Origin of the sequence: Halomonas sp. H33-56 (assembly GCF_040147035.1) — a bacterium.
GTDB lineage: Bacteria > Pseudomonadota > Gammaproteobacteria > Pseudomonadales > Halomonadaceae > Halomonas > Halomonas litopenaei.
Map to the genome: position 1 here is coordinate 2,463,519 of NZ_JAMSHP010000001.1, position 57,671 is coordinate 2,521,189.

Sequence of the window (57,671 nt, forward strand, 5' to 3'; positions counted from 1 at the left end):
GCTCAGATCGAGCTTGTCAGCTTGATCGGTGGTTCCGAGAGTGAAGTCCTCGATACGATCAACAGAAGGGACCTCGGCGTCTGCGGCATCCCATACAAATTGATCACTATCCAGGCCTCCCCACAGAACATCATCTCCTTTACCGCCCACCAGAACATCCTGCCCTGCCCCGCCTATCAGGACATCATCGCCCTCTTCACCATATAGCTCATCGATACCACCGTCCTGGCGCTCAAGGTTCATCAGTGAATCTACGTTGGCCAGAACATACGCCTTGACCTCATCAGTCGTTGGCGCGGTGCCATTACCAAAATCGGGAGACCACTTCAGAAACTCATAGAGGCCTTCATAACCTACACCATTGTGCTCACCCGATGAAAACTCCTCCCCGGAATCGCCGTTAACCCATTCGAGATCATCGGAGTTGACCGTGTCACCGAATACAAGATCATCCCCCGCCCCGGCAAACACCTGGTCACTCCCCAAGGGTTCTAGATCCGAGGTACTTGACCCCGTATCAAGAGCAAGATTCAGATCTTCCTCGGTGTTGACCACGTTGATCTCACCGGCGGAGCCGGTATAGGTATTGCCGTCTTCCAACGCAGTCTCGACGTCACTCGCCAGGATGTCGGTATTGTCAAAATGGCGGATGTAATCAACCAGACTATCTTCCCCTATGCCGATCCCGTGGACCGAATCAGCCACTTCGAGCAGTGCTTCGAAGGACGCCACCGATTCCTCCACCGCCACAAGAGAACCGGGCTCCAGCGGTTCGGGTATCACCAGCTTGCCATCCTCGTCCAGCCAGATTGTCGGTAGCCCGTCGGTGACAAAGACCGCCGTTGACTCGAAGCTGTTGATATCCGACATGCGGGTGAAGAAGTCCGTACTGGCAACGAAGCCTGCATCGAAATTGGTGGATCCCTTGGCTTCCATACCGAGGATATAGGCCCTGGCCGCAGCCAGGTCAGCACTACTGAAGTCTTCGAACACGACAGGATTTCGTGCTACGCCGTCGAAATCGATCAGTTGAAGATTCAAGGTACCTTCGAAGTCTGCCAGGGTCTCGAGCTGTCGCAGCATTGCTGCCTTCAGCAGCTCGAGGCGGGTATAGTTGCCCGATCCATCCGGCCTGGGCGTATCGACTTCTGCATTCATGCTGACCGACGAGTCGAGAATAAAGGAGAGGTTATAGTTGCCTGCTGGGTCGATGATGATCGTTGCCCCACCCTTGTCCGCGATGACGACATCGTCGCCCCCACCCGTGGTGATTGTATTGTTGGCATTGTTGCTCACCACGAGCTCACCCGGGCCTGACAGGATCAAGGAAAGCTCACCGGACGCCTTGTCACCGTCGCCATCGGCAGCCTCGAGGGGCAGCGGCACCGATGCGTCTCCTGGCGCAGCCCCACGGACGATGTCGACGCTGCCAAGCCCAAAGGGTTCACCGTTCCCGCCTTCGATGATGATGGCCTGGATGCCCTCGGCGCTGTTGATGACAAACGACCAGCCATCCTGCAAGCCTTCAACCTTGAGATCCCCATCGATGACATCGATCTGAACCTCCGACGTCACATCCACGCCCCGTTGATCGAGAATGCGCAGGTCCCCGGCCGACAGCGGCAGAGGCTCATCTTCCCCCTGCTGTGACGAGTAGGCCCGGGCGCTGAGCAGCAGGGTGGCTCGCGCGTTGTCAGCGCCAGCCATCGAGATACTCTGGCGAAACTCGCCGACGCGCACATGTGAGTCCCAGGACACCACACCGCCGGTTTCCTCGGCCCCCGCGACCATATCGACACGCAGCTGGTCTCCTTCATCAATCTGTCCCGCCCCGACGATGAGTGATCCGTCGGCAATCGCAACGCCGGCCACCGCGGAGAACACCAGCTGCGAATCAAGACCGCCCTCGGAGACATCCAGCACACCCTGGGTCGCGCTCTGCGAAATGGCGGTCGCCACGATGTCACCATCAAGCCGAGTGAAAACAGACAGCTCACCTTCCCCGACAACGAGACGGGCCTGATTGCTTGATTCATCCAGCACCACGCTGAAGCCTACCTGTCCGGTGGCTGTCACCGCCTCCAGCTCGACCCCATTGTCGGCCAGCCTCCAGGACAGTGGTCCGCCATCCAACATGATGGTGTTGCCATTGACGTCTTCCACCGGCGCCCCATCCAGCGCACCGTCGAAGCGGATCGGGGCCCCTTGCCCATCCGCACCATACCCGCCCGGAAGTGCCAGTTCTCCAGTGCTGCCATTTTCAAGCAGTAAAGCTTCCGAGACGATGCCCTCCGGCGCATCATCATCGATGCGAATGTCGAGCTGGCCGGATGCCTCGCTACCGTCAACATCGGCGACGGTGTAACCGACCGACATGGCCAGATCGTCCTCGGTGGAATTTTCCGGATGGTCGAGCGGACGCAGCAGGCTCACCTCGAAGGCACCGCTGGCGAGGTCTGTCAGGGTGATGCGCAGCGCCTCTTCGCCCGCTGCCGTGGCCGCCACCAGGCTCAGGCCATCATCCGACACGGCGAAATTCAGCACCTCACCGCGGGAGCTCAACGCCGGCAGACCCACCTGCGACCAGGCAAAGGCGCCGCTGACTGCCGGCCCGTCATCGCCGAAGTCGTAGCCGAGCGCACCGGTGATGACCGTGGCCTCGCCCGCGACATCGCCATCACCGCCGGGGATACCGCCATCCAGGCCGTCCTCATCGAGCACTACCTCGGCAGGCGCCGCATCCGGATCACCGCCATCCGTTGGGGTGGTGGGCCCCGATGCATCCAGGATCTCGCCACTGATATCCAGTTCGACGACGTCACCGTCACCATCGGTCACGCGAAGCACGACATCGACGTTCTGCGGCGTACTGTTGTCGAGTCCGCTGGCTGCCGTAAAGGACCAGCTACCGTCACCTCTCAGGGTCAGGTCGCCCTGCGCCAGGGTCAACGTGGTCTGCTCGTCACTGCCAGGCAGACTGGAAAAGCTCAGGGGCGCCCCATTGATCAGTACGTCGATGACGGAGAGTCCATCCGCGCCGGGGCTCATAGACCAGTTGCCTTCGACGGTGGCGCCCTCGGCCACCTGGATAACGCCTGAGCTGGCGTTGGCGTCGATCAGGGTGTTCCCCGTGGTCACCGACGCCACCGGGGTATCATCATCGATGCGAATGTCGAGCTGGCCGGAAGCCTCGCTACCGTCAATATCGGCGACGGTATAGCCGACCGACATGGCCAGATCGTCCTCGGTGGAATTTTCCGGATGGTCGAGCGGACGCAGCAGGCTCACCTCGAAGGCTCCGCTGGCAAGGTCTGTCAGGGTGATGCGCAGCGCCTCTTCGCCCTCTGCCGTGGCCGCCACCAGGCTCAGGCCATCATCCGACACGGCGAAATTCAGCACCTCACCGCTGGAGCTCAACGCCGGCAGACCCACCTGCGACCAGGCAAAGGCGCCGCTGACTGCCGGCCCGTCGTCGCCGAAGTCGTAACCGAGCACACCGGTGATGACCGTGGCTTCGCCCGCGACATCGCCATCACCGCCGGGGATACCGCCATCCAGGCCATCCTCATCGAGCACCACCTCGGCCGGTGCCGCATCCGGATCACCGCCATCCGTGGGTGTGGTCGGGACTGTTGCGTCGAAGATCTCGATACGCTGGTGAGCATCGGCTTGATCACCGTCTCCGTCGGTCTGTACCAGACTGAACTCCACCGACGGTGATGCTCCCTGATCGAGTCCGACGGCAGCGGTGAATGACCAACTTCCGTCAGCCTCCACGATCAACCGTCCTTCCTCGAGCACGATCTCCTGTCCCAGCGCAAAGGACTCATCAATGCCAGCGACCGACACAACGAGACTGGCCACACCATCGGCACCATCGACGGCGCTCCAGCTCCCCTCGATGGTACTGCCTTCCCCCACCTCGGCGGGACCGCCCAGCTCGATGCCGGGAACATCATCGAGAATCAGCACATCCAGGCTGGCAGTGCGGCCGTCACCATCGAAATCCGTCACCGTCACTTCGATCTGCTCCAGGAAGCCGCCATCGGTGGCCCCCTGCGTCTCGTCATTGTCGACGGTATTGGTCAGCTCAAAGTGGTAAAGCACGGTCCCGCCAGTGGCGTCACCCTGAAAACCATCAAGCCAGAGGATGCCATGGGGCGTATCGAGGGACCTGGGAGTCCCCTCCAGGGCCTGAAGGTCCGCCAGCGTCAAGGAGAGCGTCCCTCCCAACGTCAGCGCGCCGAGACCATCGGGAGTGTCGAAGTTGAAACTGCTGGACTGCGCCAAGGCGTCCGCCGATGGACGACTACCCTGGGCTAGCGCAGACTCTCGTACCACGAGCTCGGCACCTTCCAGCCCCCCCGGAAGATCACCAGCGTCTGGGTCTATACCGGAGCCGTCTGGACCACCTTCCAAGCCGCCTAGGCTGACATCGTTGTCTTCTTCCTCTTCGCCCCCCTCCTCGCCAGGGTTGTCGCCATCGACGATATCTCCCAGGAATAGTCGGGGTTCCTGTCCATCGGACGAGTCCAGGCCGTACTCGAAGGCGAGTGGAGAAACCTGCTCGAGAATACGCAAAAGACGGACGAAAGAATGCCCATTGTCGTTGCCGGGGCCAGCACCCGGACCCGCGTCAGGCTCGTCGAAGACATCGAAGAGGTCCCGGCCCGATTCCAGCACCTCGAACACTTCTTCCAACTGCTCGTCCTGCAGCAGCGAAGCCTGAATCAACTCGGACGGGACAGTCTGCGCAAGAAGCAACTCATCTGAGGGAAACGATTGGGCGTCGCCCTGGCCCAGCGGCATTTCCATTGTCTCGCCTGATTCAAGCACCAGCGGTAGCTGTCCGGAACTTGACGAAACAACCACTCGCCCGTCATCTCCGGCGACAAGTCGCTGGCCTGGCTGCAGCACATCGCCGGGCCTGGCCACCCGCTGTTCGCCTGCCTGCTCGACAATCCACACACTTCCTGCGGTAGCAATGATATTCATGGGTTTAGCCCCGTGCTTTCTGCTTATTGGGTTTCCACAGAAAATAGGGGCGGCCCCGTGCGGGCGATACTGTCTAGTAGGTCAAGTGGGAGAGTTCTCCATCGGAACAACCCACAAATGCACAGTTAAGAAGTGTTTATTGCAAAATATAAAGATAATCTCTTACTTCAACTAACGACTTTCCCAGACCGAAAAGTAACGGCACTATTCCAGGGCTCTATTTCCGGAGTAAGGTGCAGAGACCGAGACGCCAGCACTTGACGACATCAGATCAACCGTTCTACCACAGAAAAAGGGGGCAAAAAGCCCCCTTTAAACTGTCGCGCGGTAATGACCACTTCTTTCGCCGTCAACGATCCCTGGAGAGGCGCAGGATCAACTGCATCCGATCCTTGACCCCCAACTTGCGGAAGACTGCCCCGAGATGGGCCTTGACGGTTCGCTCGGTAATACCGAGCTCTCGCGCCACCAGCTTGTTGCTTTGGCCCTCCGCCACAGCCAGCGCAACATCCTTCTCGCGCTCGGTCAAACCTTCCAGCAAGTCGTGGTGCACGGCAGGCGCCCCACCCATGGCCTTGAAGACACCGCCCACCAGGCTGTCCATCAACTCGGGCCAAAGCCAGATGCCCCGGTGCCTCACCACGACATCGACCTGACGCAGCACTTCGGGGGTAGAAAGCGCGTGGACATAGCCCCTGGCGCCAGCGGTGAAGGCTTCATACGCTTCTGCGGAATGCGGGTTGAAGGACAGCACCGACACCAGCACTCCCTTGCTGGCCAAACGCGTGCACAGTCCCGTCCAGTCGCCGCCTTCAACCACTACCCAGGCGAGATCGCCCTTGACGGCATGATCGATGACACTGTGAGGAGCGACCACTTCCAGTTCACTGAAGGCATCATTCCAGCGCGGTACCTCGCTACTTCCTTGGTAGACCAGGTATCGAGTCATCACCGCTCTCCCATCGCGTTACCCCAGGCGCGCAGTACCGGCTTCAGCAGGAACTGCATCACCGTTCGCTTGCCGGTCAGGATATCCACCTGAGCGGTCATGCCCGGGATGACATCCACCGCTTCGGCTTCAGCGCTGTCTTCGGTTCGCACTCGAACCCGATAGTAGGTGTTTCCCTCTTCATCGGTAGTAGTGTCGGCGCTGATGTGCTCCAGCTGGGCATCCAACCCGCCATAGATGGAGAAGTCATAGGCCGTCAACTTGATGGTCGCAGGCAGGCCCGGGCGTAGAAACGCGATGTCCTGCGGCGCGATCTTGGCCTCGACCACCAGGGCGTCGTCTGTCGGGACGATATCGACCACCTCCTGACCGGGCTGAGCCACCCCGCCGATCGTATTGATCGCCAGACGCTGAACGACACCATCGACCGGCGAGCGTATCTCGGAGAGACGCACCCTGTCCTGAAGCCCCTCGCTGGACTCGTCCAGGGCCGACAGTTCACCCAGGGTCGCCGACAGCTCCTGACGCCACTCATTGCGCGCCTTCGCATCGACCTCGCGAAGCTCACCCAGCGCCTCCTGAATCGCCGACTCCAGCCGCGACACCTGAGCCGTCGCTTGATTGCGCTCACCACTCGCCCTGGAGACCTCACGCTGCAAGCGCAGCACTTCAACCTCTGAGACCGCCCCGCTGGACAGCAGAGGGCGCGTCATGTTGAGTTCCTGACTGGCAAGATTCAGCTCGCGACTGGCTGCGTTGCGACGCGCAGTCGCCTCGTTGAGCTCCGCCCGGCGCTGTGCCAGTCGCTCCTGCAGTATCTGCTTCTGCTCATCCAGCGTTTCCAGACTACTGTGGTATAGCTCGCGCTCACGGGAGACGATATTGGGCGCCTGCTCGATCAATGCCTCCGACGGAGAGAAGTCCGACCCGGTAGCCAGCGCCCTCAGTCGCTCGGCCTTGGCTTGCAGGGTTTCCGCCTTCGCCCGGTTCTCGTTGAAGTTCGAGAGAAAACGCGTCGGGTCGATGCGCATCAGCAGATCGCCGGTGGAAACAAAATCACCTTCGCTGACGCGAATCTCCTGAACCACGCCTCCATCGAAGCTTTGCACCCGCTGAAGCTGGCTGGAGGGTATGACCCTGCCGCTACCGCGTGTCACCTCATCGATCGGCGCAAAGCAGGCCCAGACGATTACGCAGATGATCGCTACGACAACCATGTACAGCATCAGCCTGGCGCGCAGAGGATCCTGCTGCATTCGCGCCCAGTCAGCGTCGCTCGCCCAATCTCTGTTGAGATGGGATGCGCTGACGCGACGCGCAAACAACCGGTCGATAAAGGGGCGAAAGACTTTGCCACCTTTGCGTGATACGCGACCGACGCCTTCGAATCCCTTCTGTTCGGCACTCTTGCTGGACATCAGCTGGCCCTCCCGATCTGGCCTTTGCGCAGCGCATCCATGACGCTGTCACGCTCACCATCTGCGACCACCTTGCCAGAGTCGATGACCACGATACGATCCACCAGCGACAGCAGTGACGTGCGGTGCGTCACCACCACCATCGTCTTGCCCCCAGCGTAATCCTTGAGGTTGCGCTTGAAGGCCTCCTCGCTGGCGTGGTCCATGGCGCTGGTCGGCTCATCCAGCAACAAGATCGCCGGATCGTGCACGATGGCACGCGCGATCGCTACCGCCTGCTTCTGACCACCCGAAAGCATCTGTCCGCCTTCGCCTACCTGCAGCTCGACGCCCTGAGGGTGTGTGCTGACGAGTCCATCGAGCCCACTGATACGGATGGCCTTGAGCAGCAGATCATCATCCACCCCTTCGCTGCCGGCACCGGCGATGATGTTGTCCTTCAATGAGCCGTAAAACAGACGCACGTCCTGAGGCACATAGCCGATATGTCGCCTCAACTGCAGGGGGTCAAACTGACGAATGTCCACATCGTCGATCAGTACCGCCCCCGACGTCGGCTGGTACAGACCGAGCAATAACTTCTGCAACGTGGTCTTGCCACAGCCGACTCGTCCCAGCAGCGCCACCTTCTGGCCTGGTGCTATCGACAGAGAGACGTCGCGAAGGCTGTCATTCTCGGCCTGGGGGTAGCGGAAGGTAACCTTGTCGAACTTCACCAGTCCCTTGACGGCGGGACGATCGATGTAGCTCTTTTCCTCACGTTCCACCGGCATTTCCATCACTCTATCCAACGACTCCAGGGCCGTGGCAGATTGATGATACTGAGCCAGCAGTGCGGCGGCCTGGCTGACCGGTGCCAGCGCACGAGACGAGAGCATATAGGCAGCGATCAGCCCACCCTGGGAAAGATTGCCGTCGATGATCAGATAGACGCCGATAAGGATGACGCAGATACCGACGGTATTCTGGGTCCACTGGGCGATACTGGTGACCGAGGTTCCGAGAAACTTCAGCTGAGCGCCGGTACGCGAAAGGAAGGCGCTGGCCTGCTCCCATTGCCCCTGAACTCGGCTCTCGCCCCGCAGCGTCTTGACCGTCTCGAGCTGGGAGACCGATTCCACCAGAGTAGCGTTACGTTGCGCCCCTACCTTCAGGGTGGTTTCCGACAAGTCGTGCAGCTTTCCCTGGGCACCGAGGGCGTAGAGCAAGATAAACAGCACGCCAACCACGATAGGAATGACCAGTGCAGGTCCTATCAGGCCAATGATGGCGATGAACATCAGAACGAACGGCAGGTCCACCATGGCGATCACGGTGGCGGAGCCGATAAAGCTCCGAACCGACTCGAAGGATTGCAGCATCGAGACAAAGGAACCGGTCGAGGCAGGCTTGGCCTCCATCCGCATCCCCATGACGCGAGACATGATACGCGACGAGAGCTTGACGTCAGCTCGACTGGCCGCCAGATCGACAAAGCTCGAACGCATCAACCTGAGCGTCAAGTCGAATGCCAGTACGATCAGGGCACCGATGGACAACACCCACAGCGTCTCGGTGGCGTGATTGGGCACCACGCGGTCATAGACATTGAGAACGAACAGGGGCATCGCCAGGGCGAAGATGTTGATGGCGACGGAGCCCAGTATCACGTCACGGTAAAGGCGTCTGTTTTCCTTGATCACGCTCCAGAACCAATGCCCAGAACGTTTCTCGTTGACATCCTTCGACCGGGCGTCGAAACGGAACCGCGGCCGCGTATAGATCGCCGTCCCGCTGTAACGTTCGTGAAGCTCGTCCAGCGAGATTTCTACCGACGCCTGCCCCAATTCGGGGTAAATCACCTGCGCGGTACGCGCCTTGACGTCGATATCCAGCAAGGCGCAGGCGCGCCCCGGCTCCAGCAACAGCACGACAGGAAATAGCGCAGGGTTCAACTGAACGAGGCGACTCTTGACGAGTCGCGCCGTCAGCCCGGCACGTTCCGACGCCCGGGGAAATATCCCTGGCGTCAGTGCGCCATCTTCCAACGGCAGGCCCGCTGTCAGGGAATCCGCACTGACATCATGCTCGTGATAGTGAGCAATCGACAGCAGCACTTCCAGCAACTCATCCTTGACTGGGCCTCTGTCTTCGTCCTGCTCCTGCGCTTCAGGTGTTGTAAATTCTGCTTCATCCGCAACTCGTGAATCGTCCACGTAAACCTCTCTGTCGGCCGATGGCTGTACCAGAACGCCCTTTCCGTGCGACCCGGCCTATCATCCCTGCTGTCGTCACGGCTTCCTTTGCGGCAATGCAAGGACCAGAACGTGGCAGTTGCATCCATATTCCGGGAAATGGCGTCCCCGAGAAGCGAGGACGCGATCATCCACTGAGCTTCTAGCCCTCCAGGCCGCGACCGTGTTCCCCTCGTGCCCAGGCAAGGGACACACTGTCATCACCGGCGGAACCAGGCAATGCCCCCATGTCCAGATTCTCGCCACTGCGTTCAAGTGTGATCTCCACTCGACGGTTCTGGCGACGACCTTCGACGGTGTCGTTGGACTGAACAGGCCGATGCGAGCCATAGCCCCGGGTTTCAATCAGCGAAGCACTGACGCCCTGACTGACCAGGTACTGGCCCACCGCTGCCGCTCGATTACGCGACAGTGGATCATTGATGGCATCGGTACCCGAGATGTCCGCATGGCCAGCGATGAATACCCGGACCAGGTCGTTACGGCCACGGATACGGTCGGCCAACGCACTCAGTTCCTGCTTGGCGCTCGCGCTCAGCACGTAGCTGTTGATCTCGAACAGAGCGTCCGCAGGCATGACGACGTCCGGAGCCCGTGTGGAGCCGGTGAGCTCCTCGATGCTGTAGGACCGCGGACCTACCGCCGGACAGACGATATCCGGCGTGATCGACACACCGTTGCTGTCCAGCTCGGCGAGGCTTGGCAGTCCATCCTTGCGCACCTCCAGCACCTCCAGCAGGCTACCGGTGGCACGCAGGGTGCGCGCATCTGCCAGAGCGACGTCATACTGCGCGTTCACATAGGCACGACTCGCCTCGAAATACTCGTTCTCGATGTCCAGCAGGTCGAGCAGCGAACGCTGACCGATATCGAACTGCTGCTTGTAGGCTCCGCGTACGCGATCGGTCGTCTGACGGTGCTCGTTCAGGTATTCCAACTGGTCGCGCAGACGACGGGTGTCGTTGTAGGCGATGGTGGTGGTCTGACGAATGTCGACGCATGCCTTGTCACGCAGATTGACCGCCTGCTCGACGCGATCACTGGCGGCGCGGAACGACGCCAGGTCGCTGCCGCCGCGATACAGATTGAGGCTACCCACCAGTTCGATGCTGTGACGGTCTTCATGATCATTGTCGGAAATGAAGTCGCCGTCGGTGTCACTGCCCTTGTAGGTACCACTGCGGCCCACCAGGTCAAGCCTGGGATGGAAGGGCGACTTGGTGCCTTCACGCTCGGCGCGGGCGGCCTCGATGTTCTCGATGGCGGCATGGAAGTCCGGGTTACCCTCGTAGGCTAGCTGCAACGCCTGGGCGACGTCAGCGGGTAGCTGCTCGGCGAAGGTCGGCGCCGGCGCCAACGCTTCCGGCGGCAATTCCCCCACCAGACGCTGGAATCGCGCAGACACATCGTGCAGGTTGGAGGCTTCGGTGATCAGGTTCGATTCGGCCAGTGCCAGACGACCGCTGATCTGCTCCAGGTCGACACGACGACCGGCACCTGACAGAGCGCGGGCCTCGATCTGCTGGTAGACCTCCAGGTGCTTCTGATAGTTGTCCTGGGCCAGGCCCACCAGGCGACGGTAACGCTGAACATCAAGATAGGCATTAGTTGCGTCCAACGCCGCGTCCTGACTCGCCCCCAGCAGCTCGTAGTAGCGTACCAGTTCTGCCCGGCTCAGACGCTCGACCTCACTGGCGGTGGCGAAGCCGTCATAGATCATCTGGTTCAGCGTCACCTCGACATAGTCGGTGTCGTAGCTGCCCTGTTGATCGTTCTGACGATCCTCGAGGCCGACGCCTGCATTGACGTCAATCTGAGGCAGATAGCCCCCAAAGGCCACCCGCTCATCGTGGCCCGCCGCCTGGAAGCCATTCCAGGCCGCTAGCACCTCAGGATTGGTATTGATGGTCTGCTCCACGACGTCACGCAGGGTCGCCGCACCGGGCGATGTCGTGCCAGGCGGCAATGTCTGCGCGTCCTGGGCCATGACTCCTGACCCCATCAGCATTGACGTAGAGGCCAATGCGATGGCACTGACCAGCGGCCGCACCATGGAAGAGCGAGGTTCTCGGCGGATCGTTTTCATTCGTGTTCCCTTAATTATCAATGGCCGCAGCCAGTACAGTTGAATCTAGTACCAACGAACTAGCCCAACAACCCCGGATTCTGCAGGACCAGCCGTGCTGCTTCGGCGCTACCATTCTCATCATCCCCGGGATGGGCGAGCAGTTTCCCTGTAGCGCCGATTGTCGAGCGCTTCCCCAACGCTGCTAACATCCCATCCAGCCACAACTACTGTTACAACTACAATCCTCTCACATTCGAACACATTCGGTAACATCTCGTCATTCAATGTCATCATGGTCAGGCAAGGCACCACTTGACAGAATCCACAACATCGCCCTACCGCAAACCTGTCCCGTAGCAGTCCACAAACATGCTATCGTAATCCCTTGGATCAAGCGCCTAGCCAAGGAGTCACCGATGGCCTCATCCGAAATTCAAAAAACCCGTGTCATCAATGAATTGACCGGCTTTATCAAAAAGTTGCTGCAGGACCCCAAGGTCCTGGAGACCTCTCTAGAGATCGCCCGCCGGCACCTGGAAAGTGGCAGCGATAGTGGCGTCATGGCCGACATTGCCAACGAAATCTCGGACACCACCAGCATTCATATCCCTGACAGCGCCGAGGAGCACTCCGAAGCCGACCGGCTCTTCCTGGAGCTTCTCAAAGAGGTCGTACAGGAAGAAAAAGCGCTGTACTGACGCATTTTTTCCTCTTTTTTTCCTGCCCCCCGCCGATCGCCCCCCTGCCGTCGGCGGAATCTCGAAGATCTCCATCAAACTTGATCTGGATCAAGGTTACTATTCTTACATCGTAGTTTCGGCGTTCACACCATGGAATATCGTCTTTCCCTTTCTGCCGACATCGCCACCAAGTCCGCCTCGGTGAGACGCCACATGGGTCGCTGCCTGGCCACCAATCTGCGCAATGCACTCAGGCGCCAGGAGCCCAAGACCAAGGTCGTTGCCCAATGGGACCATCTGGTCGTAAGACTTCCGCGGGAGCTTTCTCGCGGCGATCGTCTGGCACTGGAAGCGAGCATGACCCGGATACCGGGCGTTCAGCGCGCGGCCAGGACACGTAACAGGCCGCTTGGGGACTGGCGGAACACCATCGAACAACTGGCGTGCGAACGGGCATCGGACATCGAAGGCAAGCGCTTCAAGGTCAAGGTCAAGCGCAAGGGACATCACGACTTCGGTTCGGTGGAGGTAGAGCGTGCGCTGGGCGCAGCGCTGCTCGCCCACGCTGCTGATGCCAGGGTCGACCTGAGCACCCCCGAGTTAGTGATGCCACTGCGGATCGATGGCGACACCTTGATCGAGGAAGTCGACCTTGGGCCGGCCCTCGGTGGCTTTCCACTAGGCACCCAGGGAGAGGCACTGGTACTGATGTCCGGGGGTTATGACTCCCCGGTGGCGGCCTATCGGATGCTCAGGCGCGGCATCAAGTGTCAGTTTGTCCTCTTTCGTTTTGGCGGACAGGAACAGGAAGGCGCGGTCAAGGCGCTGACCCGAGACCTGTGGCAACGATACAGCGCCTCCCATAAGGCCAACTTCATCACCGTTCCCTTCGAGGAAGTGGTCGAGACACTGCGTCGCGAGGTACCTGATGGCCTGGTGTCGCTGGTGCTCAAGCGCTTGATGATCGAGGCCGCCGCAAGAGTCGCGCAGCGCGCGCGCATCCCCGCCCTGGTGACAGGAGAGGCGATCGCCCAGGTATCGAGCCAGACACTGACCAATCTCGGCCTGATCGACCGCGCCAGCCACCTGCCGGTGTTGCGACCGCTGCTGACCGATGACAAGCAGACCATCATCGATGAAGCCCACCGGATCGCTACCGCTGAGGCGTCGAGCCGAATGCCCGAGTACTGCGGCGGGATGTCCAGCCGCCCCAGGGTCAAGGCGTCGCTGAAGGAACTTCAGGTGGCAGAGGCCGGACTACCGGCCGACCTGCTGGATCGCGCCCTGGCCAGCGCCACTCGCCAGCCTGTCGATGCGCCAGTATCCAAAGGCGTCAGCGCACCCTCCCAGGAGCCTCTGGCAGAAGTCTCCTTTGGAGGGCTCCACGACTTCGCCCGAACGGCGACCCGGGTCATCGATGTGCGGCCCCCGGACGACGTCGAGCGCCGTCCGCTTGGGCCACTCGCCTGCCCCGTCGATCATATTCCCTTCTATGAACTGGCGACCCGCAGCGATGCGCTTGATCCCGACACCCGCTATCTCCTCTACTGTGACCAGGGCGTCATGAGCCGCCTCCAGGCGCTGCACCTCAAGGACCGAGGCCTTGAGCATGTCGGCCTGCTGGTGGCGTCCTCCTGACAATGCACCGTCTGCACAACGGCTTTTTCATGGCTGCGCCCAAGCACGATAGCGGATGCACACGACCTCGATCCTAGCTACAATCGTCGCCTGATTTTCAACGGGATATCACGTCACACCATGTCCATCACCGCACCCGACAAGCGCCAGATTCTGGTCACCAGCGCCTTGCCCTACGCCAACGGCGCCATTCACCTGGGCCACCTGCTGGAGTACATCCAGACGGATATCTGGGTGCGGTTCCAGAAGAGTCGCGGCCACCAGTGCCACTACGTCTGCGCCGATGACGCCCACGGCACCGCGATCATGCTGCGTGCCGAGCAGGAGGGCATCACCTCCGAGGCGCTGATCGACCGAGTATCCCGCGAACACCAGCAGGATTTCGCCCGTTTCGGCGTGGCCTTCGACAACTACCACTCGACCCACTCCGAGGAAAACCGCCACTTCAGCGAGCTTATCTATAAGCGCCTGCGCGACAAGGGGCACATCGCCACCCGTGACATCGAGCAGATGTACGATCCGGTCAAGGGTCTGTTCCTGGCCGATCGTTTCATCAAGGGCACATGCCCCAAGTGCCACACCGCGGATCAGTACGGCGACAACTGCGAGGCCTGCGGTGCCACCTATACCCCTGCCGAGTTGATCGATCCGGTATCGGCGATCTCCGGCGCCACCCCGGAAGTCCGCAGCTCCACCCACTACTTCTTCAAGCTGCCTGACTTCGCCGACTTCCTCAGTGCCTGGATCAAGGACGACCATGTCCAGCCGCAGATCCGCAACAAGCTGATGGAATGGTTCGAGTCCGGCTTCAACGAGTGGGACATCAGCCGCGACGCGCCCTACTTCGGCTTCGAGATTCCTGACGCGCCGGGCAAGTACTTCTATGTCTGGCTGGACGCTCCGATCGGCTACCTGGCGAGCTTCAAGAACCTGTGCGAGCGTGAGGGGCTGGACTTCGACAGCTACTGGGAGCGCGATTCAAAGGCCGAGGTCTACCATTTCATCGGCAAGGACATCGTCTACTTCCACGCCCTGTTCTGGCCGGCGATGCTGCACGGGGCCGAGATGCGCACCCCCACCGCAGTCAACTGCCACGGCTTCGTCACGGTCAACGGCGCCAAGATGTCCAAGTCACGCGGCACCTTCATCAAGGCCGCGACCTACGCCGAGCATCTCAATCCCGAGTACCTGCGCTACTACTTCGCCGCCAAGCTCACCTCCCGGGTCGATGACCTCGACCTGAACCTCGAGGACTTCGCGCTCAGGGTCAATGCCGACCTGGTGGGCAAGGTGGTCAACATCGCCAGCCGCTGCGCCGGTTTCGTCAAGAAGCTCGGAGGTGGGCAGCTGTCGACTCACTGCGCCGAGCCGGACATGCTGGCACGCTTCATCGCCGCCGGTGACGAGATCGCCGACTACTATGAACAGCGGGAGTTCGGCCGCGCCATGCGCAAGGTGATGGAACTGGCCGACGAGGCCAACAGCTACATCGCCGACCAGGCCCCCTGGGTGCTGGCCAAGGAGGCAGGCCGCGAGCAGGAAGTGCTCGACATCTGCTCCATGGGAATCAACCTGTTCCGTCAGCTGATGGTCTACCTGGCCCCGGTCGTACCGGCCATGGCCGAACAGGCCAGACTGTTCATGAATCTCGACACCCTCGACTGGAACAGCCGCGAGACCTGGCTGGGCGATCACCCCGTCAACAAGTTCAAGCCGCTGATGACCCGGGTCGAGAACGATCGTATCGATGCCATGATCGAAGCATCGAAGGAGGATCTGGTGGAAGAACAGAAGCTCAAGGAAACGCCCAAGGGACCGCTGGCCGAGACGCCGATCGCCGACGAGATCAGCTTCGACGACTTCGCCAAGGTGGACCTGCGTATCGCCCGCATCGCCAAGGCGGAATACGTCGAAGGGGCCGACAAGCTGCTCAAGCTGTCGCTGGATCTCGGCGGCGAAAGCCGCCAGGTCTTCGCCGGCATCCGTCGCGCCTATTCGCCGGAGGCTCTCGAAGGCAAGCTGACCGTCATGGTGGCCAACCTGGCACCGCGCAAGATGCGCTTTGGTGTTTCCGAAGGCATGGTGCTGGCGGCTGGCAACGACGACGGCATCTATCTGCTCGAACCCCACAGTGGCGCAGAACCCGGCCAGCGGGTCAGCTAAGGGGTTCCATCACGCCCATGCGCCGGCGGGACCCTGCCCGCCGGCCGTTACCTCGTGCATTCCATGACCGACGTTCTTCTCGTCCTCGTCAGTACCGCCCTGGTCAACAACTTCGTGCTGGTGCAGTTTCTCGGGTTATGCCCTTTCCTGGGGGTGTCCTCGAAGCTGGAATCGGCGCTGGGCATGTCCCTTGCCACCACCTTCGTACTGACCCTGTCATCGGCGGCCAGTCACCTGCTGCACCGTTATCTGCTGGTGCCGCTGGATCTTGAGTACCTGCGCACCATCGCCTTTATCGTGGTGATCGCCGTGGTAGTCCAGGCCACCGAGGTCATGGTCCGCCACCTGAGCCCCCTGCTGCATCGGGTGCTCGGCATCTTCCTGCCTCTGATTACCACCAACTGCGCGGTGCTGGGCGTGGCGCTGCTGAGCCTGGGTCGCGACGGCGGCTTCTTCGATGCGCTGCTGTACGGATTCAGCGCCGCTCTGGGCTTCTCGCTGGTGTTGATCCTGCTGGCGGCCATGCGCGAACGCCTGGCGGGCGCCGATGTACCGCGCCCGTTTCGCGGTGCAGCCATCGCCATGATCACTGCCAGCCTGATGTCGCTGGCCTTCATGGGCTTCACCGGACTTGCCACCGGGGGCTCCCCATGAGCCTGACGAGTCTTGTCGGCGTGGTCCTGATGGTCGCACTGATCGGTGTCTGCGGCGGACTGCTGGGCTGGCTGAACCGTCGCTTCAAGGACGGCGAGGATGGCCTGGTGGAGCAGATCGACGCCCTTTTGCCCCAGACCCAATGTGGCCAGTGTGGCTATCCCGGCTGTCGGCCCTACGCCGAAGCCGTCGAGCAGGGAGAGGCCATCAATCGCTGTCCACCGGGCGGCGAGGCAACCATCCTCGAGTTGGCCGAACTGCTTGGTCGGGAACCTCTGGCGCTCGACGGCGACGCCGACGATACCCCCCGGGTGGCCTTTATTCGGGAAGATGAATGCATCGGCTGCACCAAGTGCATCCAGGCCTGCCCGGTGGACGCCATCCTCGGTGCCTCGAAGATGATGCACACGGTCATCGCACACGAATGCACCGGCTGTGATCTGTGTATCGCTCCCTGTCCGGTGGACTGCATCGACATGCTGCCAAGAGAGCCACAACCCCACTGGACCGCCGGCATCATCGCCAGCGACCGCACCACGGAGACGCTTCATGGCAGTACTTGAGCGGCTCTGGCGATCACTGGCGGCGGGTACCCGGCCCGCTGGCGGCGTGCTGCCCCCTACCCGCAAGTCGCAGACCCGTGACCTGGGCATACGCACGCCGCCGCTACCGGCCAGGGTGACATTGTTGCTGGAAGATGGCCGCGACCAGCCCTGGCGAGAGGTCCAGCCCATCGTCAAGCCAGGCCAGTACGTGCGTGCCGGCGAGCCAGTGGCACGCGCCGTCGGCCATCTGGCGCTGCCGGTGCACGCCAGCATCTCGGGCCACGTCAGCGCGCTGTTCATGCACGACGAGGCGGACGCCGGCGGACAACACCCGCCCGCCGTGGTGATCGAGGCCGACGGCGCTTCACAGCACCACTGGCTGCCGCCGCTCGACTGGCAAGGCGCGGCCCCCGACGAGATCATCCAACGGATTGCCGACGCCGGCATCGCCGGCATGGGCGGCGGCGGATTTCCGGCCCATCTCAAGGTCCGCGCGGCACGCCGGGCGGGCATCGATACCCTGGTGGTCAACGCCGCCGAGTGCGAACCCTACCTGAGCGCCGATGACCAGACACTGCGCCAGCACACCGACCGGGTGCTGCTCGGTGCAGCAATGGTGGCCCATGCCACCGGGGCCGCCTCTATTGTCATCGGCATCGAAGACGACAAGCCCGAGGCGGCCAGCGCCGTGCGGGCCCGGCTAAACGAGTTGCCCTGTCCGGCACGACTCGAGGTGATCCCCACCCGCTACCCCAGCGGCGGCGAGCGCCAGCTGATCGAGCGCCTGCTGGGCCGCCGTCTCACCTCGGACCAGCTGCCGGTGGACGCCGGCGTGCTGTGTCACAATCCCGGGACCCTGGCGGCCATCCACGACGCGGTGGCGCTCGGCAAGCCGATGATCGAGCGCACCCTGACCCTGGCGGGCCGAGCACTGGCACGCCCCGGCAATGTCACCGCGCGCCTGGGCACCGCCATCGACTACCTGCTGCAGGACGCCGGCCTCGATCGCGCCAGATTGTCTCGGGTGATCGAAGGCGGGCCGATGATGGGCCAGGCGATCGAATCGCTTGACCAACCCATCACCCAGACCACCAACGGCCTGATCGCCGCTGACGCGACTGAACTGCCGACGCCGCCCCCCGCACGCCCCTGCATCCGTTGCGGCGACTGCCAGCCGGCCTGCCCGGCGGGCCTTGCCCCTCAGCAGCTGTGGTGGCACGCCCAGGCAGGCGAAGACCACAAGGCCGAGGCCAACGGCTTGTTCGACTGCATCGAGTGCGGCGCCTGCGATTACGTCTGCCCCAGCCACCTGCCGCTGGCCAACGGCTTCGGCGAGGCCAAGCAGCGCCTGCGCATCGCGCGCGCCGAGAGCGACCGGGCCGACCAGGCCCGCCACCGCTTCGAGGCACGCCAGGCCCGCGAGCAGCGCGAGGCGGCCGAGCGTGAAGCACGTCGCCAGGCCCGTCGTCAGGCCGCCACCCGGCGCGGCCAGCAGCGCGACGCAAGCAGCGCCAAGGATAGCTCAGCCGACGCCAAAGGAACCGCCAGCGTCGCGGACGTGCGTGGCCTGCGCATCGCCCAGGCAGCCGCCAAGGCCGCGGCACGCAAGGCTGAGAAGGCGCTGGAGCGCGCCGCCCAGCAGCAGCAATCGGCGGATGTCCTCGCCGACCTCGAGACTCAGCTGGATACCGCCAGACAGCACCTCGCCGCCGCCGATGCACGACTCAAGGCCGCCCGTCAGGAGGAAACCCGGCCATGAGCCACCTTCACCGCCACACCAGCGCAGACAGCGCTCGCCGTGGACACGACAGCGCTACCTTGATGCGTCGGGTGACGCTGGCCTGCCTGCCCGGACTCATCACCCAGAGCTGGTTCTTCGGCCTTGGCGTCGTCACCAACGTCATCACCGCAGCGGCCTGCTGTGTGCTGATCGAGGCGATGATGCTGGTGGCGCGTCGGCGGCCCGTCTCGCCAACCATCGCTGATGGCAGCGCCCTGTTGACCGGGGTACTGCTGGGTGCGGCGCTGCCGGCGGGCACCAGCCTGTGGCTGATCCTGATCGGCTCGCTTGCCGCCGTGGCGGTGGCCAAGCACCTTTACGGCGGGCTCGGCCAGAATCTGTTCAACCCCGCCATGGTGGGCTACGCCCTGCTGCTGGTGTCCTTCCCCACCCAGATGAGCCTGTGGCCCGCACCCTCGGGGCTATTCGGCCCCGACGCCGTCGAGCCCTCGACCTGGCTGGCACGCTGGCTGGGCCAGCACCCACCAGCCGCACTGGATGCGCTGAGCGGTGCCACACCGCTGGACGCCTACCGCCATCGCGCCGCAGACGCCAGCCTCGCCGAGCTAGTGGCACCAGCGGCGCTGGAGGCCTGGCGCAACGTCGCCCTGGCCTGGCTGGCCGGAGGTCTTTACCTGCTCTACCGCCGGCTGATCGACTGGCGCCTGCCGCTGTCCATGCTCGCCTCCATGGCCTTGCTCGCCTGGCTGTTCGATCGGCTGTCGGCCAGCGGCGGAGTCGGCTTCCACCTGCTCGGGGGCGCGACCATGTTCGGCGCCTTCTTTATCGTCACCGACCCGGTCAGTGCCGCCAGCGGTCGTCGTGCACGCCTGGCTTATGGTGCCGGCATCGGCGCCCTGACGATGATCATCCGTGCCTACGGCGGCTACCCCGACGCCGTTGCCTTCGCCGTGCTGCTGATGAACCTCGCCGCCCCCCTGCTCGACCAGCTGGTGCCCGACCGGCCATCGAATGCTCGAGCCACCCGGAGGCACAACGATGACGGCTAGCCAGCGACCCGCCTTGGTCAAGAGCGCTGATGGACGACCGCCTCACTTGGAAAGCACTGATAAACTGCGCTGATGAATAGCCCTGATAGCAACACGTCGGCTCCGCGAACACTGGCCGTGAAACTTGCCCTGTTCGCCCTGGTAACCCTGGGTGCGGTCAGCCTGACCCAGGCACTCAGCGAGGGGCGTATCGAGGCCAATCGCCAGGCCCACCAGGACGCCCTGCTGGAAAGCCTGGCGCCTCAGGGCACCGCCAGGCTGGTGCCGGCGCCGGCCGGTGACCAAGGCTGGCAGGCGCTGGACGAAAGCGGCACGCTGCTCGCCACCCTGCAACCCACTTCAGCGCTCGGCTACGCAGGCCCCGTCGAGGTGCTGGTGGCACTGACACCGCAGCGGCGTGTCACGGCAGTGCGCGTCGTCGATCACCGCGAGACGCCGGGGCTTGGCGACGCCATCGAGCGCCGCAAGGGCCCCTGGGTCGATCAGTTCGAAGGCCTCGCGCGCCGCCAGCTCGACCTGGCCCCGCAGGGCGCCATCGAAGCCCTGACCGGTGCCACCATCACCTCTCGCGCCGTCATCCAGGCGGTGAACGAAGCGGTGCTGGCTGCCGGGTCGCCGCGTGATACGCCAGATGCCAGTAACCAGGAGCCCAGCCCATGACCCGCAGCGACGCTCGCGACATCGCCATCAAGGGGCTGTGGAGCAACAATCCCGCCCTGGTCCAGTTGCTCGGCCTGTGTCCGCTACTGGCCGTCACCGGCAGTGTGGTCAATGGCCTGGGGCTCGGGATCGCCACCCTGGGGGTGATGCTCGGCGCCAGCGCCTCGGCCTCGGCGCTGCGCCACCAGGTACGCCCTGAGGTACGCCTGCCGGCCTTCGTGTTGATCATCGCTGCCTTCGTGACCTGCGTCGAACTGGCCATGGCGGCGCTGGCCTACGAGCTCTACCAGGTGCTCGGCATCTTCCTGCCGCTGATCGTCACCAATTGCGCCATCCTGGCTCGGGTCGAGGCCTTTGCCTCCCGCCAACCGCTCAAGCCGGCCCTGTTCGACGCCCTGATGAACGGCCTCGGCTTCTCTCTGGTGCTGGTGTTGATCGGGGGTATCCGCGAACTGCTGGGGCAAGGCACCCTGTTCGCCGGCATGGACCTGCTGCTGTGCGACGCAGCCGGTGATTGGACACTGCACCTGCCGGGTGATGGCGGCATGCTGTTTCTGGTGCTGCCGCCAGGCGCCTTTCTGATCACCGGGCTGCTGATCGCCGCGAAGAACGCCATCGACGACGCCGTGAAGCGCCGACGCCCGGCGCCGACCCGGACGCCCAGGGACGAACGCCGGGTGCGGGTTACCGGAGTCGTGCGCTGAAGATCCGCCCGGCCTGGCCCGCTGTCGATTCAGCCCCTGGCTTGCCAACCAAAGAGACGAGCATGAACGCTGCCAAACGCCACGAGATCTTTACCCGCCTGCGGGCCCACAATCCCGAGCCGACCACCGAGCTCAACTGGAGCACACCGTTTGAACTGCTGGCCGCGGTACTGCTGTCGGCGCAGGCCACCGACGTCGGCGTCAACAAGGCCACCGCTCGCCTGTTCCCGGTGGCCAACACACCCCAGGCGATCATCGATATCGGGATCGACGCGCTCAAGGAACACATCAAGACCATCGGCCTTTTCAACACCAAGGCCGAAAACCTGATGAAGACCTGCCATCTGCTGATCGAGCGCCATGGCGGCGAGGTCCCGGCCACCCGTCCGGCGCTGGAGGCCCTGCCCGGGGTCGGACGCAAGACCGCCAACGTGATACTCAACACCGCCTTCGGCCAGCCCACCATCGCCGTAGACACCCACATCTTCCGGGTCTCCAACCGCACCGGCATCGCCAAGGGCAAGAACGTGGTGGAGGTCGAGGAACGGCTGGTGCGCCACGTGCCCCGTGAGTTTCGCCAGGACGCCCATCACTGGCTGATCCTCCATGGCCGCTATACCTGCGTGGCGCGCAAGCCACGCTGCGGCAGCTGTGTCATCGAGGATCTGTGCGAGTTCAAGGACAAGACCGACATCTAGACCTTGCATGGGCCGCGACTGCACCCAGCGACGGTTTTCGCTCGTCCTGGCCCCCAGCACCACAGGCGAAAGCGCTCGCCGGCGAAAGCGCCCATCACCAAGGATGCGTGCCGGAAGCCGGAAGCCGAAAGCCGAAAGCCGAAAGCCGAAAGCCAGGCAAATTACGCCAAAGTTCAAGCGCAGCCGGCGGCCAGACGCGTTAGCCTGAGGGCCCAAGTCTCAACATGAGCGGTTAACGATGCAGGAAGTGCTACAGCAACTCTGGATTCCGCTGGCCATGGCCGTGAGCTTCGGCGCCTTCACCGGCTCGCTGTTCCGGCTAAGTGGCCGCCCGGGCTCCGAGCGGCCTCTGATGTTCCCGGTGCTTGGCCTGCTCGGCGGCCTGACCGCCTTCATGATCCACCAGGTGCTGGTGTGGACGGTGGGCGCGCCGACCTGGCTGTTACCGATCCTGGTAGTGCTTCAGGTCTGGCTGTGGCTCGGGCCGCTGGGGCCGAAGATCCCCCGCCGCGAACAGGACCCACGAGAATGATCGTCTCCCCGTCAGACTGACGACCACAAGAGGCGCCCCTGCCATGGCAGGGGCGCCTCTTTTATCGCCAATGCCTTCACACTAGGGTGAGCCCACAGGGCCTGGACCGAGAACCGTCACCGAGCGCAGGCATAATTCCAGGATTTCTACGAAAAGTCGGCGAGCGCAGGCACTTTTCATGCAAGCCCTATTGGCGAGTGGACGGGCACGGCGCCCCGCAGGGCGCACAGGCGCTGGCGTCACGCTGGTTCAGCGAGGTTCGAGCGTGGCCGTCGCCCATGTTGAAGGCGAAGGTGGGACTGGCCAGGTGGTCGGCCATGATCAATACCAGAATCGCCAGCAACAGACCGATGACGCGGCTTCGATGATAGGCGGCTTTCATGGGAATCACCTTGAACAATGGATCAGTGGGTCGGTCGATCAGTTGGGCAGTCGGAACCAGGGGCGCAGGCGAATCCCCACCAGCGAGCCGACGAAGGCGCAGGCGAACCACACCCAGGCGTGCAGGCTGCCCGAGGCCAGTCCCGAAAACAGCGCGCCGATATTGCAGCCGAAGCCCAGGCGGGCACCGTAGCCCAGCAGCAGGCCGCCGATGACCGCCGCCAGGAACTGACGTCCCTCGATGGGCTTGCGGCTGGCTTCATTGAAGCGATTGGCCAGACCCGCCGCCAGCATGGCACCCAGCAGCAGACCGAAGTTCATCACCGAGGTGATGTTGACCAGCACCGAATCGGCCAGCGCCATGGCCGGGTAGTCCCAGGTCCAGAACTCGAACTGACTCATGTCCACGCCGATGGCCTGCAACGCCTTGGCACCCCAAAGATTGAAGGCGAAGGTGATGCCCCAGGGCGCCCCGCCGATGGCCAGGGTCAGGGTGTTGCCGATCGCCAGCACCAGGATCGCCCAGACGAAGGGCCAGCGTCCCTGCACCAGGGTGCGCAGCACCCCGCCTTCGGCAGGTGCCAGGCGCAGCTCGGAACGTTCCAGCGAACCGTGGGCGCGGCGTTCCACGCGATTGACCCACAGCATCACCAGCGCCAGTCCCGCCCACTGTACCGCGATGGCGCCGAAGACACCGACACTGTCGATCAGGCTGACAGGATCCAGGCTCGGCAGGTCGAGCCACCACGGCAGGTGGATCGAACCGACCACCGCACCGATGATGAAGAACGCAAGTGTCACCAGCATGCGCAGGTTGCCGGCGCCGACGGTAAACAGCGTGCCTGAGCCACAGCCTCCACCCAACTGCATGCCCAGGCCGAACACGAAGGAGCCCACCACCAGCGAGGTGCCGATGGGCGCCACCGCCCCCACCATGCCGGGCTCACCGCTGCCGAGCAGCGGAATCATCAGCGCAGAGGTCAGTGCAAACAGGATCAACTGGGCACGCATGCCGGCGCCGCGACGCTTGGTGACCAGGTTGCGCCAGCCGGCGGTAAAGCCAAAGGCCCCATGGTAGAGCGCCATCCCCAGCGCGATACCGACGCCGAACAGCGCCACCAGGAAAGGAGCGGTCTCGAGCCACACCAGCCCGCCCAGGATCAGCATCCCGGCCAGGGCCACGCCGACGACGAAACGATCGACAGGAAGGCGGCCCTGGACGGGGGCCGCAGCGGAAGTCTGTGTCATGGTAGTGATCTACTCGTGATGAGAGGGCCACGCCGGCGACCCGGGGTCGGCGGCGTGGCGATAGCGTCAAACCCTGCCATCCAGCAACAGGTCCGGCACGGACGCAGAAGCGAGGCAACGACAACGTAGCAAAGGCGCAGCAATTGCGCGAAATCGACGCTTTAACAAGGCGCCAACCGGAGCCTCAGGGCAACCGGAGCCTAAGGGCGATCAGTCGTCGCCAAGGCCCAGGGCGTCGAGCACCTTGCCCAGTCCCTGCTTGGCCACCGCCAACGGGCGTGACTCGTCCTGGGTCCACTCGGCCATGGATCCGTCATACAGGGCCACATTGTCGAAGCCGGCGATTTCGCTGAGCACGAACCAGTCGGTGGCGGCCCAGTGGCCGGTGTTGCAGAAGGCCACGGTCTTGGCGCTGGCGTCCAGCTCGGCCGCCTGTATCCGCGAGGTCACCTGGGCGGTGTCCAGACGCCAGGCGCCGCCATCGTTGGCCAGCAGGCTCTGGTGAGGCAGGTTCAAGGCACCCGGGATGGTGCCAGGAGCCGCCGCCGCCGGCGACTGATTGTCCCCCTTGAAGTAATCCTCGGGGCGAGCGTCGACCAGCTGCCCCTGGGACTCCCGTGCGGCCTCGACCTCTTCGGTGGTGGCCAGCAGTGACTCGTCCAGGGCGCCCTCGAAGCGCACCGGGTCGGGATATTCGACGGGGCCACTGACGACCTCCAGCCCCTGTTCCTTCCAGCCCGCAAAGCCACCGTCGAGGATCGCCACCTGGTCATGGCTGAGTACCTTGAAGGTCCAGTAGACCCGTGCCGCGCTGCCGAAGTCGGTGGCACCGGTGCCCGCCGGCACCAGCACCACGGTATCGTCGTTGTCGATACCGAGCCCACCGATCAGCCGCTGTAGACTCGACACCGGCGGCATCACCCCGGTGACGCCGTCACGGCTCTCGCGCCAGCCGTCTTCGGTATAGCTCGAGTACAGGCTGCCTGGGATATGGGCGTCTTCGAAGCTCGAGCGATCGCCGCCATTGTCGATGCTGGAGCGAATGTCCAGCACCACCAGATTGTCGTTGTCCAGATGCTCGCTCAGCCAGGCGGGGCTGACCAGCGGATCGACCTCAAGCGCCTGGGCGGAGCCTGCCACCAGCAAGGCACCGGCAAATGTCAGGGACCTCAGCATGATCTTGACCTCCTAGGTGGGTGTTGACGCCCATTATCCCGCTCGGAGCAGCAAACTCAATATGCTTGCAATGAATAATAATTTTCACGCTCATAACTTGCCGACATGAATATTCGCTCCAGCGAATGCCGAGCAACGGAGCAGGCGCAATGCCTTGTCAGGCAAGGCGCTTGGTAGCACATCCCTCGTGCACGCTCCTACTGTCACGCTCCTCATGCAATGTCCTTCCCACAAGGTGCTTGCCATAAGGTCCTTCGGCCATTCCCACAGGATCCTTTCTGCCAGATGATGCGCGAGCGGCCTTCCGCACCAGGTTACAGTGACAGTTCGCCTCCCCGTTCGACGGCGCGGACATAGCCGGGCCGTTGGCGACAGCGCTCGACAAAGGCGCCAAGCTGCGGGTGGTCGCCGAGCTGGCCACGACCTTCCAGCGCCAGCAGCGGGAAGCTCATCTGTATGTCTGCGGCACTGAAGCGCTCGCCAGCGAACCATTCTCGCCCTTCCAGGCTGTGCTCCCAGAAGTCCATCAGACGGCGGATCTCCGGCCCCAGATACTGCTTGCGCACGCCCTCGGCAAAGAGCCGGCCCAGGGGCCGCATCAGCGCCGGCACCGGCGGTTTGCCGAGCCGGCTGAACACCAGATTCATGACCAGTGGCGGCATGGCCGAGGCCTCGGCGTGGTGCATCCAGAACACGAAGTCGGTGGTGTCGGCGCTTGACGGCTCCGGCCACAGTCGATGCTCGGTATCGAAGCGCCTGAGCAGGTAGTCGATGATGGCGCCGCTCTCAGCCACCACGCGGCTACCTGCGTCTTCATCGGTGATCACCGGGGACTTGCCCAGCGGGTGCACCTGCTTGAGTGCGGCGGGTGCCAGCATGGTCTTCGGATCTCTGGCGTACTGGCGGATCTCGTAGTCCACGCCCAGCTCTTCCAGCAGCCAGACGATACGCAGCGAACGCGAATTTTCCAGATGGTGCACGACGATCATGGAGCTCTCCTTGGAACGAGTCATGCCTTGAGGCGGGTCTTTCCCTGAGACAGGCAATGGCCTGAGGTGTGGCTCTCCCCGACATGGGCTGGGGCGTGTTAGATGGGCTGACGGGCGCGGCGACGACCTGCCTGAAACAACCGCCCCACAGACACAAACGGCGCCCCGGAGGGCGCCGTTGTCGCGGTGAGCAATCAGCGCGGTTCGAACATCTCGTCGCCGACTTCATCGATGTAGCGTTCGGCCTTCTGACGCATCAGGGCGTCACAGGCTTCCCGCCCCGGCACCAGGTCAGAACGCTCGAACCGATGCTCCAGGGTCTCGCCGCCCTCGATGGGCTTGCGGATGACACCGCTGACGCGGAACTGACCGCCCTGCTCCTCGGGTTGCGAGATGATCAGGTAACCACGGTACTCGACCGCTTCGGCCTCGGGCGCGGCGCGGGACGACGACTTGCCGTCCCCCTTGAACAGCGCTCCGAACAGTTGCTTCAGCATGGGAACTCCTTTGGCCTGTCGCGCGACGTTACCACTCAGTCCTGACGACGACCCTTGCCGGCAGCGATGCGCAGACGCAGGGCGTTGAGCTTGATGAAGCCTTCGGCGTCCTTCTGATCGTAGGCGCCCTGGTCATCCTCGAAGGTGGCGATGGACTCGTCGAACAGCGACTCGTCGGAGCGGCGACCGGCGACGATGGCGTTGCCCTTGTAGAGCTTCATGCGCACCACACCGGAGACGTTCTTCTGGGTCTCGTCGATGGCCGCCTGCAGCATGCGGCGCTCGGGGCTCCACCAGTAGCCGTTGTAGATCACCTCGGCGTACTTCGGCATCAGCTCGTCTTTCAGGTGGGCCTCTTCGCGGTCGAGTGTCAGCGACTCGATGGCGCGGTGAGCACGCAGCATGATGGTGCCCCCGGGCGTTTCGTAGCAGCCGCGGGACTTCATGCCGACGTAGCGGTTCTCGACGATGTCGAGACGGCCGATACCATTGTCGCCACCCAGCTTGTTGAGCTTCTCGAGCACCTCGTGGGGCTTCATCGGCTCGCCGTCGATGGCCACGATGTCACCCTTGTCGAAGGTCAGCTCGACGTAGGTCGGGGTATCCGGGGCGGCCTCCGGCGACACGCTCCAGCGCCACATGTCTTCCTCGGCCTCGGCCCAGGGATCCTCGAGGATGCCGCCCTCGTAGGAGATATGCAGCAGGTTGGCGTCCATGGAGTACGGCGACTTCTTCTTCTTGCTGAAGTCCACCGGAATATCGTGCTGCTGGCAGTAGGCCATCAGCTTCTCGCGGGAGTTGAGGTCCCACTCGCGCCACGGGGCGATCACCTTGACGCCGGGCTTGAGCGCATAGCCGCCAAGCTCGAAACGCACCTGATCGTTGCCCTTGCCGGTGGCGCCGTGAGAAATCGCGTCGGCACCGGTCTGGTTGGCGATCTCGATCAGGCGGCGGGCGATCAGCGGACGGGCGATGGAGGTGCCCAGCAGGTACTCGCCCTCGTAGATGGTGTTGGCGCGGAACATCGGATACACGTAGTCGCGCACGAATTCTTCGCGCAGGTCCTCGATGTAGATTTCCTTGACGCCCAGGGCCTCGGCCTTGGCACGGGCAGGCTCGACTTCCTCGCCCTGACCGATGTCAGCGGTGAAGGTCACCACCTCGCAGTCGTACGTTTCCTGCAACCACTTGACGATGACGGATGTGTCCAGTCCGCCGGAATAGGCGAGCACGACCTTCTTTACATCGGACATGCTAGGGGCTCCTTCTTGTAACCAACCATGGTGTGACCAACGCATTCGCGGCGCGAATAACGCCCGAAGAGCGCCGATTATAGCGTGCATCTGGGGTGCCGAATACCGGCCACGGGACGCCGCTGCCCCAAACTGCTAGACTTTCGCCGTTTCGGCCTGCCGACAGCAGGCCCCCTGACCCCACACGGCCCGACTAAGGAGAGGTGCATGAGCGAGCTGATCGCCCGCGAACTCATGGCGCAACGTTTTCGCAGTTTTCTGCCGGTGGTGGTGGATATCGAGACCGGCGGCTTCAACCCGGAATCCGACGCCCTGCTGGAGATCGCCGCCGTCACCCTGACCATGGACCCGGAAGGCAACCTGTTGCCCGACGCCACCTTCGCCTACCACATCGAACCCTTTGCCGGTGCCAATGTGGAGCAGGCAGCGCTGGATTTCACCGGCATTCGCCTCGATGACCCGCTGCGCAAGCAGGTGGCGGTCAGCGAGTCCGAGGCGCTTGGCGAGATATTTCGACCGGTGCGCAAGGCGATCAAGGCCCACGGCTGTACCAGAGCCATCCTGGTGGGCCATAACGCCGCCTTCGACCACGGCTTTCTCAACGCCGCGGTCAATCGCTGCGAGATCAAGCGCAATCCCTTCCACCCCTTCTCGAGCTTCGACACCGCCTCGCTTGCCGGTCTGGTCTACGGCCAGACCGTGCTCGCCCGAGCCTGTCGCGCCGCCGGTATCGAGTTCGACAACAACGCCGCGCACTCGGCCCGCTACGACACCGAGCGCACCGCCGAGCTGTTCTGCGCCATGGTCAATCGCTACAAGGACCTGGGAGGATGGCGGCTGGCCCAGCAGGAGCAAGGCATGGAAGGGGATTGATCCCCTTCGGCCACTAAAGTCTCAAGACGATAAAGGCCCCGATGGTCGATGACCATCGGGGCCTTTATCGTAGGTGCGAAGCTTTCGCGGCAGCCGGTCGACGCGGTCCCACCGGACAACGCCTTATGGAAAGGCGTTGGCCTGGCGGGCGCACGGCCGCCAACAGCGCTCTTTAGTCTGCAGCGCCTTCCTCGTTCTGACGGGCACGCTCGGCGGCCTGCTTGACCAGCGGCTCGAGTTCGCCGTTGTTGTGCATCTCGACGACGATGTCGCAGCCGCCGACCAGCTCGCCTTCCACCCACAGCTGCGGGAAGGTCGGCCAGTTGGCCACCTTGGGCAGCTCCGCGCGGATGTCGGGGTTGTCCAGCACGTTGACGAAGGCAAAGCGCTCGCCACAGGCCATCAGCGCCTGCACGGTCTGGGCGGAGAAGCCGCACTGCGGCAGCTGCGGAGACCCCTTCATGTAGATCAGGATGGGATTTTCGCTGATCTGGCGCTGAATATTCTCGACGGTGGTACTCATCACGGCTCCTCGTTGAAACGGGCTTGGCTTGCTCGCCCTTGCTAAGTGACGCAGACCGGGACAATGGGGGCATCCCGCCCCATTTTCAATGCGGCCCCGGCGGACTACCTCGCAGGAGGCAATACCCGATGGCCACACTCGGCCTTTGCATGGCCGCATTGTACGGCCCGGCGGCGCGTTGCGCATCCCCTCGGGGCTGGCTAGGATGGTCGTTTTTTACCTCGTTGGAGAGATGCCATGGCCACCCGCCACTTCCTGACCCTACTGGACCTGAGCCAGGATGAACTGCGCTACCTCATCCAGCGCGCCATCACCATCAAGAACGGCCTCAAGGCCCACGGCCCGACCTACACGCCGTTCACCAACCGCACCCTGGCGATGATCTTCGAGAAATCCTCGACCCGTACCCGGGTGTCCTTCGAGACCGCCATGGCCCAGTTTGGCGGGCACGCCCTGTTTCTGTCACCGCGCGACACCCAGCTGGGGCGCGGCGAGCCCATCGGTGACACCGCACGGGTGCTCTCGGAGATGGTCGATGCGGTGATGATCCGGACCTTTTCCCACCAGGGTCTCGAGGAATTCGCCGCCGCCAGTGACGTACCGGTGATCAACGCTCTGACCGACGACTACCATCCGTGCCAGCTGCTGGCCGATGTCATGACCTGGACCGAGCTGCGCGGCAGCGTCAAGGGCCGCACCGCGGTGTGGATCGGCGACGGCAACAACATGTGCCACTCCTGGATCAACGCCGCGCGCCAGTTCGACTTCAAGCTGCGTATCTGCTGCCCCGAGGGCTACGACCCCCGCGAGGATATCCTGGCCGCCGCCGGTGATCGGGTAGTGATCGAGCGCGACCCGATGACCGCCGTGGCCGGCGCCGACCTCGTCACCACCGACGTCTGGGCCTCCATGGGCCAGGAGGAAGAGCAGGCTCGTCGCGAGGCGGACTTTGCCGGCTTCCAGGTCACCGAAGCGATGCTCGACGCCGCCGCCAAGGACGTGCTGTTCCTGCATTGCCTGCCGGCCCACCGCGGTGAGGAGATCAGCGAGACCCTGCTCGACGATCCCCGCGCGGTCGTCTGGCAGGAAGCCGGCAACCGCCTGCACGCCCAGAAGGCGCTGCTGGAGTTCTTGATGCTGGGTCAGGTCAACGGCTGAGATCCTGGTCGACGTACTTATAGACTTTGGTCTAATTCGACGATTGTCGTATACTGGTCCCATCTTCTTGTTCGGGATGGGACCATGGCCCTCACCGCTGATCACAACGACACCGCCCAGCGCATCGACCTCACCGCCTTCATCGAGGACCTCTACCGCGATGGCGAGGTGCTGGAGGCGATCACCCAGCCCAGTCGCGGACTCAGCGCCGAGCGGCTCGATTCCCTGACCCGCTCACGTTCCCAGGCCTCGCGTCTGCGCCGCCTATTGCGCCAGGCGCTGGTGGCCCACAACAGCCAGGGGCGGCTGGTGCTCACCGCCACCGGACGTGAACTGGCCTTTGATCTCTATGGTGTCGGCGCCGCCGACCTTCACGCCAGCGCCTGAGGTCTAAAGCGAGCGACCGACGGTGCTGTCTGGGTGTCGCCAGCCATCAACAGCCAGGCGATAAATAGCAAGGCGGTCTTCTGACACCGGCCAGATATGCCAAGGGCGCCCAGCGGGCGCCCTTGGTGCTTCTACTATCGTTTCTTGGCCGTATCGTTTCTTGCCACTATTCGTTTTTACCAGTAGCGGTTCTAGCCAATATCCGTTTTTACCCTTGGCCTTTTCCAGCGGCGGTCGTTGCTACCTACGGCCTGTGCAAACGGCAGTCTGCAACTTGGCAGCCTGCCACTGCGTCGCCGGTGAAGGCCCCCTAAAGGCCCTCTCGATCAGGCCGCCGCGTCGGTACCTGCAGCCCCCTTCGTCCAGGCGTGGCGCTTGAAGGCGTCGTCGATGGGCGTGTCCGCCAGGTGATTCACGTAGTTCGACAGAATCTTCTGGCTCACCCCCAGCACGATGTCCAGCAGCTGCTGGCGGGTGAAGCCTGCCTCGAGGAAGTGCTCCACCACGGCCGGATCCGGACGTCCGCGATCACGCACGATGGCCAGCGTGGTCTGGCGCAGCAGTTCCAGACGATCATCTTCCAGCGGCTGCTGGTCGCGCAGCGCCTGGGTGATGGCGGGGTCCACCTTCATCATGCCGGCCACCGCCGTGTGCACGGCCACACAGTACTCGCAATCATGCTCGACGTTGATCGCCTGCCAAACCACCGTCTTCTCGGCGGCATCGAAACTCGAGGCGAGAAACAGCTCATGCAGTCGCTGGTAGGCCTCCAGCACGCCCGGCGCTTCGGCCATCACGCTATACAGGGCCGGGATCATGCCCATCTCCTTCTGCGCCTTCTCGAGCAGGGGGCGGCTTTTTTCGGGGGCGCTGGACAGATCGTGCTGAGTAAAGTCGGTCATGGGTCTCTATTCCAATACAGAGGTGAAGGGATACGTCGATGAACGTGCTACTTGGTGGCGCTCGTTGCCGAATCCTTTCCCCGCACTCTCCCTACCCTCCTCATCACGCCTGTTCTGGCACAGATTGGCAGCGACACCAAGGATGTCGCATGACGTCAACAAAACGACGCTTGGCGCCAAGTGGCAGGCCGTCATCTTCGCCACACTGCGCCCATTCACGACGAGGAGAGCATCATGAACCGCAACGTCATTCTGACCTGCGCCGTGACCGGCGCCGGCGACACCACCGCCAAGAGCGACAAGGTACCGGTCACCCCCGAGCAGATCGCCAACGACTGCATCGAGGCTGCCAAGGCCGGCGCCAGCATCGCCCACATCCACGTGCGCGACCCCGAGACCGGTGGCGTCAGCCACTCGCTGGATCACTTCCGCGAGGTGATGGAGCGGGTGCGCGAGGCCGACACCGACATCGTCATGAACATCACCGCCGGCGGTGGAGGGGACTGGATTCCGGACAGCCAGGATCCGACCCGTGGCGGCCCCGGCACCGACATCCAGACCCCGGCCCAGCGCCATGAGCCGGTGGGCGAGCTGCTGCCTGAGCTGTGCACCCTGGACTGCGGCAGCCTCAACTTTGGCGACATGATCTACGTCAACTCCGCCGACTGGCTGCGTGAACACGCCCGCCTGGTGCAGGCCGCCGGGGTCAAGCCGGAGCTCGAGTGCTTCGACCTGGGCCATGTATGGTTCGCCCGCCAGCTCCAGGCCGAAGGCCTGATCGACGGTGACCCGCTCTACCAGCTGTGCCTGGGCATCCCCTGGGGCGCCGAGGCCGACACCGAGACCATGCTGGCCATGCGCAACAAGCTGCCGACCAACGCCAACTGGGCGGCCTTCGGCATCGGTCGCCACCAGATGCCCATGGCCGCCCAAGCGGTACTGCTCGGCGGCCACGCCCGCGTCGGCCTCGAGGACAACCTCTACCTGGAAAAGGGAGTACTGGCCTCCAACGCCCAGCTGGTCGAGAAGGCCGGTCGGATGATCAACCACCTTGGCGCCAACGTGATGACCCCGGCCGAAACCCGCAAGTTCCTCAAGCTGCGCGACCCGTCCACCGGTCAGATCGCCGGCGACAGCGCTGGAGGTGATGCATGAAACAGCTATCCGTCATCGGTACCGGCGTCATCGGCAACGGCTGGATCGCTCGAGCCCTGGCCAACGGCTGGCGTGTTGCCGCCTTTGACCCCGACCCCAAGGCCGAGGCACGCACCCGTGCCTTCGTCGACAATGCCTGGCCGTCACTGGAAAAACGCGGCCTGGCCGAGGGCGCAAGCCCCGACAACCTGCGCTTTGCGACCTCGCTGGAAGCCGCAGTGGACGGCGCCGACCTGATCCAGGAAAACGTGCCCGAGCGCCTCGAGCTCAAGCGCAGCATCCTGGCCCAGATCGACGCCACGGCGCCGCCTGAGGTGCTGATCGGCTCCTCGACCTCGGGCTTCAAGCCAAGCGACCTGCAACAGGGCTGTCAGCACGCGCCCGGCCGGGTCATCGTCGCCCACCCCTTCAACCCGGTGTATCTGCTGCCGCTGGTCGAGCTGGTCGGCGGCGAGGCCACCCAGGCCGAGCACACCGAGCGTGCCCAGGCGCTGTACCAGGCACTCGACATGCGCCCGCTGGTGGTGCGTCGCGAGATCGAAGGGCATATCGCCGATCGCCTGATGGAGGCGCTGTGGCGGGAGTCCCTGCACCTGGTCAACGACGGTGTCGCCACCACCGAAGAGATCGACGCCGCCGTGGTCTACGGCTGCGGCCTGCGCTGGTCACTGATGGGCACCTTCCTGACCTTCCATCTGGCCGGCGGCGATCAGGGCATGCGCCACATGCTGGAACAGTTCGGCCCCGCCCTGAAGCTGCCCTGGACCAAGCTCGAGGCCCCGGAGCTGACCGACGAGCTGATCGATCGGGTGGTCGAGGGCTGCGAGCACCAGGCCGCGGGTCGCAGCGTGTCCGAGCTGGATCGCCGTCGTGACGACTTTCTGGTCGAGCTGCTCGGGCTGGTCCAGAAGTACTGGCCGGAGGCGGAAGGCCTCGAGGGGCGCATCTGATGGCGCTGCTCGACACCGACGTCAAGCCTGACTGGGTCGACTACAACGGCCATATGAACGACGCCGAGTACGCCAGGGTGTTTTCCCTGGCGGTCGACACCCTGATGGAGCGCATCGGCCTCGACGAGGCCGGGCGCCACCGGCACGGCTACACCCTCTACACCCTGGAGACCCATCTGCGCTACCTGCGCGAGGCCCACCAGGGGCAGCCCCTTCAGGTCGAGGTCGCGCTGGTCGATCGTGACGCCAAGCGCCTGCATCTGTGGTTCGAGCTGTACAGCGGCGAACAGCTGCTGGCCACCAGCGAACAGATGTTGATGGGCATCGACCTCGACAGCGGGCGCCCGGGACCTTTCCCCGAGGCGGTGGACACCGCCATCGCTGCGCTGCCGGTTATCTCATCGCCCGCTCCCGAGGGACTCGGGCGGCGTATCGGCATCGTCCGACGCTGACGGCGCCATCAGCGCAGATTCGGCCAGGGAACACCAGACCATGACCATCGATGACTTCGCCGAACGTTTCCAGGCCGGGCTCGACGCCATGGCGACGATGCCGATGAACCAGGCGAGGCGCCACTACGACGAGCTCTGCGCCAGCTTCGCCGGCCCCGTACCGGCCACGATCGCAGTTACCGACGAGGTCATCGACGGCGTCGGCGTGCGCCGCTATCGACCGCACCTCGGCGCCGAAGGCGTCGTGCTCTACGCCCACGGCGGCGGCTTCACCATCGGTTCGGTAGAGAGCCACCAAGGTGTCGCCGCCGGTCTTGCCCAGGCCCTCGGGCGAGAGGTCGTCAGCCTGAACTACCGGCTGATGCCTGAGGCGTGCTATCTCGCGCTGCTCGACGACGTCGAGGTGGTCCGTCGGCGGCTTGCGCCGGTTGCCCTGGTCGGCGACAGCGCCGGTGCCCGGCTGGTGCTGGACGCCGCCAGGCGTGCTGCCGACGACAGCCCCCTGGGCCTGGTCTACCCGCTGCTCGGCACGCCAAGCGACACAAGCCTCGGACCGGACGCGCCGCTGCTCAGCCGGCAGGACGTGTTGGCGGCCTGGTCAATGATCGCCGAACAGGCTCGCCGAATCCGCGACGACCTGCCCGCCAGCCGGGCCATCGAGTGCCTCGCCGTGGAGCATGACCCGCTGACGCCCCCCTTGCTGGCAACACTGGATGAATGGCGCCGCTGCCACCACCAGGTCGGTGTGCATATGGCCGAGGGCATGTTGCACGGCGCCCTGCACGCGCGCTCGTCACTGCCTGCCATGGAGGCTGCCTGGCGAGCATTCCGCCGTGCGCTTGCCGCACATCTTGACTAGAGTCTTTTCTATAAATGCCTTGTTTTTCAAGTGCTTGAATCGACTATCCAGCACATTTTCGTCGCCTTTACCCTGCCCAACCGAGGACACCGCCGACCGCCCGCCCCTCCAAAACGACAACGAGACGCCAATGAACCAGAACATCACCACTTCGGTCGCCACCGTGGCCACCGTCATCGCCCTGATCTCCTTTGCCGCCCTCGCCCCAGGCCCCTTCCAGACGCTGCTTGACGCCATCAAGGTCAACGTCATCGGCAACTTCGGCTTCATCTTCACCTACCCGGCCTTCGCCGCCTCCATCGTCTTTACCGTGCTGATGTTCACCCCCCTGGGGCGGCTCAGGTTCGGCCAGGGAGATCCCGAATTCTCCACCCTGGCCTGGCTCGGCATGCTGTTCGCCACCGGCATGGGCATCGGCCTGGTGACCTGGGGCGTGCTGGAACCGCGCTACCACGTCGATGCCGGCCACAGCACCGACCAGGCCCTGCTGTACGCCTTCAACCACTGGGGCCTGCTGGCCTGGGCCGGCTATCTGGCGATCGGCGTGATCTTCGCTCACGCCATGTACAACCTGAACATCGACAAGCCCGCCGAGACGCTGCTTGGTGGCGGCTTTCTCAGCAAGCTCAACCTGGTCAGCCTGGTGGTATCTACCGTCATCGGCCTGTCGCTGACCTTCTCCTACGCCACCGATCCGCTCAAACAGAGCCTCGAGCAGTTCTTCGGCATCGACGCCAGCCCCACCCTGATCATCCTGGTGCTGTCGCTGTTCGCGATCGCCTCCAGCGCCTCGGGACTCCAGCGTGGCATCAAGTGGCTGAGCAACTACAACACGCTGTTCGCCCTGTTTCTGATGGTCAGCGTCTTCGTACTGACCTCACCGCTGGACATCCTCGGCACCTTCACCCGACTGTTGCCGGAATACCTGGTGAAGTACCCGGCGATGGCGACCGATATCGGCCTCGGCGATCCCGAGCACAAGGCCTGGCTGGCGGACTGGCTGTACGCCTTCGAAGCCGCCTGGTACGGCTGGTTTGTGTTCACCGGCGTATTCATCGCGCGTATCTCGAAGGGCCGCACCCTGCGCCAGCTGGTACTGGGGGTGATGCTGGTGCCGAGTCTGTTCTCCTGCCTGTGGTTTACCACCTTCGGCCTCGGCGGACTCGAGACCGGCTCCGAGGACGTCTTCGCCCTGATGGCGACCCTCGACAGCCATGGCGTGCTGTCGGCCGTCCTGGCGCTCAACATCCTGCTGTTCTTCGTCACCAGCGCCGACTCGGCGGGACTGGTCTGCGAGATGCTGACGGTGCGCCGCTCACGAGCCTTCTGGATCGTTGCCATGGCCGCCCTGGCGATGGTGATCAACTGGCTGGAAGGCGACATCTTCAAGGTCATTCTGACCCTGATCTCGGTCGCCGCCGTGCCTGTCGCCTTCGGAATCTTCGCCCTGGTCGCCGCCTTCCTGGTGCGCATCCGAGGCAGACACGATGATCTGAGCGACAGGCAGGGCCAGGACTCCTGAGCCGCATTGTCGAGTGCCACCCCAACGACCAACGCAGACAGGGCCTGTAAACAGGCCCTGTCTGCGTCATGACCAGGTGTGGTTGGCGGACTTACGTCCAGGGGCTAGCGTCGGCAGACGCCGGCCCCTTCACGCTAGCTCTGGGATGCTAGCTCAAGGGCAGTTCCATCAGAACTTGCCCAATTCGGCCTCCAGCGGGAACATCGCCGCCGACAGCTCGCCTACCGTCATCACCGGAGACTCCGGCGCCTTGGCCGTCGGCCAGGCCTCGAGCAGCCCGTCGTAGCCCTCGACCAGGGCATCGTAGGCACCCGCCTGACGGAACATGTCGGCGTGGCGCTCCAGCGACTCCCGGGCGGTCAGCACAAAGCCACGACCGTCCTGATACTCGACCACGTTCTTGAACTCGCCGTCATCCACGGCTTCTTCGTACTCGTGCAGCGCGGTCTTCAACAGCGCCAGCTGGACCTTGGCCTGAAAGCCCGCATCCTGCTCGAGGCCATCGTCGACGTCGGCCATGGCCGAGAGGATGGTCTCGCGAAGCGATGCGTAATCCTGTTCGACCTCGCTCCAGTCACCGCCCTGCTGCACCTTGCCGGAGAAGGCTTCCAGCTCAGTATCGAAAGCGTCGATGCCACGGCTTTCCAGCGCAGGCGCGATGCCCGGGTACACCTCATGGTAGGGATGGCCAAAGTGGGGATAGGACGCGGTCTTGGCCCCCTCGGTGTAGAGCTCCTTGGCGACCTCAAGGTGGCCGAGCATCAGCGCGAGCTCAGTGGTGTAGACGCCAGGGTTGGCCGCGTCGACGTGGCCACCTTCGCCACCTTCGCCGCCTTCACCGCCTTCACCGCCTTCACCGCCTTCGCCACCTTCGCCACCTTCACCGCCTTCGCCACCTTCACCGCCTTCGCCGCCTTCACCGCCTTCGCCGCCTTCGCCACCTTCACCACCGGAAGACGCCGTCAGATAGGCAAAGACCGCATAGGGATCGCTGGCGAGGGAGGCACTTTCACCGCCTTCACCGCCTTCGCCGCCGTGGCCGTGCTCGCCACCTTCACCACCGTGGCCAGATTCACCACCTTCGCCACCTTCACCACCTTCGCCACCTTCACCACCGTGGCCGTGCTCGCCGACTTCGCCGCCGTGGCCGTTCTCGCCACCTTCGCCACCTTCACCGCCGTGGCCGGCTTCACCACCTTCACCACCTTCACCGCCGTGGCCGTGCTCGCCGCCTTCGCCACCTTCACCACCGTGGCCGGCTTCGCCACCTTCACCGCCTTCGCCACCTTCACCACCGTGGCCGGCTTCACCACCTTCACCGCCTTCGCCGCCGTGGCCCTTCTCGCCACCTTCGCCACCGTGGCCGGCTTCACCACCTTCGCCACCTTCACCGCCGTGGCTCTGTTCGTAGGCAGTGTCGTCCTTGTGCATATCGTCGCCATCGCCGTGATGGTCGGCCCAGGCGGCGCTGGATCCGAGCAGGATGCTGGCGCCAACGCCAATCCACAGCTTGGTACGGGTCTCTTGCGTCATGGGGTGCTCCTTCCTTCTACGTCTACTTGGGGCCAATTTCTTGTTCAGGGCTCGCGCTCGATGGAACCAGGGTCCACTTGCCGCAAACCCATGTCCGATCTGGCAATGTCTGCGCCAGTCAAACCATCAGGTGCCTGCCCACTAGACTGGCGTGTCACGAAGTGTAATGCAAACGATTAACAGTCGGGTATACTGACGGCCATTTGCGGGAGCCTCCGATGATTCTGTGTATCGACAAGGTGCTGACCGACGACCAGCTCCAGCGTATTCGCCAGACACTGGACGCCAGCGACTTTCGTGACGGACGGGAGACCGCCGGCTGGCATGCGCGCACGGTCAAGCGCAATCAGCAGGCGAGCAGCCAGGAGCCCGCCATCGCCGCCCTGCGTGACGAGGTCATGCAGACCCTCTCCGCACACACCCTGTTCCAGATCGCCGCGCGCCCGCGCCGAATGAAGCCGGTCATGTTCAGTCGCTACCAGCAAGGCATGACCTACGGCAATCACGTCGACGACGCGGTGATGCCCACCCCCCAGGGGCCGATGCGCACCGACCTGTCCTTCACCATCTTCCTTGGGGATCCGGACAGCTACGAGGGCGGAGAGCTGGTCACCGAGACCACCCAGGGCGAACAGCGCTTCAAGCTGCCGGCGGGTTCGATGATCCTGTACCCGTCCTCGACGCTGCATCGCGTCGACCCGGTCACCCAGGGGCAACGACTGGCCGCGGTGGGCTGGCTGCAGAGCCAGGTACGCCATCCTGAACAACGTGAAGTGCTGTTCGACCTCGACACCACTCGCCGCCAGATCTTCGAGCGCGACGGCAAGACCGCCGAGTTCGACAGCATCTCCAAGAGCCTGGCCAATCTCCTGCGGATGTGGGCCGAGATCTGACTTGAGTGCCGGTCAGCCGTGGTGTCGAAAGGCCTGCGGCGCGGTTCCGAACGCCCTGCGGAAGGCGCGACTGAAACTCGACGCCGAGCCGAATCCACAGCTGAGCCCGATCGCCAGCACATCGAGGTCGGTATCCTTGAGCAATTGGGCGGCACGTTTGAGGCGCAGCGACAGGTAGTAGGCACTGGGAGAGGTGCCCAGCACATCGGCAAACAAGCGCTGTAGCTGGCGACTCGACACGCGGCTGCGGCGCGCGATCTCGGCCAGCGGCAGGGGCGTTTCCAGGTGCGACTCCATCAGCGCTACCGCATCGACCAGCCGCGGCTGGTGGGTGCCAAGACGCCTGACCAGGCTCATTCGCTGCTGGTCGGTGCGCGAGCGCAGGCGGTCGTGAATCAATTGTTCGGACACGTCCACCGCCAGCGCCATGCCGTGGCGACGGGCGATCATCTCCAGGGTCATGTCCATGGCCGCCGCGCCGCCGGCACAGAAGAAGCGCCGCTCCTCCAGCAGGAACAGCTCGTCGCAGGTGCGAATCGAGGGATAGCGTTCGTTGAAGGTGGGCAGCGTCTCCCAGTGCAGGGTCACCGTATGCCCCCTGAGCAAGCCGGCCTCCGCCAGCACCACCGCGCCGGTGTCCAGCGCGCCGATGCAGCAGCCACCCTGGTCGAGCCGGTTGAGCCAGGCGCTGAGCCCGTGGCCGATCCACAATTCCGGATCGAAGCCGCTGCATACCGCCAGCCACGGCAGATTGCGGACGTCTTCCATGGGGTGGTCCACCAGCAGGGTCATGCCGTTGCTGGCGGTCACCGGCCCTCCGCCCAGCCCGATCAGCGTCCAGTCATAAAGAGCGCGACCGGCGATGCGGTTGGCGATGCGCAGCGGCTCCACCGCCGAGAAAAACGCCATCATCGAGAACTGCGGCAGCAGCAGAAAACCCAGCCGCTGTTCGGCCTGCTCGATTTCACCGGCGCTCGCCTCCAGGCGTTGACCACTGAGCTCTACCATCGCTGTCCGCCTCCTTACCGACGCCCGTGACTGCGGCGCAGCATAGCATGAGGATATCGACGATAACGTCGAAAGGCTGAGTAGAGTGGGGCCGCGCCTCCTGGCTGGCCGTGTCTCGCCTGCGCCCTGAGTTGAGGGCAGCGCACGACGGTGGCACCCTTGCAGCGCGGTGTGGACCGGGCCGATCGTGAATCCGCTGTCGCTGGTGCGCCGATACCCGAACCACCGATCCTGGCGCGGCCAGCGCCGTCCCGCCCCCGCCATCCATGAGGCCACCATGCGTCTGACCTACCAGGGCCCTGTCCCGGAACCCATCGGCTTTCTGCTGCTGCCGCGTTTCTCCATGGTGGCGCTGTTCTCGGCCATCGACCCCTTGCGAATCGCCAATCGTCTGGCCGGACAGCCGCTGTTTCGCTGGCACCTGATCAGCCGCGACGGCGAGCCGGTCACCGCCAGCAACGGCATTCCCCTGAGCGTCGAGCATGACCTGGACAATGCCCCCTGGCTCCCTAGTCTGGCGGTGTGCGCAAGCTTCGAGCCGATGGCCGCGGTGGACCAGCCGCTCAAAGACTGGCTGACGCAGCGCCGGGACCAGGGCGCCTGTCTGGGGGCGCTGGACACCGGTGTCTTCTGCCTGGCCGACGCCGGGCTGATCGAGGACACCGTGACCTTGCACTGGGAAAGCCTGCCCGAGTTTCGCCGTCGCCATCCCGACATCGAAGCGGTGGAGTCGCTCTACGAGGTCGGCCCGGTCGGCTTCTACGGCGCCGGCGCCAGCGCCTCCATTGACCTCGCGCTGGACACCATCCGCCGCCGCCACGGCGATGCCCTGACCCGGCGGGTCAAGCAGCAACTGGTGCACGACCATCGTCGCCTGCCGGCCAGTCGCCAGCGTGACGCCAGCGAATTCGAGCGACTGCCCGAACGCCTGACCAGGGTCATCGGCCTGATGGACAGCCACCTGGAATCCCCCTTGGCCATCGCCGAACTGGCCGTCCAGATCGGCCTGTCGGAGCGTCAGCTCGAGCGCGACTGTCAGCACCACCTGGCCCGTACCCCGAGTCGGCTGTATCTGGAGCGCCGCCTGGCGCTGGCCCACCATCTGGTGACCAGCACCCGTCACGGCGTCATGGACATCGCCCTGGCCAGCGGCTTCGCGTCCGCCTCGAGCTTCACCCGCGCCTTTCGCCAGCACCACGGCGCCAGCCCCCGGGAGCTAAGACGACGGCTCCTTTAACACTGGCCTACCATCTTCGAGCTTCACCCGCGCCTTTCGCCCGCAGTCGACAACAACTCGGCGCCAGCCCCCGGGAGCCAAGACGACGCCTCCTTTGACAGCAACGTGAAAACCACAGCACGCATTGAATGTCGGATTCTGCACGATACCTGTCGATTTATGCACGACTTCGGTGCTGCCTGACAGGCAAGCTGGTCCCCACTTGAGCGCCAGTCGGCGCTGCCATCCATGACGCACAGCGCGGGCGCTGCCATCCGTGACGCACCACGCGCCCGTCCCAGCTTCGACGGAGTCCCGATGAACCAGCCACAGCACACCAGCGAACACCAGCAGTCCGCCTCGGTCGATCTACCGCGCACCCCGGACTATGACGCCTGGCCGATCGAGGTGCCCATCGCAAGCGTTGCCTCGACGCCAAGGGTGCTGACCGTGAACTGGCAGGACGGCCGTGTCAGCCGCTATCACAGCGTCTGGCTGCGCGAAAACGCCGCCGACGACAGCACCATCAATCCAGCGACAAGGGAGCGCATCCTCGATCTGTCGAGCCTGGACGCCTGGCCGGAAATTGCCCAAGCGACGCTGGACGCCAGCGGCGCCGTCGAACTGCTGATGACGCCGGAACAGCGCAGCCTGCGCTTTCACCCCGGCTGGCTGAGAGCCCACGACTACGACAACACCGAAGATCCGCTGGCGCCGCTGGTACCGGTCGAGACCTGGCTCGGCGGCCAGGACAAGGAACCGGTCACCCTGGACGCCGGCGGCTGGACCGCGACCCAGGCCGACAGCCCCGAAGAAGAGACGATCCTGGCCCCGGCGCTCGACGCGCTGCTGCGCCACGGCCTCGTGCGGCTGCGCGGCCTGCCCACCGAGCCCGGCACCCTGGAGAACATCGCCGAGCGCTTCGGGCCGTTGCGGGCCACCAACTTCGGCACCCTGTTCAACGTTCGCGCCAAGCCGGACCCGGACTCCAACGCCTACACCTCGATTGCCCTGCCGCCCCACGTGGACCTGCCGACCCGCGAGTACCATCCCGGTCTTCAGTTCCTGCACTGTCTCGAGAACAGCGTGGCCGGCGGCCAGGCGGTAATGCTCGATGGTTTCGCGGTGGCCGAGGCCCTGCGCGAGGAAGACCCCGAGGCCTTCGCTACCCTGACTCGCGTCCACTGGCGCTACGCCAATACCGCCAAGACCACCGACTACGTCTGGCACTCGCCGATGATCGTGCTCGATGAACAGCAGCAACTGCTCGAGGTGCGCATCGCCGACTTCCTGCGCGGCCCGCTGATGACCGATTTCGACCAGGTCGAGGAGGCCTACCGGGCACTGATGGCGCTCCAGCAGCGCCTGCGCGAGCCCCGCTTCGCCCTGCGCTTCACCTACGCCCCCGGCGACCTGGTGATCTTCGACAATCGCCGCCTGTTGCACGCTCGTGACGCCTTTGAAGGCGACTCCGGCCACCGCTGGCTGCAGGGCTGCTACCTCGAGCGCGATGAGGTGCGCTCGCGCTATCGCATCGTCCAGCGCCGTCGCCGCGAGCGGGAACTGGGCGAGGCCGGACAGGCCTAGCAGCGATGCAAGGCCACCGGCTAGCCTTCCGCCGACGCCGGTGGCCGCAGCCCACGCCGGGCGGTCACGCTCGGCGCCTCGCCAAAGCGCTTGCGGTAGGCCCTGGAGAAGTGCGCCAGGTGGCTGAAGCCCACCGCCACCGCGGCCTCGGTCACCGCAATGCGACTGTCGGCCAGAATGCGCTGGGCCTGGTCCAGCCGCATGTTCAGATAGCACTGCTTGGGCGTCTCGCCGAACTCCTGCACGAATAGCCGGGTCAACTGGCGCTGGGACAGGCCCGCCAGACGACAGACGTCGGGAATCGGCAGCGCCTGGGCGAGATTGGCCTCCATTACCGCCAGTGCGCGCAGCACCCCACGCGGCAGCTCCCTGGGCGAAGCCCGATCCGCTACCCAGCCGGTGCTGGCCCCAGCCCTCCCTGCTGCTTGCTGCGATGTTGCGGCTCCCCTCGCCTCCGCTGGCCGCGAATGCACGATCTGTCGCCCCACCGCCTCGGCCAGCGAAGGACCATAAAGGGTCACGATCCACTCGAGCATCATGTCGATGCTGGCGGCGCCGCCGGAGCCGGTGAGACGTCCGCCTTCCCAGACGTAGCTGTCCGCTCGCACTTCCAGCTCAGGGAACTCCTCGCGAAAGGCCGGCACGCTTTCCCAGTGCAGCGCCACCGGATAGCCCTCCAGTACGCCCGCCCTGGCCAGGATAAAGGGGGCGGTGTCCACCCCCCCAAGCCAGACGCCATGGGCCGCCAGTCGCTTGAGCAGCGCCAGATCCTCGGCACCGATACAGGCTTCCGGCTCATAGGACGACACCACCATCAGACGCCCCTTGGACGCCAGCCCCTGGTACCAGTCGGCCTCGGTAACCTCCGATAGACGTCCATCGACGTCGATGCGTACGCCATTGCTGGCCGTCACCGCCTCGCCATCGGCGGACAGCAGGCGCCAGGCAAACAGATCCCGACCAAAACGGTTGGCCACCCGGAGCGGCTCGAGCAGGCAGAACAGCGTCAGCATCGAAAACTTGGGCACCAGCCACACGTCCAGGGTGTGTTCGGCCTGGTCGGGCGACAACAGCGGCGGCGAGTCCGGACGCGGATAGGGATGGCTGTCGGGCCAGCGGGCCTCGCTGTCTTCCGAGCGGTTGGCACGGCGGTTGGCGTGGCTGTTGGCGTGGCTGTCTACGTCACTGTGCAGGTGGTGATCAACGTCCGACATGGGGCGAATTTTATCAATCCTATGGCGAATTTGATCAAATTGTATCCCAAATAGCACAGTAACCTTTAGCCCAGACAGCGACGCCAGGTGTCGAACCGCCCTTCCTCGACCTGGTGAACCTTTTACAACGCCAGACCGATCGAATCCGGAGAGAGCCTCGACGATGACCCAGCAGACGCCCCCGCAACTGACCGATGACGGCCGCCAACTGGCGCTGACCCTTGGTGAAGGGCATCACCGTCTTGATGCCTTGTGGCTGCGCGAACGCCTGCCCGATGCCGAGACCCTGGACCCCCAGACCGGGCAGCGTCTGATCGAGGCCGCCGAACTACCGCTGGATCTGACCCTCACCCAGGCAGACGTCCAGGATGAGCGGCTGGTCGTGGCCTTCTCCGATGGCCATCGAGGCAGCATCACGATCGACGAGCTCGAGGATGCCGTGCGCTGCCAGCGCTTGGATGACAACGCCTCACGGGTGTATTGGGACTCGACGCTCGCCACACCCCCGAAGGCCAGCTTCGAGCAAGCACTGGAAAGCGATCCGGCGCTGCTCGATCTGCTCGACCAGCTACATCGCTTCGGTTTCGTGCGCGTCACGGATGTACCGGTCAGCGAAGACGGCATGCAGCCGCTGATCGACCGTATCGGCCCGCTGCGCCGGACCAACTGGGGCGGCATCGCCGACGTCAAGTCGGTGGCCAACGCCTACGACCTGACCATGACCCAGCGTGGCCTCGAGCCGCACACCGACAACCCCTATCGCGATCCGATCCCCGGTTACATCTGGCTGCACTGTCTGACCAACGCCGCCGATGGTGGCGACAGCACCCTGGTGGACGGCTTCGAGGCCGCTCGACGCCTGCGTCAGCAGGATCCCGACGCCTTCGCCTGCCTGACCGAGGTGACCCCGCGCTTTCGCTACCACGACGAGACCACCCGTCTGGAGAGCGAAGGTCCGCTGATCGAGCTCGACGCCCGGGGCGAGGTGACGCGGGTACGCTACTCCAACCGCACCGAGCGTATCGACCTGATGGACAGCGCCCTGCTGCGTCGCTACTACGCCGCCCGCAAGGCCTTCTACCAACTGATTCGCTCGTCCGAGCTTACCCTCGAACTCAAGCTGTCCCCTGGCGAGATGCTGATCATGGACAACTACCGCCTGCTGCACGGGCGTACCGCCTTCCAGCTCGAAGGCGGCGTACGCCACCTGCGCCAGGGCTACGTGGATCGCGACAGCACCGCCAGTCGACGCCTGTTGCTGAAGGATCGGCTCAAGCCCGCACACGACTCGGAAGCCGGTGCCGCCGACAACCTCGCACGAACCACCCAGGGGGCCAGCGCATGAGCACCAGCGATCTCGCACTGACCCAGGCCCGCTTCGCGCGCTTTGACCAGAGCACCGCCGAAGAGTGGCGCCTGATCGACCGGCACTTTCGTGCCTACCAGAGCGACGCCTGCCGTCGTGTACTCGCCCACCTGGAGCGACTCAAGGGCGACACCCACGGCTACCCGGTGGACCGCTACGAGCACTGTCTGCAGACCGCCACCCGCGCGCTGCGTGACGGCGCCGATGAAGAGACCGTGGTCTGTGCCCTGCTCCACGACATCGGCGACGACCTGGCCCCGGCCAATCACGCCGAGATCGCCGCCGCCATCCTCGAGCCTTTCGTCGACCCGCTCAATGTCTGGATGATCCGTCACCACGAGCTGTTTCAGGGCTACCACTACCGCCACTTCTTCGGCCAGGATCGCCACGCCCGTGAGGCCTATCGCGACCACCCGGCCTACGCCCGCACGGTGCGCTTCTGCGACGACTGGGACCAGACCAGCTTCGACCCCGACTACGACACCCTGCCCCTGGGCGCCTTCCTGCCGATGATCGAAAACGTCATGGGCCGCGAACCCTTCGGCGGCCTGCCGAGCGTGGTGGAGGATAGCGACTCGAGCCCCGAGCCCAAGGCGAATGCCCAGGAGGCCTGCCGATGACTACCTGCGCCCAGCGCCTGATCGAGCTGCTCGAGGCCCAGGGGATCGACACCGTCTTCGGCATTCCCGGCGTGCACACCGTCGAGCTGTACCGGGGCCTTGAGCATTCGCGACTTCGCCATGTCACGCCACGCCACGAACAGGGCGCCGGTTTCATGGCCGACGGCTACGCCCGGGCCAGCGGGCGCCCCGCCGCCTGCTTTATCATCACGGGCCCGGGCATGACCAATATCGCCACCGCCATGGGCCAGGCGCTGGCCGATTCGGTGCCGATGCTGGTGATTTCCAGCGTCAATACCGTGTCGACGCTTGGGCGCGGCCAGGGCCGTCTCCACGAGATGCCCCACCAGGGCCAGACCCTGGCCGGGGTGGCGCGCTTCAGCCACACCCTGCTCGATCCCGAGGCGCTGCCCGAAGTACTGGCCCGCGCCTTCGCCGTGTTCCAGGGCGCACGCCCGGGGCCGGTGCATATCGAGATCCCCATCGATCTGTTCGCCGCCCCGGTCAAGGCACCGATGCCTCCGGCGATGCGCGTCTTTCCCCCGGCGCCGGCGCCCCAGGCCGTCGCGGCCGCCAGCCGACTGCTGGGCGAGGCACAGCGCCCGCTGGTACTGGTGGGAGGTGGCGCCTGCGCCGCCGCCACCAGCGTCACCGCCCTGGTCGAACACCTGGACGCCCCCACCCTGACCACCATCAATGCCCGCGGGCTGCTCGGTGCCGACCATCCGCTGGACCTGGGCGCCACCGCCAGCCTGCCGGCGACACGCCGACTGGCCCGGCAGGCCGACGTCATCCTGGCCCTTGGCACCGAACTCGGCGAAACCGACTACGACCTGGTGTTCGACGACGGTTTCAAGCTCGAGGGCAGCCTGATCCGGGTCGATCTGGACGCCGAGCAGCTGGCGCGCAGTCACATCGCCGACCTGGCCCTGGTGGCCGATATCGGGCTGACCGCCGAGGCCCTGCTGGTCGCACTGGAACGCGGCGAAGATGAAGGCCGGCCGCAACGAGAAGTCGGTCGCGAGCGCTGCGAGCGCGTGCGCCACGAGCTGGCCCTCGCCGATGACCCGGAGCTCGCGCGGTATCGGCCGCTGTTTGCCACCCTCGACGAGGTGCTGCCCGAGGCGATCATCGTCGGCGACTCCACCGGCCCGGTGTACGCCGGCAACGTGGTGGCCAGGCGCCCGGCGCCACGTCGCTGGTTCAACGCCGCCACCGGCTTCGGCACCCTGGGCTACGGCCTGCCTGCGGCCCTGGGCGCGGGGCTGGCACGACCGGATCTGCCGGTGGTGGCGCTGGTCGGCGACGGCGGCCTGCAGTTCGTGCTGGGAGAGCTTGCCACCGCCCGGGATATCGCCCTGGAGGCCGACCGCGCTCGTGCCGAGCAGGGGGCAATCGACCGTGATTCGAGCGATGCGGCCTGCGCCGACACCGCCCTGGCCAGGCCCTTGGCGATCCTGATCTGGAACAACGACGGCTACGACGAGATACGCCGTTACATGAGCGCCGACGGTGTGGCTCACGTGGGTGTCGATCTGGCTCCCCCGGACTTCGCCGCCCTCGCCCAGGCCTTCGACTGCCGCTATCGTCAGGCCGCCAGCGCCGACGACCTGGCGTCGGCGCTTTCAAGCCTGAATGATGCCGGCTCACCGCTGATCGTCGAGATCGACGCCCTGGCCTGGTGCCGCAGGATCGAACACTGAGGCAGGACGCCTGCGCCGAGCGGATCGACGGCGTCCCGACCCTGCATCACTTTTGCATCAGTTATGCATCAGTTATGCATCCATAAAATAACGAAGGAGTTCCCCGTGACTCGATGTTTCTCGCACAAGCCCCGTTCCATCGCCCTGGCAGCCGCCCTCGGCCTTGCCGCCGCCTCCGCCCAGGCCGCTGACCGCGACGATGAGCTGAGCCTGGTCGTCCCGCCCTGGCCCGGGGTCACCGTCAAGAGCGAGATCCTGGCGCAGCTCGTCGCGCCCCTGGGCTACCAGGTCGAACGCCAGGAGCTCAGCTCCACTGTGGGCTACAAGACCCTGACCACCGGCGACAGCGACGCCTTTCTGGCCGGCTGGCTGCCGGCCCAGCAGGAAAGCTACGACGCCGCCATGGCGGCGGACGCCATCGTCGATCTGGGCAACAACGTGACCGGCGCGCGCATGGGATTCGCCGTGCCCGGCTACGTGGCCGAGGCCGGTATCACCGACGCTTCCCAGTTGGGCGAGGCGCAGAACGCCGAGCGTTTCGAGCACACCTTCTACTCGATCGAAAGCGGCTCCACCGTGACCGACTTCATCCACGCCGCCATCGACAGCGACGCCCACGGGCTCGGTGACTGGGAGGTCATGTCCTCCTCGACCCCCGGCATGCTCAGCGAAGTCAAGGCGGCGGTGAACGAACAACGCTGGATCGTCTTCTACGGCTGGACGCCTCACTGGATGATCCCCGAGTACGACGTGCACATTCTCGACGACAGCGAAGGCGTGTTCGGCCCCGACAACGGCCGCAGCGACGTCAAGACCATCGTCGCCAGCGAGTTCGCCGAGGCCAATCCCAACCTGACCCGACTGCTCGACCAGTTCGTGTTCAGCGCGCATGAGCAGAGCGAGTTCATCAAGGCCTTCAGCCTCGAGGAGCGTGACCTCGACGAGGTTGCCCGAGAGTGGCTCGAGCAGCATCCCGTCAAGCGCGCTGCCTTCCTCGAAGGCGTCACCACCCGCGACGGCGATGACGCCCTGGCCGCCCTGGAGGCGAGCCTGTGAGCGAAGACAGCCGCCAGCAGCGCATCCGCCGCGACCTGGCCGCCGCCTACCGGCTGATGGCCATGGATGGCATGGATGACGGCATCTCGACCCATATCTCGGCGCGAGTCGCCCCGGGGCGCTTCCTGCTCAATGCCTTCGGTCTGCGCTTCGAGGAGATCACCGCCGACTCTCTGGTGACTGTCGACGAGCACGGCCAGGTGCTCGACGATCCCACCGGCCTCGGCATCAACCCGGCCGGCTTCACCATCCACAGCGCCATCCACGCGGCGCGTCCCGACGCCCACTGTGTACTGCACTCCCACAGCGTCGCCGGGGTCGCCGTGTCCTGCCTCGAGCAGGGCCTCGCGCCACTGAACCAGTGGGCGATGCAGTTCTATCGGCGCATCGGCTATCACGACTACGAGGGCATCGCCCTCGACCTGGCCGAGCGTGAACGGCTGGTACGTGACCTCGGCGAGCACATGAGCATGATCCTGCGCCAGCACGGCCTGCTGGTGGTCGGCGAAAGCGTCGGCGACGCCTTTCTGCGCATGCGCGACCTGGAGCGCTCCTGCCAGGCCCAGCTCGCGGCCCAGGCCACCGGGGCGGCGCTGGTCAGCGCCAGTCCTGAGCTTTGCGAAAAGGTCGCCCGCCAGTACGACGACTGGGCCGCGAGCCCCCAGGGCACCGAGCTTGCCTGGCGGGCGGAACTGCGCCGCCTCGGCATCGACGCTCCCGCCGCTTCCGACAACAAGGACCCTGCACCATGAAAGTCTCCGCCCTGACCCAACGCATCGCCGGCGAAGGCGCCGCCGCCTGGGACATCCATGTGCGTGCGCTGAAGCGCCAGGCCAGCGGTGAAGACATCACCGTACTGTCGGTGGGCGATCCCGACTTCACCACCCCCGCCCCGATCATCGAGGCGGCCAAGCAAAGCCTCGACCGCGGCGCGACCCACTATGCCGACGTCCAGGGCAAGGGTGAGCTGCGCGAAGCCATCAGCCGCCACTATAGTCGCCATCAGGGTGTCGAGGTGTCCCCCGAGCGACTGATCGTGATGGCCGGCGCCCAGTGCGGGCTCTACGCCACCGCCCAATGCCTGCTCGACCCTGGTGACGAGGTGATCGTGCCGGAGCCGAGCTACGTCACCTACGAGGCGGTGATCCAGTCGACCGGTGCACGACTGGCCCGAGTGCCGCTGCGGCCAGAGGCCGGCTTCCGACTCGACGTGGCCGATATCGCCGCCGCGATCACCGACAACACCCGGGCGATCCTGCTCAACAGCCCCCACAACCCCACCGGCCAGTCGATGACCCGGCAGCAGTGGGAGCAGATCGCCGAGCTGTGCCACCGCCATGACCTGTGGCTGATCTCCGACGAGGTCTACGCCGAGCTGATCTTCGAGGGCGAGCACCACAGCCCGCTGGCGTTGCCCGACATGGCCAATCGCAGTGTGGTGATCTCGAGCCTGTCCAAGTCCCACGCCATGACCGGCTGGCGGCTGGGCTGGGTGGTCGCGCCCGAGGCGCTGATCGAGCACCTGGACAATCTGGCGCTGTGCATGCTGTACGGCTGCCCGGACTTTATCCAGGACGCGGCGATCACCGCGCTCGACAGCGACCTCCCCGAGCTTGCCACCATGCACGCCGCCTACCGTGAACGCCGCGACAGCGTCTGCCACGCCCTAGACGGTGCCGACTCGGTCAAGGCGATCTGCCCGGACGCCGGCATGTTCGTGATGGTCGACATCCGCTCCACTGGTCTGTCATCGGCCGAGTTCGCCGATGGCCTGCTCGACGAATGCGGCATCTCGGTGCTGTCCGGTGAGGCCTTCGGCCCCTCGGCGGCTGGCTTTGTGAGGCTGAGCCTGACCCAGCCCCCGGAGCGCCTGAGTCGCGCCGCAACACGGCTTCGTGAGTTTGCCGATGCCTGTCTTGTCACCAGCCCCTGAGTCGCCTATGCCACCATCCGTCACCACCAGCGACGACTTGAGACCCACCTCCCCCGTGGTCGAGGCTCGTCACCTCGTCAAGCGCTACGGGGACACCAGCGTGCTGCGCGACGTCTCCCTGAGCGTCGCCGAAGGCACCGTGACCACCATCATCGGCGCCAGTGGCTCCGGCAAGAGCACCCTGCTGCGCTGCATGAACCTGCTGGAGCGGCCCCAGCAGGGCAGCCTGTCCATCGCCGATGAACGCATCCGCTTCACCGAGCAGGGTCCCCGCAGCAGCCACACCGACATGCCGCTCAGTCGCCATCAGCTGCAACGCCTGCGCGGCAAGGTCTCCATGGTATTCCAGCAGTTCAACCTCTGGCCGCACCTGACCGTGCTCGGCAACGTCAGCGAGGCCCCGGTGCGGGTCAAGGGAATCTCACGCAGGAAGGCCAACGCCCTGGCCGCCCACTATCTGGAGCGCGTCGGCATGGCCGAGCGTGCCGACGCCTACCCGGCGTTTCTCTCCGGTGGCCAGCAGCAGCGCGTGGCCATCGCCCGAGCGCTGGCCATGGAGCCCGAGATCCTGCTGTTCGACGAGCCTACCTCGGCGCTGGACCCGGAGAGGGTCAACGAGGTGCTAGGGGTCATCCGCGGCCTGGCCGACGAGGGGCGCACCATGCTGATGGTGACCCACGAGATGGCCTTCGCCCGGGAGGTATCCGACCAGATCGTGTTTCTCGACCGCGGCGTCGTCGGCGAAGCCGGCCCCCCCGAGCGCATCTTCGAACACAGCGACAACGAACGCTGCCGGCGCTTCATCGCCCCCGCAGCTTGACTGCCAGTCACACAACAACCAGGAGTTCCCATGACCGTATCCCATCCCCTGCGCCCGTCAGCCGACCTCGCTCGTCGCCTTGCCCTGGGCGTCGCGCTCGCCACGACCCTCGGCGCCGCCACCATCGGCAGCGCCCATGCGACCGACCAGGCAGCCAACCAGGACGCTGGCGAGCCCCTCAAGATCGGCATCTCCGCCGAACCCTATCCGCCCTTCACCTACACCTCCTCCGACGGTGACTGGACCGGTTTCGAGGTGGAACTGGCATCGGCCATCTGCGACCAGATGGGCCGTGAGTGCGAGATCACCCCGACCGGCTGGAACGGTATCATCCCCTCGCTCAAGGCCGGACGCATCGACATGATCATGAACTCCATGTCGATCACCGAGAAGCGCCTGCGGGTCATCGACTTCAGCTCGCCCTACTACTTCACCCCCGGTGCCTACGTCGCCGCCCGCTCACTGGACATCGAGCCGCCCGAGGGCCTGGACGGCAAGGTGCTGGGGGTGCAGAGCGCCACCACCAACGCCACCTACGCCCGTCGCGCCCTTCGCGATAGCGGCGTCGACATCCGTCTGTACGACCAGGCCGAACAGGTCAATCGCGACCTGCTCTCCGGCCGCCTGGACCTGATCCTGGCCGACGAGATCGCCATGACCGAGCTGGTCGAACGCGATGAAGCCGCGGACTTCGAGATCAAGGCCACGGCGCCGCACCACGAGGCCTACGGTGAAGGCGTCGGCATCGGCCTGCGCCAGGAGGACGACGCCCTGACCGAGGACGTCAACGCCGCCATCGAGGCGGTCAATCAGCAGGGCATCTGCAGCGAGCTGTCCGAGCGCTACTTCGGCACCGACGTCTGCGTGGGCTAGGGCTTGTACGAAAATGTCTGCGCTCGTGTGAACGACGCTTCTGCCTGAGGCCGTGGCCTGGTCGAACGCCGGCAACAGACGCCGGATGCGCACCAGGCCCGCTGCCATCGCGACTTTCACCCACGACGAGAATGCCCCATGAACAACGCTTCTCAGGAGGGGCTGGCCGACTGGGCCGGACCGATCCTCGACGGCGCCCTCACCACCCTGCAGATCGCCTGCCTGGCCTACGCCATCGGCGTGCTGCTTGGCTTTGTCGGTGCCGCCTGCCGGCTGTCCCGACACGCCTGGCTGCGCGGAATCGGCGGCGCTTATTCCACCGGCGTGCGTGCGGTGCCGGAGCTTCTGCTGATCATCCTGCTTTACTACGCCGGCTCCCAGGCGCTGACCGCCCTGACCAACGCCCTGGGCCTGCCCGGGCAGGTCGCCATCAACGGCTTCGTCACCGCCGTGGGGGTGCTGGCCTTCGTCCAGGGCGCCTACATGACAGAGGTTTTCCGCGGCGCCATCTCGGCCATCCCCAAGGGCCAGCTCGAGGCCGCCGACGCCTTCGGCTTTTCCCCCTGGGCACGCTTTCTCCACATCACCCTGCCGGCGATGCTGCCCAACGCCCTGCCAGGGATGTCGAACCTCTGGCTGATCCTGATCAAGGACACCGCCCTGATCAGCGTGATCGGCTACAGCGAACTGTTCTTCACCATCCAACAGGCCGCCGCCAGCACCCGTGCGCATTTTCTGTTCTACGCTGCCGCCGGCGTGCTCTATCTGATGATGACGCTGTCGTCCAACCTGGTCTTCGCGCTGATCGAGCGCCGGGTCAGGCGTGGACAACCCCAGAGTCAGGAGACCTGATATGCGCTGGTGTCATTTCACTGCGCCCTTTGGTCGTTCACGGCGTGTCAAACGCGGCCAGCCCCACTCTCACCTTCAGCCCCGGGAGACCTGATATGCGCTGGTGTCATTTCATTGCGCCCTTTGGACGTTCACGGCGTGTCAAACGCGGCCAGCCCCATTCTCACCTCCAGCCCCGGGAGACCTGACATGGACTTCAGCTGGTTGAGCGACCCTTTCTATCAGGAATACCTCATCGAAGGCCTGATCAATACCCTGTGGCTGCTGCTGGTATCGGCCATCGCCGGCCTCACCCTGGCCATCGGCATGGCCATGGCACGCATCAGGGGCCCCCGACCGCTGGCCTGGACGGCCACGGCGGTGACCTCGGTCATTCGCGGCACCCCATTGCTGGTGCAGCTGTTCTTCTTCTACTACGGGGTGGGTCGGCTGCTGGAAGGCATCCCCGGCATCCAGGACAGCATCTTCTGGGGCTTGCTGCGCGACCCGTTCTTCTACGCCACCCTTACCTTCACCCTCTCGGTCGGCGCCTACAGCGGCGAGATCCTGCGCGGCGCCCTGCTCAGCGTACCGCCAGGCGAGCGCGAGGCCGGGCGGGCCTTCGGCCTCAACCCGTTCCAGGTATTCTGGCGTCTGTGGCTACCCCGCGCGGTACAGTTGTGTCTGCCCACCCTCACCGGCGAGATGATCCTGCTGCTGAAGTCGATCCCGCTGGTCTCGACCATCGCCATGATGGATCTGCTCCAGGCGGCCAACATCATTCGCGACGAGACCTTCCTGACCTACGAACCACTGCTGCTGATCGCCGCCGTCTATCTGCTGCTGACCATCGTGCTGACGCTGTGCCTGCGTCAGGTCGAACACCACTTCCCGGGGGTACAACCGGTACGTCGCGCCTGGCGCCCCTTTGGACAACCACGTCGGGTGTAACGTCGCTTCGCCATCCGCACCGACATCGACGCCCATGTCGATGTGACCTTCCCGCCTTCCCTGTGCCGGCCAATGTCGATCGACCGCCGGCACAGGCCGCTTTTTCCTCTTTTCCTCACGCGCCTGCTCGGCTCGCCCCCACCGGCATTCCTCCCCGGAAACGTCAGTGGTTCCACATCGTTTTCGGCGTTAACCCTCACGTTATTTGCTTCAGCGGGCATTCCTTACGTTCGCCCTCCCCCAAAAAAGGGCCCTGCCAGCCCTCGAGTGAAGGGCTGGGGCCTTGGCGTCAGCCGCCTACCATAGCCTTGTCACTACCGTCCTGATCCGCGTAGCCACTCCTCCACTTTTTCGGCACAGAATGAGAATCAACGTCTATGTTTAGGGTATTGTGCAGATATGGCATTAAAAGCGTCATCTGCCATCGATACAGTGACAACAAGGAAAGGCAGGAGTCGGTATGAAGGGAACTCGTTCACGGCTGATCGCGCTGGAGCCACGCCTGCTGTTCGATGGCGCCATGGCGGCCACCCCCGACCCCGCCAGCGATGGCGACGGTGGGAAACCCAACCAGCAGCCAACGGACGGCGACGGCCAGGCACCGGCCACCCAGGCTGACAGCCCCGCTGGCGCCGGGGCTCCCGCTCGCCACCTGGTGGTGGTGGACGCCCGCCTCTCCGACGCCCAGCGCCAGACGATCCGCGAGGGGCTGGCCGACGACGCCGAACTGCTCGAGGTGGACGCCGACGAGAACGGTATCGAGGCCATCACCGCGGCCCTGGCCGGCATGGACCAGGTCGAGAGCGTGGAGATCTTCAGCCACGGCGCCTCAGGACAGTTTCAGCTCGGCGATACCCTGGTCGGCAACGACACTCTCACGAGCCTGACGGCGAGCCTCGGCCAGTGGCGCGAGGCACTGACGGCCGACGCCGACCTGCTGCTCTACGGCTGTCGCATCGGCGCCACCGACGCTGGGCTCGAACTGGTGGAAGGTCTCGCCAGCGCCACCGGCATGGACGTGGGCGCCTCCACCGATGATACCGGCCACAGTGGCCTGGGCGGCGACTGGGAGCTGGAGCGTCAACAGGGGCAACTGGCTGACGACCGTGGCGTGGCACTCGCCGCCCTCGCACCCTTGGATGGCCTGCTGGCCGACGCCGAGCCCACGGCGTCGCTCGGCGAATCCGCAACAGAGGTGCCGCTGGGCGAGGAATTTCAGTTCACCGTCAGCGTGTCCAATGCTTCCACCGCCCAGGAGGGCTACGCCCCCTTTGTCCAGCTGATCGTGCCCGCCACCGGCAAGGACGGCGCCGGCGCCGAGGTCGACGATGGCGTCATCATCACCTCGGCAAGCTACCTGGGAGGGCAACTCGACCTCTACCAGGTGACCTTCGACGCCAACGGCGAGGCGGTGCACCCCCTGGCAAAGGACGCCAATGGCGACCCGATCACCGTGCTGGCCTCGGCCTATGGCGCTCAGGCCGGCGACACCCTGGTGGTGGCGGCGCTACCCTTCGCCAGCCTGACCAGCGACCAGCCAAGCATCGACGTCACCTTTACCGGCGAGCTGAGCGAACTGGCCGATACCTCCCAGACCAACGGCAGCCCGGACCTGGTCATCCAGGCCATGGCCGGCTTCGAGCTTGGCAACGACGCCCTGTCCAACCCGGAGCAGGACCCCAGCCTGATCGGTAGTGCGGTCGCCTTCACCATCACCCCCACGGTCATCGCGGTGGAGCAGAGCCTCGACATGAGCGAGGGCGACACCACCACCGGCGAGAACTACCCCCACAGCCTGGTCACCACGGTGCGACCGGCAGGCGCCGGTGCCACCGCCCAGACCCTGACCGACGTGGTCATCACCCAGCCGGTGCCGACCAACGTTCAGGTCACCGCCATCGATCCCGGCAACGGCACCCTGACCTCCATCACCCTGGCCAGCGGCAACACCTACACCGGTGATCTGACCATACAGGCGCTGATCGACAGCGATGCCTTCATCACATCCTATACGGTGACCTACGACAACCTCACCGAGGCCCAGTCCAGCCGGGTCGACTTCTATGTGCCGGAGACCGATGCCAACGGCGACCCTGTCCTCGACCCGGTGACCGGCAATGACCAGACGATCACCTTTGGCGCCCCCACCGGCAGCGGCGTCTGGCTGCCGCTGGACGATCGCGACCGCAATCCCGACGACCCTGACGGCAAGGTCAGCTTCGAGGGTACCGGCGATGAGCTGAGCTTCGTTGCCAAGTCGATCACCCTGGAAAAGACCGCCACCCTGGCCATCGATACCGGCACCAGCGGCCTGACTCCGGGTGACACCCTGGAATACCAGCTGGAGATGGCGCTGTCGGACTACTTCGCCTTTGGCGAGGACACCCAGCTCGAGGGTCAGTTTGTCGTCACCGATACCCTCGGCGACGGCCAGACCCTCGAGGGCACCCCGACGCTGATCCTCTACAGCGGTGATGACGCCACCACCATCGATCTGGTGGTCACCACCAGCGTCAATGCCGATGGCACCACCACTCTTGTCTTCGATATCGCCCAGTCGATCGAGAACGCCCTGGATGACCAGGCCTGGCTCGCCGGCGACGCCGCCTTCGATGGGGTGATCGACGCCGGCGCCACCCGTGCGCTGATCAGCTATCGCGCGGTCATCGACGACGCCTATGCAGACGAGGACGTGACCGACCACCCTGCCATCAACGAAGGCGATAGTGTCGGTAACAACGCCCTGGTGGACGCCACCCTGCTGCTCAACCCGAACAACCTGACCGGCGATAGCGAGACCGACGACTCCAGCACCGAACTGACGGTGCCCACCAGTCAGGTGGACATCGCCATCGAAGGAGGCGCTAGCGAACTGGCCCCCGGCGACGAGGTGACCTTCACCCTGCGCTATGAGCTGGTCACCGGCGACCACGAAAACTTCCAGTTGATCGCCTACCTGCCGCTGCCGCTGCTCGACACCTCGGGCATCAGCTGGACGGAAGGTACTGGCCCCG

Annotated in this window: 49 protein-coding genes (2 of these 49 cut by a window edge); 33 read left to right on the forward strand and 16 right to left on the reverse strand. The window is 64.7% G+C overall.

Annotation, left to right across the window (positions count from 1 at the left end):
* The 5 genes from NFH98_RS10430 to NFH98_RS10450 all read right to left on the reverse strand — a co-directional run.
* Positions 1-4,995, reverse strand: partial view of a retention module-containing protein gene (locus NFH98_RS10430; protein ID WP_349622650.1) — the 5' portion only. It extends 219 nt beyond the left edge of the window; the window shows 4,995 of its 5,214 coding nt (coding positions 1-4,995); it begins with the start codon at positions 4,993-4,995; its stop codon lies off the left edge, out of view.
* A 349-nt stretch (positions 4,996-5,344) separates the two neighbouring features.
* A complete protein-coding gene (locus NFH98_RS10435; protein ID WP_045993759.1) occupies positions 5,345-5,944 on the reverse strand; it encodes a helix-turn-helix transcriptional regulator in 600 nt (199 codons plus the stop codon).
* Positions 5,944-7,362 (reverse strand): HlyD family type I secretion periplasmic adaptor subunit, encoded by a 1,419-nt coding sequence (locus NFH98_RS10440; protein WP_045993760.1) that lies wholly within the window; start codon positions 7,360-7,362, stop codon positions 5,944-5,946. Before NFH98_RS10440 ends, NFH98_RS10435 begins: the two co-directional genes overlap by 1 nt.
* A complete protein-coding gene (locus NFH98_RS10445; protein ID WP_108133366.1) occupies positions 7,362-9,467 on the reverse strand; it encodes a type I secretion system permease/ATPase in 2,106 nt (701 codons plus the stop codon). Before NFH98_RS10445 ends, NFH98_RS10440 begins: the two co-directional genes overlap by 1 nt.
* A gap of 271 nt (positions 9,468-9,738) precedes the next feature.
* Positions 9,739-11,682: a TolC family outer membrane protein gene (locus NFH98_RS10450; RefSeq protein ID WP_249742783.1), complete on the reverse strand. Its 1,944-nt coding sequence runs from the start codon at positions 11,680-11,682 to the stop codon at positions 9,739-9,741.
* A gap of 398 nt (positions 11,683-12,080) precedes the next feature.
* On the opposite strand from NFH98_RS10450, the gene NFH98_RS10455 reads away from it, so the two are divergent.
* The 11 genes from NFH98_RS10455 (at position 12,081) to NFH98_RS10505 (ending at position 22,728) form a co-directional block, all read left to right on the forward strand.
* Positions 12,081-12,362, forward strand: a complete 282-nt coding sequence (locus NFH98_RS10455; RefSeq protein WP_045994775.1) for a hypothetical protein — start codon at positions 12,081-12,083, stop codon at positions 12,360-12,362.
* A 132-nt stretch (positions 12,363-12,494) separates the two neighbouring features.
* On the forward strand, positions 12,495-13,982 hold the full coding sequence (gene thiI, locus NFH98_RS10460; protein WP_348826433.1) for a thiazole biosynthesis protein: 1,488 nt from the start codon (positions 12,495-12,497) through the stop codon (positions 13,980-13,982).
* A gap of 120 nt (positions 13,983-14,102) precedes the next feature.
* Positions 14,103-16,145 (forward strand): methionine--tRNA ligase, encoded by a 2,043-nt coding sequence (metG, locus tag NFH98_RS10465; protein ID WP_045994777.1) that lies wholly within the window; start codon positions 14,103-14,105, stop codon positions 16,143-16,145.
* A 63-nt stretch (positions 16,146-16,208) separates the two neighbouring features.
* Entirely contained in the window at positions 16,209-16,799 is a 591-nt protein-coding gene (gene rsxA / locus NFH98_RS10470) for an electron transport complex subunit RsxA (RefSeq protein ID WP_045994778.1), read from the forward strand.
* Positions 16,796-17,362, forward strand: a complete 567-nt coding sequence (gene rsxB, locus NFH98_RS10475; RefSeq protein WP_222569481.1) for an electron transport complex subunit RsxB — start codon at positions 16,796-16,798, stop codon at positions 17,360-17,362. The genes rsxA and rsxB overlap by 4 nt, the downstream gene beginning before the upstream one ends.
* Positions 17,349-19,103 (forward strand): electron transport complex subunit RsxC, encoded by a 1,755-nt coding sequence (gene rsxC / locus NFH98_RS10480; protein WP_349622651.1) that lies wholly within the window; start codon positions 17,349-17,351, stop codon positions 19,101-19,103. The genes rsxB and rsxC overlap by 14 nt, the downstream gene beginning before the upstream one ends.
* Positions 19,100-20,134 carry an RnfABCDGE type electron transport complex subunit D gene (locus tag NFH98_RS10485; RefSeq protein ID WP_348826437.1) on the forward strand — a complete coding sequence of 345 codons (1,035 nt, stop codon included), beginning with the start codon at positions 19,100-19,102 and terminating at the stop codon, positions 20,132-20,134. Before rsxC ends, NFH98_RS10485 begins: the two co-directional genes overlap by 4 nt.
* A gap of 117 nt (positions 20,135-20,251) precedes the next feature.
* Positions 20,252-20,794: an RnfABCDGE type electron transport complex subunit G gene (locus NFH98_RS10490; protein WP_348826439.1), complete on the forward strand. Its 543-nt coding sequence runs from the start codon at positions 20,252-20,254 to the stop codon at positions 20,792-20,794.
* Positions 20,791-21,498, forward strand: a complete 708-nt coding sequence (locus tag NFH98_RS10495; protein WP_348826440.1) for an electron transport complex subunit E — start codon at positions 20,791-20,793, stop codon at positions 21,496-21,498. The genes NFH98_RS10490 and NFH98_RS10495 overlap by 4 nt, the downstream gene beginning before the upstream one ends.
* Positions 21,499-21,560: 62 nt before the next feature.
* Positions 21,561-22,196 carry an endonuclease III gene (nth, locus tag NFH98_RS10500; RefSeq protein WP_108133358.1) on the forward strand — a complete coding sequence of 212 codons (636 nt, stop codon included), beginning with the start codon at positions 21,561-21,563 and terminating at the stop codon, positions 22,194-22,196.
* A gap of 238 nt (positions 22,197-22,434) precedes the next feature.
* Positions 22,435-22,728 carry a hypothetical protein gene (locus NFH98_RS10505; protein WP_045994784.1) on the forward strand — a complete coding sequence of 98 codons (294 nt, stop codon included), beginning with the start codon at positions 22,435-22,437 and terminating at the stop codon, positions 22,726-22,728.
* 187 nt (positions 22,729-22,915) lie between these two features.
* Here NFH98_RS10505 and NFH98_RS10510 read toward each other — a convergent pair whose 3' ends face one another.
* From NFH98_RS10510 to NFH98_RS10535, 6 genes are all read right to left on the reverse strand, one after another.
* The gene (locus NFH98_RS10510) at positions 22,916-23,110 is read right to left on the reverse strand and encodes a hypothetical protein (RefSeq protein WP_045994785.1); all 195 of its coding nucleotides are present in this window, start codon (positions 23,108-23,110) and stop codon (positions 22,916-22,918) included.
* A gap of 38 nt (positions 23,111-23,148) precedes the next feature.
* The gene (locus tag NFH98_RS10515) at positions 23,149-24,357 is read right to left on the reverse strand and encodes a YeeE/YedE family protein (protein ID WP_348826442.1); all 1,209 of its coding nucleotides are present in this window, start codon (positions 24,355-24,357) and stop codon (positions 23,149-23,151) included.
* Between the two features lie 210 nt (positions 24,358-24,567).
* Complete coding sequence (locus NFH98_RS10520; protein ID WP_045994787.1) at positions 24,568-25,533, reverse strand: sulfurtransferase; 966 nt, start codon at positions 25,531-25,533, stop codon at positions 24,568-24,570.
* A 314-nt stretch (positions 25,534-25,847) separates the two neighbouring features.
* Entirely contained in the window at positions 25,848-26,522 is a 675-nt protein-coding gene (locus tag NFH98_RS10525) for a glutathione S-transferase family protein (protein ID WP_222569477.1), read from the reverse strand.
* A 194-nt stretch (positions 26,523-26,716) separates the two neighbouring features.
* Positions 26,717-27,019: an HlyU family transcriptional regulator gene (locus NFH98_RS10530; protein WP_045994789.1), complete on the reverse strand. Its 303-nt coding sequence runs from the start codon at positions 27,017-27,019 to the stop codon at positions 26,717-26,719.
* A 35-nt stretch (positions 27,020-27,054) separates the two neighbouring features.
* Entirely contained in the window at positions 27,055-28,272 is a 1,218-nt protein-coding gene (locus tag NFH98_RS10535) for an argininosuccinate synthase (protein ID WP_045994790.1), read from the reverse strand.
* Between the two features lie 207 nt (positions 28,273-28,479).
* Here NFH98_RS10535 and rnt point away from each other — a divergent pair, with 207 nt between their 5' ends.
* Positions 28,480-29,145, forward strand: a complete 666-nt coding sequence (gene rnt / locus NFH98_RS10540) for a ribonuclease T (RefSeq protein WP_349622652.1) — start codon at positions 28,480-28,482, stop codon at positions 29,143-29,145.
* Between the two features lie 172 nt (positions 29,146-29,317).
* On the opposite strand, the gene grxD is transcribed toward rnt, so the two are convergent.
* On the reverse strand, positions 29,318-29,668 hold the full coding sequence (grxD, locus tag NFH98_RS10545; protein WP_045994792.1) for a Grx4 family monothiol glutaredoxin: 351 nt from the start codon (positions 29,666-29,668) through the stop codon (positions 29,318-29,320).
* Positions 29,669-29,905: 237 nt separating this feature from the next.
* Between grxD and argF the strand changes: the two genes are divergently transcribed.
* Positions 29,906-30,826 carry an ornithine carbamoyltransferase gene (gene argF / locus NFH98_RS10550; RefSeq protein ID WP_045994793.1) on the forward strand — a complete coding sequence of 307 codons (921 nt, stop codon included), beginning with the start codon at positions 29,906-29,908 and terminating at the stop codon, positions 30,824-30,826.
* An 84-nt stretch (positions 30,827-30,910) separates the two neighbouring features.
* Positions 30,911-31,213: a hypothetical protein gene (locus NFH98_RS10555; RefSeq protein ID WP_348826444.1), complete on the forward strand. Its 303-nt coding sequence runs from the start codon at positions 30,911-30,913 to the stop codon at positions 31,211-31,213.
* Between the two features lie 326 nt (positions 31,214-31,539).
* Here NFH98_RS10555 and NFH98_RS10560 read toward each other — a convergent pair whose 3' ends face one another.
* Positions 31,540-32,115 (reverse strand): carboxymuconolactone decarboxylase family protein, encoded by a 576-nt coding sequence (locus NFH98_RS10560; protein WP_348826445.1) that lies wholly within the window; start codon positions 32,113-32,115, stop codon positions 31,540-31,542.
* A 234-nt stretch (positions 32,116-32,349) separates the two neighbouring features.
* Here NFH98_RS10560 and NFH98_RS10565 point away from each other — a divergent pair, with 234 nt between their 5' ends.
* The 5 genes from NFH98_RS10565 to NFH98_RS10585 all read left to right on the forward strand — a co-directional run bounded on the left by NFH98_RS10565 (position 32,350) and on the right by NFH98_RS10585 (position 37,053).
* Complete coding sequence (locus NFH98_RS10565; RefSeq protein ID WP_108133355.1) at positions 32,350-33,270, forward strand: beta-keto acid cleavage family enzyme; 921 nt, start codon at positions 32,350-32,352, stop codon at positions 33,268-33,270.
* Positions 33,267-34,220 (forward strand): L-carnitine dehydrogenase, encoded by a 954-nt coding sequence (locus NFH98_RS10570; protein ID WP_349622653.1) that lies wholly within the window; start codon positions 33,267-33,269, stop codon positions 34,218-34,220. The genes NFH98_RS10565 and NFH98_RS10570 overlap by 4 nt, the downstream gene beginning before the upstream one ends.
* Positions 34,220-34,672, forward strand: coding sequence for a thioesterase family protein (locus NFH98_RS10575; RefSeq protein WP_108133353.1), 453 nt, complete (start codon positions 34,220-34,222; stop codon positions 34,670-34,672). Before NFH98_RS10570 ends, NFH98_RS10575 begins: the two co-directional genes overlap by 1 nt.
* A 40-nt stretch (positions 34,673-34,712) precedes the next feature.
* Positions 34,713-35,531 (forward strand): alpha/beta hydrolase fold domain-containing protein, encoded by an 819-nt coding sequence (locus NFH98_RS10580; protein ID WP_349622654.1) that lies wholly within the window; start codon positions 34,713-34,715, stop codon positions 35,529-35,531.
* Positions 35,532-35,661: 130 nt separating this feature from the next.
* Entirely contained in the window at positions 35,662-37,053 is a 1,392-nt protein-coding gene (locus NFH98_RS10585) for a BCCT family transporter (protein ID WP_349622655.1), read from the forward strand.
* A 168-nt stretch (positions 37,054-37,221) separates the two neighbouring features.
* Here the strand turns inward: NFH98_RS10585 and NFH98_RS10590 are convergent, their stop codons facing one another.
* Positions 37,222-38,586, reverse strand: a complete 1,365-nt coding sequence (locus NFH98_RS10590) for a 4-helix bundle domain-containing protein (RefSeq protein WP_349622656.1) — start codon at positions 38,584-38,586, stop codon at positions 37,222-37,224.
* Between the two features lie 218 nt (positions 38,587-38,804).
* Between NFH98_RS10590 and NFH98_RS10595 the strand changes: the two genes are divergently transcribed.
* The gene (locus NFH98_RS10595) at positions 38,805-39,479 is read left to right on the forward strand and encodes a Fe2+-dependent dioxygenase (RefSeq protein WP_045994549.1); all 675 of its coding nucleotides are present in this window, start codon (positions 38,805-38,807) and stop codon (positions 39,477-39,479) included.
* Between the two features lie 12 nt (positions 39,480-39,491).
* Here NFH98_RS10595 and NFH98_RS10600 read toward each other — a convergent pair whose 3' ends face one another.
* The gene (locus NFH98_RS10600; RefSeq protein ID WP_045994548.1) at positions 39,492-40,487 is read right to left on the reverse strand and encodes a GlxA family transcriptional regulator; all 996 of its coding nucleotides are present in this window, start codon (positions 40,485-40,487) and stop codon (positions 39,492-39,494) included.
* A gap of 277 nt (positions 40,488-40,764) precedes the next feature.
* Here NFH98_RS10600 and NFH98_RS10605 point away from each other — a divergent pair, with 277 nt between their 5' ends.
* Both NFH98_RS10605 and NFH98_RS10610 read left to right on the forward strand, forming a co-directional pair.
* Entirely contained in the window at positions 40,765-41,724 is a 960-nt protein-coding gene (locus tag NFH98_RS10605; RefSeq protein WP_348826451.1) for a GlxA family transcriptional regulator, read from the forward strand.
* A 297-nt stretch (positions 41,725-42,021) separates the two neighbouring features.
* Positions 42,022-43,290, forward strand: coding sequence for a TauD/TfdA family dioxygenase (locus NFH98_RS10610; RefSeq protein ID WP_108450131.1), 1,269 nt, complete (start codon positions 42,022-42,024; stop codon positions 43,288-43,290).
* A 20-nt stretch (positions 43,291-43,310) separates the two neighbouring features.
* Here NFH98_RS10610 and NFH98_RS10615 read toward each other — a convergent pair whose 3' ends face one another.
* Complete coding sequence (locus NFH98_RS10615; protein ID WP_349622657.1) at positions 43,311-44,504, reverse strand: GlxA family transcriptional regulator; 1,194 nt, start codon at positions 44,502-44,504, stop codon at positions 43,311-43,313.
* A 163-nt stretch (positions 44,505-44,667) separates the two neighbouring features.
* Between NFH98_RS10615 and tmpA the strand changes: the two genes are divergently transcribed.
* The 11 genes from tmpA to NFH98_RS10670 all read left to right on the forward strand — a co-directional run.
* The gene (tmpA, locus tag NFH98_RS10620) at positions 44,668-45,849 is read left to right on the forward strand and encodes a 2-trimethylaminoethylphosphonate dioxygenase (protein WP_349622658.1); all 1,182 of its coding nucleotides are present in this window, start codon (positions 44,668-44,670) and stop codon (positions 45,847-45,849) included.
* Positions 45,850-45,866: 17 nt separating this feature from the next.
* Positions 45,867-46,490: an HD domain-containing protein gene (locus NFH98_RS10625; RefSeq protein WP_071211152.1), complete on the forward strand. Its 624-nt coding sequence runs from the start codon at positions 45,867-45,869 to the stop codon at positions 46,488-46,490.
* On the forward strand, positions 46,487-48,193 hold the full coding sequence (locus NFH98_RS10630) for a 5-guanidino-2-oxopentanoate decarboxylase (protein WP_349622659.1): 1,707 nt from the start codon (positions 46,487-46,489) through the stop codon (positions 48,191-48,193). Before NFH98_RS10625 ends, NFH98_RS10630 begins: the two co-directional genes overlap by 4 nt.
* 105 nt (positions 48,194-48,298) lie before the next feature.
* Positions 48,299-49,249 carry an ABC transporter substrate-binding protein gene (locus tag NFH98_RS10635; RefSeq protein WP_502878740.1) on the forward strand — a complete coding sequence of 317 codons (951 nt, stop codon included), beginning with the start codon at positions 48,299-48,301 and terminating at the stop codon, positions 49,247-49,249.
* Complete coding sequence (locus NFH98_RS10640; protein ID WP_349622660.1) at positions 49,246-50,001, forward strand: class II aldolase/adducin family protein; 756 nt, start codon at positions 49,246-49,248, stop codon at positions 49,999-50,001. Before NFH98_RS10635 ends, NFH98_RS10640 begins: the two co-directional genes overlap by 4 nt.
* Positions 49,998-51,182, forward strand: coding sequence for a pyridoxal phosphate-dependent aminotransferase (locus NFH98_RS10645; RefSeq protein WP_349622661.1), 1,185 nt, complete (start codon positions 49,998-50,000; stop codon positions 51,180-51,182). Before NFH98_RS10640 ends, NFH98_RS10645 begins: the two co-directional genes overlap by 4 nt.
* A gap of 7 nt (positions 51,183-51,189) precedes the next feature.
* The gene (locus NFH98_RS10650) at positions 51,190-52,002 is read left to right on the forward strand and encodes an amino acid ABC transporter ATP-binding protein (protein WP_045994543.1); all 813 of its coding nucleotides are present in this window, start codon (positions 51,190-51,192) and stop codon (positions 52,000-52,002) included.
* A 30-nt stretch (positions 52,003-52,032) separates the two neighbouring features.
* On the forward strand, positions 52,033-52,875 hold the full coding sequence (locus NFH98_RS10655; RefSeq protein WP_349622662.1) for a transporter substrate-binding domain-containing protein: 843 nt from the start codon (positions 52,033-52,035) through the stop codon (positions 52,873-52,875).
* Between the two features lie 138 nt (positions 52,876-53,013).
* On the forward strand, positions 53,014-53,727 hold the full coding sequence (locus NFH98_RS10660) for an ABC transporter permease (protein ID WP_045994541.1): 714 nt from the start codon (positions 53,014-53,016) through the stop codon (positions 53,725-53,727).
* A gap of 189 nt (positions 53,728-53,916) precedes the next feature.
* Positions 53,917-54,657, forward strand: coding sequence for an ABC transporter permease (locus NFH98_RS10665; RefSeq protein WP_213227996.1), 741 nt, complete (start codon positions 53,917-53,919; stop codon positions 54,655-54,657).
* 460 nt (positions 54,658-55,117) lie between these two features.
* Positions 55,118-57,671, forward strand: partial view of a DUF4347 domain-containing protein gene (locus NFH98_RS10670; protein ID WP_349622663.1) — the 5' portion only. It continues 32 nt past the right edge of the window; 2,554 of the gene's 2,586 nt are visible here — the first part of the coding sequence; it begins with the start codon at positions 55,118-55,120; the stop codon falls past the right edge of the window.

Bases quoted from the DNA above. Each gene is read 5' to 3' on its own strand.
- NFH98_RS10435 (WP_045993759.1), bottom strand. From the start codon at position 5,944: ATGACTCGATACCTGGTCTACCAAGGAAGTAGCGAGGTACCGCGCTGG.
- NFH98_RS10440 (WP_045993760.1), bottom strand. From the start codon at position 7,362: ATGTCCAGCAAGAGTGCCGAACAGAAGGGATTCGAAGGCGTCGGTCGC.
- NFH98_RS10450 (WP_249742783.1), bottom strand. From the start codon at position 11,682: ATGAAAACGATCCGCCGAGAACCTCGCTCTTCCATGGTGCGGCCGCTG.
- NFH98_RS10455 (WP_045994775.1), top strand. From the start codon at position 12,081: ATGGCCTCATCCGAAATTCAAAAAACCCGTGTCATCAATGAATTGACC.
- thiI (WP_348826433.1), top strand. From the start codon at position 12,495: ATGGAATATCGTCTTTCCCTTTCTGCCGACATCGCCACCAAGTCCGCC.
- metG (WP_045994777.1), top strand. From the start codon at position 14,103: ATGTCCATCACCGCACCCGACAAGCGCCAGATTCTGGTCACCAGCGCC.
- rsxA (WP_045994778.1), top strand. From the start codon at position 16,209: ATGACCGACGTTCTTCTCGTCCTCGTCAGTACCGCCCTGGTCAACAAC.
- rsxB (WP_222569481.1), top strand. From the start codon at position 16,796: ATGAGCCTGACGAGTCTTGTCGGCGTGGTCCTGATGGTCGCACTGATC.
- rsxC (WP_349622651.1), top strand. From the start codon at position 17,349: ATGGCAGTACTTGAGCGGCTCTGGCGATCACTGGCGGCGGGTACCCGG.
- NFH98_RS10485 (WP_348826437.1), top strand. From the start codon at position 19,100: ATGAGCCACCTTCACCGCCACACCAGCGCAGACAGCGCTCGCCGTGGA.
- NFH98_RS10495 (WP_348826440.1), top strand. From the start codon at position 20,791: ATGACCCGCAGCGACGCTCGCGACATCGCCATCAAGGGGCTGTGGAGC.
- nth (WP_108133358.1), top strand. From the start codon at position 21,561: ATGAACGCTGCCAAACGCCACGAGATCTTTACCCGCCTGCGGGCCCAC.
- NFH98_RS10505 (WP_045994784.1), top strand. From the start codon at position 22,435: ATGCAGGAAGTGCTACAGCAACTCTGGATTCCGCTGGCCATGGCCGTG.
- NFH98_RS10510 (WP_045994785.1), bottom strand. From the start codon at position 23,110: ATGAAAGCCGCCTATCATCGAAGCCGCGTCATCGGTCTGTTGCTGGCG.
- NFH98_RS10515 (WP_348826442.1), bottom strand. From the start codon at position 24,357: ATGACACAGACTTCCGCTGCGGCCCCCGTCCAGGGCCGCCTTCCTGTC.
- NFH98_RS10520 (WP_045994787.1), bottom strand. From the start codon at position 25,533: ATGCTGAGGTCCCTGACATTTGCCGGTGCCTTGCTGGTGGCAGGCTCC.
- NFH98_RS10525 (WP_222569477.1), bottom strand. From the start codon at position 26,522: ATGATCGTCGTGCACCATCTGGAAAATTCGCGTTCGCTGCGTATCGTC.
- NFH98_RS10530 (WP_045994789.1), bottom strand. From the start codon at position 27,019: ATGCTGAAGCAACTGTTCGGAGCGCTGTTCAAGGGGGACGGCAAGTCG.
- NFH98_RS10535 (WP_045994790.1), bottom strand. From the start codon at position 28,272: ATGTCCGATGTAAAGAAGGTCGTGCTCGCCTATTCCGGCGGACTGGAC.
- rnt (WP_349622652.1), top strand. From the start codon at position 28,480: ATGAGCGAGCTGATCGCCCGCGAACTCATGGCGCAACGTTTTCGCAGT.
- grxD (WP_045994792.1), bottom strand. From the start codon at position 29,668: ATGAGTACCACCGTCGAGAATATTCAGCGCCAGATCAGCGAAAATCCC.
- argF (WP_045994793.1), top strand. From the start codon at position 29,906: ATGGCCACCCGCCACTTCCTGACCCTACTGGACCTGAGCCAGGATGAA.
- NFH98_RS10555 (WP_348826444.1), top strand. From the start codon at position 30,911: ATGGCCCTCACCGCTGATCACAACGACACCGCCCAGCGCATCGACCTC.
- NFH98_RS10560 (WP_348826445.1), bottom strand. From the start codon at position 32,115: ATGACCGACTTTACTCAGCACGATCTGTCCAGCGCCCCCGAAAAAAGC.
- NFH98_RS10565 (WP_108133355.1), top strand. From the start codon at position 32,350: ATGAACCGCAACGTCATTCTGACCTGCGCCGTGACCGGCGCCGGCGAC.
- NFH98_RS10570 (WP_349622653.1), top strand. From the start codon at position 33,267: ATGAAACAGCTATCCGTCATCGGTACCGGCGTCATCGGCAACGGCTGG.
- NFH98_RS10575 (WP_108133353.1), top strand. From the start codon at position 34,220: ATGGCGCTGCTCGACACCGACGTCAAGCCTGACTGGGTCGACTACAAC.
- NFH98_RS10580 (WP_349622654.1), top strand. From the start codon at position 34,713: ATGACCATCGATGACTTCGCCGAACGTTTCCAGGCCGGGCTCGACGCC.
- NFH98_RS10585 (WP_349622655.1), top strand. From the start codon at position 35,662: ATGAACCAGAACATCACCACTTCGGTCGCCACCGTGGCCACCGTCATC.
- NFH98_RS10590 (WP_349622656.1), bottom strand. From the start codon at position 38,586: ATGACGCAAGAGACCCGTACCAAGCTGTGGATTGGCGTTGGCGCCAGC.
- NFH98_RS10595 (WP_045994549.1), top strand. From the start codon at position 38,805: ATGATTCTGTGTATCGACAAGGTGCTGACCGACGACCAGCTCCAGCGT.
- NFH98_RS10600 (WP_045994548.1), bottom strand. From the start codon at position 40,487: ATGGTAGAGCTCAGTGGTCAACGCCTGGAGGCGAGCGCCGGTGAAATC.
- NFH98_RS10605 (WP_348826451.1), top strand. From the start codon at position 40,765: ATGCGTCTGACCTACCAGGGCCCTGTCCCGGAACCCATCGGCTTTCTG.
- NFH98_RS10610 (WP_108450131.1), top strand. From the start codon at position 42,022: ATGAACCAGCCACAGCACACCAGCGAACACCAGCAGTCCGCCTCGGTC.
- NFH98_RS10615 (WP_349622657.1), bottom strand. From the start codon at position 44,504: ATGTCGGACGTTGATCACCACCTGCACAGTGACGTAGACAGCCACGCC.
- tmpA (WP_349622658.1), top strand. From the start codon at position 44,668: ATGACCCAGCAGACGCCCCCGCAACTGACCGATGACGGCCGCCAACTG.
- NFH98_RS10630 (WP_349622659.1), top strand. From the start codon at position 46,487: ATGACTACCTGCGCCCAGCGCCTGATCGAGCTGCTCGAGGCCCAGGGG.
- NFH98_RS10645 (WP_349622661.1), top strand. From the start codon at position 49,998: ATGAAAGTCTCCGCCCTGACCCAACGCATCGCCGGCGAAGGCGCCGCC.
- NFH98_RS10650 (WP_045994543.1), top strand. From the start codon at position 51,190: ATGCCACCATCCGTCACCACCAGCGACGACTTGAGACCCACCTCCCCC.
- NFH98_RS10655 (WP_349622662.1), top strand. From the start codon at position 52,033: ATGACCGTATCCCATCCCCTGCGCCCGTCAGCCGACCTCGCTCGTCGC.
- NFH98_RS10660 (WP_045994541.1), top strand. From the start codon at position 53,014: ATGAACAACGCTTCTCAGGAGGGGCTGGCCGACTGGGCCGGACCGATC.
- NFH98_RS10665 (WP_213227996.1), top strand. From the start codon at position 53,917: ATGGACTTCAGCTGGTTGAGCGACCCTTTCTATCAGGAATACCTCATC.